56 protein-coding genes and 4 tRNA genes (1 of these 60 only partly in view) are annotated in these 56,295 nt (G+C 72.2%); 47 read left to right on the top strand and 13 right to left on the bottom strand.

Annotation, left to right across the window (positions count from 1 at the left end):
* Positions 1–48 precede the first annotated feature (48 nt).
* Genes qcrB through ctaE form a run of 4 tightly spaced genes read right to left on the bottom strand, consistent with a single transcriptional unit; the run spans position 49 to position 4,284 of the window.
* On the bottom strand, positions 49–1,680 hold the full coding sequence (gene qcrB / locus K0V08_RS04990) for a cytochrome bc1 complex cytochrome b subunit (protein WP_012038524.1): 1,632 nt from the start codon (positions 1,678–1,680) through the stop codon (positions 49–51).
* Positions 1,664–2,773, bottom strand: coding sequence for a cytochrome bc1 complex Rieske iron-sulfur subunit (qcrA, locus tag K0V08_RS04985; protein ID WP_012038523.1), 1,110 nt, complete (start codon positions 2,771–2,773; stop codon positions 1,664–1,666). Before qcrA ends, qcrB begins: the two co-directional genes overlap by 17 nt.
* Before the next feature lie 45 nt (positions 2,774–2,818).
* Positions 2,819–3,619, bottom strand: coding sequence for a cytochrome bc1 complex diheme cytochrome c subunit (gene qcrC / locus K0V08_RS04980; RefSeq protein WP_043586512.1), 801 nt, complete (start codon positions 3,617–3,619; stop codon positions 2,819–2,821).
* 26 nt (positions 3,620–3,645) lie between these two features.
* A complete protein-coding gene (gene ctaE, locus K0V08_RS04975) occupies positions 3,646–4,284 on the bottom strand; it encodes an aa3-type cytochrome oxidase subunit III (protein ID WP_079533409.1) in 639 nt (212 codons plus the stop codon).
* Between the two features lie 79 nt (positions 4,285–4,363).
* Between ctaE and trpD the strand changes: the two genes are divergently transcribed.
* Together trpD and K0V08_RS04965 are read left to right on the top strand one after the other, a co-directional pair.
* On the top strand, positions 4,364–5,419 hold the full coding sequence (trpD, locus tag K0V08_RS04970; protein ID WP_012038520.1) for an anthranilate phosphoribosyltransferase: 1,056 nt from the start codon (positions 4,364–4,366) through the stop codon (positions 5,417–5,419).
* Positions 5,420–5,465: 46 nt separating this feature from the next.
* Positions 5,466–6,212, top strand: a complete 747-nt coding sequence (locus tag K0V08_RS04965; RefSeq protein WP_043560823.1) for an SOS response-associated peptidase — start codon at positions 5,466–5,468, stop codon at positions 6,210–6,212.
* An 89-nt stretch (positions 6,213–6,301) separates the two neighbouring features.
* Here K0V08_RS04965 and glpK read toward each other — a convergent pair whose 3' ends face one another.
* Together glpK and K0V08_RS04955 are read right to left on the bottom strand one after the other, a co-directional pair.
* Positions 6,302–7,819, bottom strand: coding sequence for a glycerol kinase GlpK (gene glpK / locus K0V08_RS04960; protein WP_079533407.1), 1,518 nt, complete (start codon positions 7,817–7,819; stop codon positions 6,302–6,304).
* Positions 7,820–7,848: 29 nt separating this feature from the next.
* Positions 7,849–8,655: an MIP/aquaporin family protein gene (locus K0V08_RS04955; protein WP_172401759.1), complete on the bottom strand. Its 807-nt coding sequence runs from the start codon at positions 8,653–8,655 to the stop codon at positions 7,849–7,851.
* A gap of 227 nt (positions 8,656–8,882) precedes the next feature.
* Here K0V08_RS04955 and dhaK point away from each other — a divergent pair, with 227 nt between their 5' ends.
* The 3 genes from dhaK to dhaM are packed head-to-tail and all read left to right on the top strand — an operon-like array spanning position 8,883 to position 11,272.
* A complete protein-coding gene (gene dhaK, locus K0V08_RS04950) occupies positions 8,883–9,884 on the top strand; it encodes a dihydroxyacetone kinase subunit DhaK (RefSeq protein WP_012038516.1) in 1,002 nt (333 codons plus the stop codon).
* 3 nt (positions 9,885–9,887) lie between these two features.
* Positions 9,888–10,541 carry a dihydroxyacetone kinase subunit DhaL gene (gene dhaL, locus K0V08_RS04945; protein WP_079533405.1) on the top strand — a complete coding sequence of 218 codons (654 nt, stop codon included), beginning with the start codon at positions 9,888–9,890 and terminating at the stop codon, positions 10,539–10,541.
* Positions 10,538–11,272: a dihydroxyacetone kinase phosphoryl donor subunit DhaM gene (gene dhaM / locus K0V08_RS04940; protein ID WP_079533403.1), complete on the top strand. Its 735-nt coding sequence runs from the start codon at positions 10,538–10,540 to the stop codon at positions 11,270–11,272. The genes dhaL and dhaM overlap by 4 nt, the downstream gene beginning before the upstream one ends.
* A gap of 50 nt (positions 11,273–11,322) precedes the next feature.
* Here the strand turns inward: dhaM and K0V08_RS04935 are convergent, their stop codons facing one another.
* Positions 11,323–11,739 (bottom strand): YchJ family protein, encoded by a 417-nt coding sequence (locus K0V08_RS04935; RefSeq protein WP_079533401.1) that lies wholly within the window; start codon positions 11,737–11,739, stop codon positions 11,323–11,325.
* 91 nt (positions 11,740–11,830) lie between these two features.
* Between K0V08_RS04935 and K0V08_RS04930 the strand changes: the two genes are divergently transcribed.
* On the top strand, positions 11,831–12,346 hold the full coding sequence (locus K0V08_RS04930) for a mycothiol transferase (protein WP_079533399.1): 516 nt from the start codon (positions 11,831–11,833) through the stop codon (positions 12,344–12,346).
* A 45-nt stretch (positions 12,347–12,391) separates the two neighbouring features.
* On the opposite strand, the gene K0V08_RS04925 is transcribed toward K0V08_RS04930, so the two are convergent.
* Together K0V08_RS04925 and K0V08_RS04920 are read right to left on the bottom strand one after the other, a co-directional pair.
* Positions 12,392–12,883, bottom strand: coding sequence for a glutathione peroxidase (locus K0V08_RS04925; protein ID WP_012038511.1), 492 nt, complete (start codon positions 12,881–12,883; stop codon positions 12,392–12,394).
* Between the two features lie 116 nt (positions 12,884–12,999).
* Positions 13,000–14,760, bottom strand: a complete 1,761-nt coding sequence (locus K0V08_RS04920; RefSeq protein ID WP_079533397.1) for a glycerol-3-phosphate dehydrogenase/oxidase — start codon at positions 14,758–14,760, stop codon at positions 13,000–13,002.
* Positions 14,761–14,868: 108 nt separating this feature from the next.
* Between K0V08_RS04920 and K0V08_RS04915 the strand changes: the two genes are divergently transcribed.
* A complete protein-coding gene (locus K0V08_RS04915; protein WP_079533395.1) occupies positions 14,869–15,828 on the top strand; it encodes a sugar-binding transcriptional regulator in 960 nt (319 codons plus the stop codon).
* Positions 15,829–15,860: 32 nt separating this feature from the next.
* Here K0V08_RS04915 and K0V08_RS04910 read toward each other — a convergent pair.
* Positions 15,861–15,933, bottom strand: a tRNA-Val gene (locus tag K0V08_RS04910).
* 280 nt (positions 15,934–16,213) lie between these two features.
* On the opposite strand from K0V08_RS04910, the gene K0V08_RS04905 reads away from it, so the two are divergent.
* From K0V08_RS04905 to K0V08_RS04830, 16 genes are all read left to right on the top strand, one after another.
* Positions 16,214–16,285 (top strand) — tRNA-Gly (locus K0V08_RS04905).
* Between the two features lie 64 nt (positions 16,286–16,349).
* Positions 16,350–16,423 (top strand) — tRNA-Cys (locus tag K0V08_RS04900).
* Between the two features lie 10 nt (positions 16,424–16,433).
* A tRNA-Val gene (locus K0V08_RS04895) sits at positions 16,434–16,508 on the top strand.
* 135 nt (positions 16,509–16,643) lie between these two features.
* Positions 16,644–18,698 carry a threonine--tRNA ligase gene (gene thrS, locus K0V08_RS04890; protein ID WP_079533393.1) on the top strand — a complete coding sequence of 685 codons (2,055 nt, stop codon included), beginning with the start codon at positions 16,644–16,646 and terminating at the stop codon, positions 18,696–18,698.
* Positions 18,699–18,700: 2 nt separating this feature from the next.
* The gene (locus K0V08_RS04885; protein ID WP_086503698.1) at positions 18,701–19,285 is read left to right on the top strand and encodes an HIT family protein; all 585 of its coding nucleotides are present in this window, start codon (positions 18,701–18,703) and stop codon (positions 19,283–19,285) included.
* Between the two features lie 13 nt (positions 19,286–19,298).
* Positions 19,299–20,201, top strand: coding sequence for a pyridoxal 5'-phosphate synthase lyase subunit PdxS (pdxS, locus tag K0V08_RS04880; protein ID WP_012038506.1), 903 nt, complete (start codon positions 19,299–19,301; stop codon positions 20,199–20,201).
* Positions 20,191–20,820 carry a pyridoxal 5'-phosphate synthase glutaminase subunit PdxT gene (gene pdxT, locus K0V08_RS04875; protein WP_079533389.1) on the top strand — a complete coding sequence of 210 codons (630 nt, stop codon included), beginning with the start codon at positions 20,191–20,193 and terminating at the stop codon, positions 20,818–20,820. Before pdxS ends, pdxT begins: the two co-directional genes overlap by 11 nt.
* Before the next feature lie 77 nt (positions 20,821–20,897).
* The gene (locus tag K0V08_RS04870; RefSeq protein WP_079533387.1) at positions 20,898–21,665 is read left to right on the top strand and encodes a YebC/PmpR family DNA-binding transcriptional regulator; all 768 of its coding nucleotides are present in this window, start codon (positions 20,898–20,900) and stop codon (positions 21,663–21,665) included.
* Between the two features lie 51 nt (positions 21,666–21,716).
* A complete protein-coding gene (gene ruvC, locus K0V08_RS04865) occupies positions 21,717–22,325 on the top strand; it encodes a crossover junction endodeoxyribonuclease RuvC (RefSeq protein ID WP_079533775.1) in 609 nt (202 codons plus the stop codon).
* A 16-nt stretch (positions 22,326–22,341) separates the two neighbouring features.
* Positions 22,342–22,986 (top strand): Holliday junction branch migration protein RuvA, encoded by a 645-nt coding sequence (gene ruvA / locus K0V08_RS04860; protein WP_012038502.1) that lies wholly within the window; start codon positions 22,342–22,344, stop codon positions 22,984–22,986.
* Positions 22,983–24,062 (top strand): Holliday junction branch migration DNA helicase RuvB, encoded by a 1,080-nt coding sequence (gene ruvB, locus K0V08_RS04855; RefSeq protein ID WP_079533385.1) that lies wholly within the window; start codon positions 22,983–22,985, stop codon positions 24,060–24,062. The genes ruvA and ruvB overlap by 4 nt, the downstream gene beginning before the upstream one ends.
* 76 nt (positions 24,063–24,138) lie before the next feature.
* Positions 24,139–24,522, top strand: coding sequence for a preprotein translocase subunit YajC (yajC, locus tag K0V08_RS04850; protein WP_012038500.1), 384 nt, complete (start codon positions 24,139–24,141; stop codon positions 24,520–24,522).
* Between the two features lie 126 nt (positions 24,523–24,648).
* Positions 24,649–26,457, top strand: a complete 1,809-nt coding sequence (secD, locus tag K0V08_RS04845; protein WP_012038499.1) for a protein translocase subunit SecD — start codon at positions 24,649–24,651, stop codon at positions 26,455–26,457.
* Entirely contained in the window at positions 26,457–27,467 is a 1,011-nt protein-coding gene (gene secF, locus K0V08_RS04840) for a protein translocase subunit SecF (RefSeq protein ID WP_079533383.1), read from the top strand. Before secD ends, secF begins: the two co-directional genes overlap by 1 nt.
* The gene (locus tag K0V08_RS04835) at positions 27,464–27,823 is read left to right on the top strand and encodes a rhodanese-like domain-containing protein (RefSeq protein ID WP_012038497.1); all 360 of its coding nucleotides are present in this window, start codon (positions 27,464–27,466) and stop codon (positions 27,821–27,823) included. The genes secF and K0V08_RS04835 overlap by 4 nt, the downstream gene beginning before the upstream one ends.
* A gap of 138 nt (positions 27,824–27,961) precedes the next feature.
* The gene (locus K0V08_RS04830) at positions 27,962–30,211 is read left to right on the top strand and encodes a RelA/SpoT family protein (RefSeq protein WP_012038496.1); all 2,250 of its coding nucleotides are present in this window, start codon (positions 27,962–27,964) and stop codon (positions 30,209–30,211) included.
* On the opposite strand, the gene K0V08_RS04825 is transcribed toward K0V08_RS04830, so the two are convergent.
* The 3 genes from K0V08_RS04825 to K0V08_RS04815 all read right to left on the bottom strand — a co-directional run bounded on the left by K0V08_RS04825 (position 30,198) and on the right by K0V08_RS04815 (position 32,651).
* The gene (locus K0V08_RS04825; protein WP_079533381.1) at positions 30,198–30,806 is read right to left on the bottom strand and encodes a type IV toxin-antitoxin system AbiEi family antitoxin; all 609 of its coding nucleotides are present in this window, start codon (positions 30,804–30,806) and stop codon (positions 30,198–30,200) included. The two genes, K0V08_RS04830 and K0V08_RS04825, sit on opposite strands and share 14 nt — an antisense overlap.
* 93 nt (positions 30,807–30,899) lie before the next feature.
* Positions 30,900–32,132, bottom strand: coding sequence for a DUF349 domain-containing protein (locus tag K0V08_RS04820; protein ID WP_079533378.1), 1,233 nt, complete (start codon positions 32,130–32,132; stop codon positions 30,900–30,902).
* Between the two features lie 243 nt (positions 32,133–32,375).
* Positions 32,376–32,651 (bottom strand): hypothetical protein, encoded by a 276-nt coding sequence (locus K0V08_RS04815; RefSeq protein WP_043560818.1) that lies wholly within the window; start codon positions 32,649–32,651, stop codon positions 32,376–32,378.
* Between the two features lie 72 nt (positions 32,652–32,723).
* Here K0V08_RS04815 and K0V08_RS04810 point away from each other — a divergent pair, with 72 nt between their 5' ends.
* The 24 genes from K0V08_RS04810 to carB all read left to right on the top strand — a co-directional run.
* Complete coding sequence (locus tag K0V08_RS04810) at positions 32,724–34,145, top strand: replication-associated recombination protein A (protein WP_079533375.1); 1,422 nt, start codon at positions 32,724–32,726, stop codon at positions 34,143–34,145.
* Between the two features lie 248 nt (positions 34,146–34,393).
* Positions 34,394–35,023 carry a 30S ribosomal protein S4 gene (gene rpsD / locus K0V08_RS04805; protein ID WP_012038492.1) on the top strand — a complete coding sequence of 210 codons (630 nt, stop codon included), beginning with the start codon at positions 34,394–34,396 and terminating at the stop codon, positions 35,021–35,023.
* A 182-nt stretch (positions 35,024–35,205) separates the two neighbouring features.
* A complete protein-coding gene (locus K0V08_RS04800; RefSeq protein WP_012038491.1) occupies positions 35,206–35,427 on the top strand; it encodes a hypothetical protein in 222 nt (73 codons plus the stop codon).
* A gap of 5 nt (positions 35,428–35,432) precedes the next feature.
* The gene (alaS, locus tag K0V08_RS04795; RefSeq protein ID WP_079533372.1) at positions 35,433–38,090 is read left to right on the top strand and encodes an alanine--tRNA ligase; all 2,658 of its coding nucleotides are present in this window, start codon (positions 35,433–35,435) and stop codon (positions 38,088–38,090) included.
* Positions 38,090–38,575, top strand: coding sequence for a Holliday junction resolvase RuvX (gene ruvX, locus K0V08_RS04790; protein ID WP_079533370.1), 486 nt, complete (start codon positions 38,090–38,092; stop codon positions 38,573–38,575). The genes alaS and ruvX overlap by 1 nt, the downstream gene beginning before the upstream one ends.
* Positions 38,490–40,091, top strand: a complete 1,602-nt coding sequence (mltG, locus tag K0V08_RS04785; RefSeq protein ID WP_228510691.1) for an endolytic transglycosylase MltG — start codon at positions 38,490–38,492, stop codon at positions 40,089–40,091. The genes ruvX and mltG overlap by 86 nt, the downstream gene beginning before the upstream one ends.
* Positions 40,084–40,974, top strand: a complete 891-nt coding sequence (locus K0V08_RS04780) for a shikimate dehydrogenase (protein WP_079533367.1) — start codon at positions 40,084–40,086, stop codon at positions 40,972–40,974. Before mltG ends, K0V08_RS04780 begins: the two co-directional genes overlap by 8 nt.
* A gap of 88 nt (positions 40,975–41,062) precedes the next feature.
* Positions 41,063–42,301 (top strand): chorismate synthase, encoded by a 1,239-nt coding sequence (aroC, locus tag K0V08_RS04775; RefSeq protein WP_012038486.1) that lies wholly within the window; start codon positions 41,063–41,065, stop codon positions 42,299–42,301.
* Positions 42,302–42,303: 2 nt separating this feature from the next.
* A complete protein-coding gene (locus K0V08_RS04770; protein WP_079533365.1) occupies positions 42,304–42,795 on the top strand; it encodes a shikimate kinase in 492 nt (163 codons plus the stop codon).
* Positions 42,792–43,922 carry a 3-dehydroquinate synthase gene (gene aroB / locus K0V08_RS04765; RefSeq protein WP_079533363.1) on the top strand — a complete coding sequence of 377 codons (1,131 nt, stop codon included), beginning with the start codon at positions 42,792–42,794 and terminating at the stop codon, positions 43,920–43,922. Before K0V08_RS04770 ends, aroB begins: the two co-directional genes overlap by 4 nt.
* Positions 43,919–44,704 carry an SDR family oxidoreductase gene (locus K0V08_RS04760; protein WP_079533361.1) on the top strand — a complete coding sequence of 262 codons (786 nt, stop codon included), beginning with the start codon at positions 43,919–43,921 and terminating at the stop codon, positions 44,702–44,704. The genes aroB and K0V08_RS04760 overlap by 4 nt, the downstream gene beginning before the upstream one ends.
* Before the next feature lie 32 nt (positions 44,705–44,736).
* Complete coding sequence (locus K0V08_RS04755) at positions 44,737–45,177, top strand: type II 3-dehydroquinate dehydratase (protein WP_079533358.1); 441 nt, start codon at positions 44,737–44,739, stop codon at positions 45,175–45,177.
* Between the two features lie 111 nt (positions 45,178–45,288).
* Positions 45,289–45,852 (top strand): elongation factor P, encoded by a 564-nt coding sequence (gene efp, locus K0V08_RS04750; protein WP_012038481.1) that lies wholly within the window; start codon positions 45,289–45,291, stop codon positions 45,850–45,852.
* Between the two features lie 3 nt (positions 45,853–45,855).
* Entirely contained in the window at positions 45,856–46,269 is a 414-nt protein-coding gene (nusB, locus tag K0V08_RS04745; RefSeq protein WP_079533354.1) for a transcription antitermination factor NusB, read from the top strand.
* Between the two features lie 107 nt (positions 46,270–46,376).
* Positions 46,377–47,267, top strand: coding sequence for an ABC transporter ATP-binding protein (locus K0V08_RS04740; RefSeq protein ID WP_172407307.1), 891 nt, complete (start codon positions 46,377–46,379; stop codon positions 47,265–47,267).
* 72 nt (positions 47,268–47,339) lie between these two features.
* Positions 47,340–48,392 carry an aliphatic sulfonate ABC transporter substrate-binding protein gene (locus K0V08_RS04735; protein ID WP_012038478.1) on the top strand — a complete coding sequence of 351 codons (1,053 nt, stop codon included), beginning with the start codon at positions 47,340–47,342 and terminating at the stop codon, positions 48,390–48,392.
* Positions 48,389–49,252, top strand: coding sequence for an ABC transporter permease (locus tag K0V08_RS04730; RefSeq protein WP_079533352.1), 864 nt, complete (start codon positions 48,389–48,391; stop codon positions 49,250–49,252). The genes K0V08_RS04735 and K0V08_RS04730 overlap by 4 nt, the downstream gene beginning before the upstream one ends.
* Before the next feature lie 73 nt (positions 49,253–49,325).
* Positions 49,326–51,362, top strand: a complete 2,037-nt coding sequence (gene acs / locus K0V08_RS04725) for an acetate--CoA ligase (RefSeq protein WP_079533349.1) — start codon at positions 49,326–49,328, stop codon at positions 51,360–51,362.
* A 112-nt stretch (positions 51,363–51,474) separates the two neighbouring features.
* On the top strand, positions 51,475–52,059 hold the full coding sequence (gene pyrR, locus K0V08_RS04720; RefSeq protein ID WP_079533346.1) for a bifunctional pyr operon transcriptional regulator/uracil phosphoribosyltransferase PyrR: 585 nt from the start codon (positions 51,475–51,477) through the stop codon (positions 52,057–52,059).
* A complete protein-coding gene (locus K0V08_RS04715) occupies positions 52,056–53,012 on the top strand; it encodes an aspartate carbamoyltransferase catalytic subunit (RefSeq protein ID WP_079533343.1) in 957 nt (318 codons plus the stop codon). Before pyrR ends, K0V08_RS04715 begins: the two co-directional genes overlap by 4 nt.
* On the top strand, positions 53,009–54,421 hold the full coding sequence (locus tag K0V08_RS04710; protein ID WP_079533340.1) for a dihydroorotase: 1,413 nt from the start codon (positions 53,009–53,011) through the stop codon (positions 54,419–54,421). Before K0V08_RS04715 ends, K0V08_RS04710 begins: the two co-directional genes overlap by 4 nt.
* Positions 54,418–54,945: a PH-like domain-containing protein gene (locus tag K0V08_RS04705; RefSeq protein ID WP_079533337.1), complete on the top strand. Its 528-nt coding sequence runs from the start codon at positions 54,418–54,420 to the stop codon at positions 54,943–54,945. Before K0V08_RS04710 ends, K0V08_RS04705 begins: the two co-directional genes overlap by 4 nt.
* Before the next feature lie 5 nt (positions 54,946–54,950).
* Positions 54,951–56,120 carry a glutamine-hydrolyzing carbamoyl-phosphate synthase small subunit gene (carA, locus tag K0V08_RS04700; protein ID WP_172405438.1) on the top strand — a complete coding sequence of 390 codons (1,170 nt, stop codon included), beginning with the start codon at positions 54,951–54,953 and terminating at the stop codon, positions 56,118–56,120.
* A protein-coding gene (carB, locus tag K0V08_RS04695; RefSeq protein WP_079533332.1) for a carbamoyl-phosphate synthase large subunit crosses the window boundary here: on the top strand, positions 56,120–56,295 show its beginning. 3,115 nt of this gene lie beyond the right edge of the window; the window shows 176 of its 3,291 coding nt (coding positions 1–176); its start codon is at positions 56,120–56,122; the stop codon falls past the right edge of the window. Before carA ends, carB begins: the two co-directional genes overlap by 1 nt.

Genomic DNA, 56,295 nt, shown 5'->3' with positions numbered 1-56,295 from the left:
GGACCGGCTCTCGATGCGTGCCCGCGCTAGACGCGGACGGGGTCGTGCCTAGTGGTGGTCACCGTGGCTGCGCTCGACGTCCTTGGTGGTGACCGGGGAGATCCGGTCCTCGAAGAACCACTTGGAGAGCGCCGCGCGGGCCCGCTGGTTGACCGTGATGCGTCCACGGCTGTCCGGGCGGATCATGAGCGGCTTGTAGTCGTCGTAGCTGACCAGGCGCCAGCGCTCGTACTCGTCGAGCTGCTCGTGCACCTCGATGAACTCGCCGCCAGGCAGCTTCACGATGCGGCCCGACTCGACGCCGTGGAGGGCGATCTCGCGGTCCTTCTTCATGAGCGCCAGGCAGATGCGCTTGGCGACCTGGTATGCGATGACCGGTCCGAGGATCAGCAGCGCCTGCAGCGTGTGGATGACGCCCTCCATCGACACCTTGAAGTGGGTGGCGATGAGGTCGGAGCTCGCAGCGGACCAGAGGACCGCGTAGAACGTGACGCCTGCCGCGCCGATCGCGGTGCGCGTCGGGGCGTTGCGCGGGCGGTCGAGGATGTGGTGCTCGCGCTTGTCGCCCGTGATCCACGCCTCGATGAAGGGGTACAGCGCGACGAGCACGATGAACAGACCCAGGACCGTGATCGGCAGGATGATGTTGAACGAGAACGTGTGGTCGAACAGCACGAACTCGAGTCCCGGCGGCACGAGGCGCAGGGCGCCGTCCGCGAAGCCGATGTACCAGTCGGGCTGGGTTCCCGCCGACACCGGTGACGGGTCGTAGGGGCCGTAGTTCCAGATCGGGTTGATCGTGAAGAACGAGGCCATGACGACGATCACGCCGAAGACGACGAAGAAGAACCCTCCGGCCTTCGCGGCGAACGTCGGGAGCACCGGGACGCCGACCACGTTCTCGTTCGTGCGGCCGGGGCCGGCGAACTGGGTGTGCTTGTGCACGACCACGAAGAGCAGGTGGAGCGCGAGGAACGCGACGAGGATCGCCGGCAGCAGCAGGATGTGCAGCGTGTAGAGCCTCGGGATGATGTGCGTGCCGGGGAACTCGCCGCCGAACAGGAGGAACGAGATCCACGTCCCGATGACCGGGATGCCCTTCACCATGCCGTCGATGATGCGCAGGCCGTTGCCGGAGAGCAGGTCGTCGGGGAGCGAGTAGCCCGTGAAGCCCTCGGCCATCGCGAGGATGAAGAGCACGAAGCCGATGAACCAGTTGAGCTCGCGCGGTTTGCGGAACGCACCCGTGAAGTAGATGCGGAGCATGTGCAGGCCGATGGACGCGACGAACAGCAGCGCCGCCCAGTGGTGGATCTGCCGCATGAGCAGGCCACCGCGGATGTCGAACGAGATGTCGAGCGACGAGGACATGGCCACGGACATCTCGACGCCCTTCAGGGGCGCGTAGGAGCCGGCGTAGTGCGTCTCCGCCATCGACGGGTTGAAGAAGAAGGTCAGCCACGTGCCCGTGAGCAGGATGACGACGAAGCTGTAGAGCGCCACCTCGCCGAGCATGAAGGACCAGTGGTCCGGGAAGATCTTCCGCCCGAACTCCTTGACGGCGACGCTGACGCTGGTGCGCTCGTCGAGGTAGGTCGCGGCCGCGGCGGTCAGGCCGCCCCCGCTCTTGGCGGCGGGTGCGGCGGCACCCGTCGTGGTCGGATCAGCTGTTGTAGTCACCACGACGCTCCCAGAAACTCGCCCCTACGGGCTCGGTGAAATCACTCTGTGCAATGAGGTAGCCCTCGTCGTTGACGGCGATGGGCAGCTGCGGCAGGGGCCGCTTGGCCGGTCCGAAGATGACCTCGCAGTGGTTGGTCACGTCGAACTGGGACTGGTGGCAGGGGCAGAGCAGGTGGTGGGTCTGCTGCTCGTAGAGCGCCACAGGGCATCCCACGTGCGTGCAGACCTTCGAGTAGGCGACGATCCCGTCGTAGGACCAGCCCTTCCGCTCCGGGGTCTCGACGAGGTCCTCGGGGCGGAGGCGCATGAGCAGCACCGCGGCCTTGGCCTTCTCCTCGAGCTTGCCCTCCTCCATCTCCATGAGCGAGGCGGGGATGACGTGGAACGCGGACCCGATGGTCACGTCCGATGCCTTGATGGGCGTGCCGGAGGGATCGCGGGTGAGGACCTCGCCCTTCTTCCACAGCGTGTGGCTGAGGGCGGAGGCGGGCTCCTCGGCGCTGCCCGGGTACAGGTCGCGGAACAGGATCACGGCCGGCAGCGGGAAGGCCACGAGGGCGCCGATGAGGCTGTTGCGGATGAGGGAGCGGCGACCGAAGCCGGACTCCTCGTTCGCCTGCGCGAAGATCTCGACGGCGCGGGCCTGCGTGGCGGGCGAGCCGCCCTGCGGGTGGCGCTCGTCGATCAGCTCGTGGTCGCTCATGAGGGCCTTGGACCAGTGGATCGCACCGATCCCGAGGCTCAGGAGCGCCAGCGCGATGCCGACGCCGAGGAACAGGTTGTTGAGGCGCACGCTGCCCGGGTCGTCCGCGTAGATCGGGAAGCCGAAGTACGCGCCGATCGCGAAGACGCTGCCCACGATGGACAGGTAGAACCACGTGTAGACGACGCGCTCGGCGGTCTTCGCCTTCTTCGGGTCCTTGTCGGTGACGCGGAGGCGGTGCTCCGGGAAGCCGGGGTTCTGGAACGCGTCGCGCGTGGCGACGGCGGTGCCGCCGGGGAGCACGACGTCACGGCCTGCCGGCTCGAGCTCGCCGGCTTCGTAGCCCGCGGGGACGACGCCCGACTCGTCCTCATCGTCGTGTGCCATGTACGTGCCTCTCCTGTGTGCTGATGCGGGTCATCGATGCGGGCGTCAGTTGGACCGGGCCGTGAGCCACACGGTCAGGGCGACGATGCCGCCGAGACCGAAGATCCACATGAAGAGGCCCTCGGACACCGGGCCGAGCCCGCCCAGGTTCGCGCCGCCGACCGTGCTGTTCTCCTCGATGTACTGCAGCGACGTGATGATGTCGCGCTTGTCCTCGGGGGAGATGTTGGTGTCGTTGAAGACCGGCATGTTCTGCGGACCGGTGACCATGGCCTCGTAGATGTGGACCGGGGCCACGCCCTCGAGGCTGGGGGCGAACTTGCCCTCGGTGAGCGCGCCTCCCGCCGCGGCCACGTTGTGGCACATGGCGCAGTTGATGCGGAAGAGCTCGGCGCCGTTGGCGGGGTCGCCCTTCCCGTCGAGGTACTGGCCGTCGGGGATGGCCGGGCCGGGAGCGAGCGAGGCGACGTATGCCGCGAGCTCCTTCACCTGCGTGTCGGTGAACTGCGTGGGCTTCTCCGGTGCCTGGACCGTGGTGCCCTGGAGCGGCATGCGGCCGGTGCCGACCTGGAAGTCGACGGAGGCCGCGCCGACGCCGATGAGGCTCGGGGCGACGCCCGTCCCCGTGGCATCCATGCCGTGGCAGGTGGCGCAGTTGGAGCCGAAGAGCTTCTGGCCCTCGTCGATGGTCTGCGCGGACTTGAGGTCGACCTCTGCCGACGCGGTGCCCGACTGGATCATCGCGTAGGCGCCGCCTGTGGTGAGCAGGCCGATGGCGAGCAGGGCGATCGTGGTCAGGGGGCTGCGGCGACCGGTTCGACGGGCGCGTGCTGTCTTGGTGCTCATGCTGTGGTTGATGCTCCCGCTCGGTGCTATTTGAGGACGTAGATGACCAGGAAGAGCCCGATCCAGACGACGTCGACGAAGTGCCAGTAGTAGGACACGACGATGGCGCTCGTCGCCTCCCTGTGCCCCATGGACCGGACCGCGAAGATGCGCCCGATGACGAGGAGGAAGGCGATGAGCCCGCCGGTGACGTGCAGGCCGTGGAAGCCCGTGGTCATGTAGAACGCCGAGCCGTAGGCGTTGCTGCTGAGCGTGATGCCCTCGGTGACGAGGGTGGCGTACTCGAAGATCTGGCCCACGACGAAGATGGCGCCAAGGGCGTAGGTGAGGAAGAACCACTCGACCGTGCCCCACTGGCTGGGCTTCCAGCCCGTGGCCCGCGCCTGCAGCCGCTCGGCCGCGAAGACGCCGAACTGGCAGGTAAAGGAGCTCGACACGAGGATGAGCGTGTTCACGAGGGAGAAGGGCACGTTGAGGCGTCCTGCCTCGAACTCCCAGAGGGCACCGGACGTGGAGCGGAGGGTGAAGTAGATCGCGAAGAGACCCGCGAAGAACATCACCTCGCTGCCGAGCCACACGATGGTGCCGACGGCGACCGTGTTCGGCCGGTTCACCACCGGCGCGGTCGATACTGGGGAGATTGAGGTGGTCGTCACAGGTTCCATTATGACCCAGGCCGACGACACCCGATGCCCACCCGGCCGCCCGTGAGATCCGATCCAGCCGCTCGTTAGGCTGATCCGCATGCCCTCCGCCCCGACCTGGCCCGCGCTCATCACCACGCTGATCGAGGGGCGCCACCTGTCGGTGTCCGAGTCCACCTGGGCCATGCGCCAGGTGATGCGCGGGGAGGCCACTCCCGCGCAGCTGGGCGGGCTCCTGGTCGCGCTGCGGGCATCCGGCGAGACCGTCGACGAGATCGTCGGCTTCCGCGACGCCGTCCTCGAGGAGGCGCTGCCGCTCGACGCGGATCCGCGCGCCCTCGACATCGTGGGGACGGGAGGCGACCCTTACGGCGCCGTCCTCAACATCTCCTCGGTGGCCTCGGTCATCGCCGCTGCCGCGGGCGTCCCCGTCATCAAGCACGGGAACCGCGGGGCGAGCTCCGCCTCGGGCGCGTCCGACGTGCTCACGGCACTCGGAGTCGACCTCAGCATCACGCCGGAGCGCGTGGCGGAGGTGCTCCGCGAGACCGGCATCACCTACGCGCACGCCGCGCTCTTCCACCCGGGCTTCCGGCACGCAGCGGCCACGAGGCGCGAGCTCGGCATCTCGACGCTGTTCAACGTGCTCGGCCCGCTCTGCAACCCGGCGCGCCCGGAGGCATCCGCGGTGGGGGTCGCCGACCTCTCGCGCGTGCCGCTCATGGTGGGCGTCTTCCGGACCCGCGGCGCGACCGCGCTCGTGTACCGGGGCGACGACGGGATCGACAAGCTCACGACCACCGGTCACAGCCACATCTGGGAGGTCAGCCGGGGCGCGGTCACCGAGCACGACCTCGACCCGCTCGAGCTCGGGATCCCGCGGGCTCCCATCGAGGCGCTCCTCGGCGAGGGCGTGGAGCAGAACGCGGAGGTGATCCGCCGCGTCCTCGCCGGAGAGCCCGGCCCTCAGCGCGACGTCGTGCTGCTGAACGCGGCGGCGGGCCTCGAGGCCTTCGACCTGATGGGGGATCCGACGCGCGTTCAGCAGCCCATGGCGCGCCGGCTGCGCGAGAAGGTCGCGATCGCCGCCGACGCCGTGGACTCCGGCCGCGCCGCCGCGAAGCTCGAGGAGTGGGCGGCGGCGACGCGCGCCTGATCCTCGTCGCCCGGTCGATGTCGCGCGTGCGGCGGATGATGGTCGCATGTGCGGGAGATTCGTGGTGGCGCGGGCGACGGGGGACCTCGTCGGGGACTGGGCGGTCGACGACGTGGACGGCGAGGACCCGCCCCCCTCGTGGAACGTCGCCCCGACGACCAGGGTCCACATGGTCGCGGACCGCCACCCGCACGGCGACGCGGACGGCGCGGTCCGCCGGGTCCTGACCGCGGCGCGGTGGGGGATCGTCCCGCCGTGGGCGAAGGCGGTGCAGGGCGCCCCTCTGATCAACGCGCGCGTCGAGACCGTGACGGAGAAGCCCACGTTCCGGAGGGCCGTGCTCACGCGGCGGGCGGTCGTGCCGGCCGACGGGTACTACGAGTGGCAGGTCACCGCCGCGGGGAAGCAGCCCGTCTACCTGCACGGCGAGGACGAGCGGCCGCTGGCGTTCGCGGCCGTGTACGAGCACTGGCGGGATCCCGCCGTCCCCGACGGGGAGCCCGGCGCGTGGCTGCGGAGCCTCGCCATCATCACGTCCGCCGCGAGCGACGCGCTCGGTCACATCCACGACCGCACGCCCGTCATCGTGCCGCGCGACCGCCTGGACGACTGGCTCGACGCCGGGACGACGGCGGTCGACGACGTACGTCACCTGCTCGGTTCGCTGCCGGAGCCCCACCTCGTGCCGCGACTCGTCTCGACCCGCGTCAACAGCGTGCGGAACGACGGACCGGATCTCGTGGCGCCCGTCGACGAGGCGCCCGCGGACGACGGGCAGCCGACGCTGATCTGACATCGCGGCGAGCCGTCGGCTGACCGCCCGGACACGCCGCACGCCCCGTCACCTGTGGCGACGGGGCGTGCGGGTCGTGCGGGTGCGGTCTACTGCACGTCGTCGTCGACCCAGTCGAAGGTCTTCGTGACGGCCTTCTTCCAGAGGCGCAGCTGGCGCTCGCGCTCGGCGTCGTCCATGTCCGGCGTCCACCGGCTGTCCTCCTGCCAGTTCTGGCGGAGGTCGTCGAGGTCCTTCCAGAATCCGACGGCGAGGCCCGCGGCGTACGCGGCACCGAGCGCAGTGGTCTCCGCGACGACGGGGCGGACGACGGGCACGCCGAGGATGTCGGCCTGGAACTGCATCAGCAGGTTGTTGGCGATCATGCCGCCGTCGACCTTGAGCTCCGTGAGGTCGACGCCCGAGTCGGCGTTGACCGCGTCGAGCACCTCACGCGTCTGGAAGGCCGTCGCCTCCAGCGCCGCGCGGGCGATGTGGCCCTTGTTGACGTAGCGCGTGAGGCCCACGAGCGCGCCCCGGGCGTCCGAGCGCCAGTACGGCGCGAACAGGCCCGAGAACGCGGGGACGAAGTACACGCCGCCGTTGTCCTCGACGGTGGCGGCCAGCGTCTCGATCTCCGCGGCGCTCGACACGAGGCCGAGGTTGTCGCGCATCCACTGCACGAGCGAGCCGGTGACGGCGATGGAGCCCTCGAGCGCGTAGTGCGGCTCCTGGTCGCCCAGCTTGTAGCCGAGCGTGGTGAGGAGGCCGTTCTGCGAGTGGATGATGTCGGTGCCGGTGTTGAAGATCAGGAAGTTGCCGGTGCCGTAGGTGTTCTTCGACTCGCCCTGGTCGAACGCGGCCTGGCCGAACGTGGCGGCCTGCTGGTCGCCCAGGATGCCGGCGATCGGCACCTCGCGCAGGAGGCTCGAGGACTCGACCTGGCCGTAGACCTCGGAGGAGCTCTTGATCTCGGGGAGCATCGAGCGCGGCACGTCGAAGGCCTTCAGGATGTCGTCGTCCCACTGGAGCGTCTCGAGGTCCATGAAGAGCGTGCGCGACGCGTTGGTGACGTCGGTGACGTGCACGCCGCCGTCGGTGCCGCCGGTGAGGTTCCAGAGGACCCAGGTGTCGGTCGTGCCGAACATGAGCTCGCCGGCCTCGGCCTTCTCGCGGGCGCCGTCGACGTTCTCGAGGATCCAGACGATCTTCGTGCCCGAGAAGTAGGTGGCGAGCGGGAGCCCGACGGTGGGCTTGAAGCGCTCCACCCCGCCGTCGGCCGCCAGGCGGTCGACGATCTTCTGCGTGCGGGTGTCCTGCCAGACGATGGCGTTGTAGACGGGCTTGCCCGTGGTGCGGTCCCATACGACGGCGGTCTCGCGCTGGTTGGTGATGCCGACGGCCTCGACGTCGTGGCGCGTGATGTCGGCCTTGGACAGCGCCTGGCCGATGACCTCGCGCGTGTTGCGCCAGATCTCCATCGGGTCGTGCTCGACCCAGCCGGCGCGGGGGAAGATCTGCTCGTGCTCGAGCTGGCCGGTGGACACGATGGATCCGCTGTGGTCGAAGACGATGGCACGCGTGCTCGTGGTGCCCTGGTCGATGGCGACGATGTACTTCTCGCTCATGTGGTCTCTCCTATGAGGGGTCGGGGGAATTAGAGGATGGGGAGCAGCGCGTAGGACGCGAGGCCGGCGAGGACGCCGCCGATGGCGGGACCGGCGACCGGGACCCAGGCGTAGGACCAGTCGCTCGAGCCCTTGCCCTTGATGGGCAGGATCGCGTGCGCGATGCGGGGACCGAGGTCACGGGCCGGGTTGATGGCGTAGCCGGTCGGGCCGCCGAGGGACGCGCCGATGCCGACCACGAGGAGGGCGACCGGGATCGCGCCGAGGGCGGAGAGGCCGGCGGGGGTGGACGCGTCCGCGTCGGGGTTGTTCGCGAGGCTGAAGCCGAGGATCACGATGACCAGCACGAACGTGCCGATGATCTCCGTGACGAGGTTCCAGGCGTAGTTGCGGATGGACGGGCCGGTCGAGAACACGCCGAGCTTGGTGGCCGCGTCGGGCTCCTCGTCGAAGTGCTGCTTGTAGGCGAGCCAGCAGAACACGGCGCCGATGATGGCGCCGACCATCTGGGCGAGGATGTAGACGGGGACGCTCGCGACGTCCTCGATCTTGCCGGCGGCGAGGAGGCCGAGCGTCACCGCCGGGTTGAGGTGCGCGCCGGACGCGTAGGAGACGGTCACACCGGCGAAGACCGCGAGGCCCCAGCCGAAGTTGACCATGAGGGTGCCGCCGGCGAGCCCCTTCGACTTGATGAGCGCGACGTTCGCCACGACTCCGCATCCGAGGAGGACGAGGAGGGCGGTGCCCACCGTCTCCGACAGGAAAATGACTCCAAGATCCACTGCGTGGTGCTCCGATCGTTCGTCGAGGCGCGGGGGCGACCTCTTCCGCATCATCGCGGTGGCTCCAATCTAGTGCCGGTAGGGCGCACCTCCCTGTCGCGGCTGGCCGCTCCGCGACGCGGATCCCTGCCCCTGATGGAGGGTCGGCGGGGCTGTCGGAGCCCGTCCTCCCGGGCGTATGTTGGCGACACACCCGAGTCGCCGCCGACCGAGTCCCGTCCTCGATCCGGCTCGGATGCGCGGCTGCCGTCCGGCCGCCCGAGACCCGCGAGGAGCCGGCCGTGAAGAAGCTGATCAACGACCCGAGGGCGGTGGCCGACGAGGCCGTCGCGGGCTTCGCCGCCGCCCACCCCGACCTGGTCGCCCTGAGCGCGGATCCGCTCTTCGTGCGTCGCGCGGAGCCCACCCGACCAGGACGCGTGGCGCTCGTGAGCGGCGGCGGCAGCGGGCACGAGCCGCTGCATGCCGGCTTCGTGGGCCACGGCATGCTCGACGCGGCCGTGCCCGGCCCCGTGTTCACGAGTCCCACCCCGGATCCCGTCGTCGCCGCGACCCTGGCCGTCGACGCCGGCGCGGGCGTGCTGCACATCGTGAAGAACTACACGGGCGACGTCCTGAACTTCGAGACCGCGGCCGAGCTCGCGGAGGCGGAGGGCGTGCGCGTGAGGACGGTCGTGGTCGACGACGACGTCGCGGTCACCGACTCCCTCTACACGGCAGGCCGCCGCGGGGTGGCCGGCACCGTGCTCGTCGAGCGCATCGCGGGCGCCGCCGCGGAGCGCGGGGACGACCTCGACGCCGTCGCCGCGATCGCCGAGCGGGTGATCGGGCAGGTCAGGAGCATGGGCGTCGCCATCCGCGCGTGCACCGTCCCGCACGCCGGCGAGCCGAGCTTCGCGCTCGAGGACGACGAGATGGAGATCGGCATCGGGATCCACGGGGAGCCCGGCCGCGTGAAGCTGCCGCTCGAGCCGGTGGACGCCATCGTGGAGCGGCTCCTCGACCCGGTGCTCGAGGACCTCGCCGCGCCGGCCGGCAGCCGCGTGCTGCTGATGGTGAACGGGATGGGCGCCACACCGCTGTCCGAGCTCTACATCGCGTACCGCCGGGCCGCCGCCGTGCTCGAGGAGGCCGGCCTGACCGTCGCCCGGAGCCTCGTGGGAGACTACGTCACGGCCCTCGACATGGAGGGACTGTCCCTCACGGTGCTGCTGCTCGACGACGAGCTCGTCGACCTGTGGGACTCGCCCGTGCAGACCGCCGCGCTGCGGTGGGGGAGGTAGCTCATGGCACTCGGGACCGACTGGGTCGTCGCCTGGATCACGGAGGCGGCGCGCGTCGTCGCCGACCAGCGCGGTGAGCTCATCACCCTCGACCGCGAGATCGGTGACGGCGACCACGGCGAGAACCTCGACCGCGGCTTCGGCGCCGTCACGGAGAAGCTGGCGGCCCTCGCGCCCGACGCCTCGCCCGCCGACGCGCTGAAGACGGTCGCCACCACGCTGATCTCCACCGTCGGAGGCGCCTCCGGCCCGCTGCTCGGGACGGCGTACCTCAAGGCATCCGCGGCCGTCGCCGGCCGGTCGGACCTCGACGCGTCCGCGATCGCGGACCTGCTCGAGGCGGCGGTGGGCGGCATCGTCCTCCGCGGCAAGGCCGAGCGGGGCGAAAAGACGATGGTGGACGCGTGGGGTCCCGCCGCCGAGGCCGCGCGCGCCGCCGCCGATGCGGGATCCTCCCCGGCCGACGCCCTCGACGCCGCCGCCGACGCCGCCGCGCGCGGTGCGGAGGGGACGGAACCGCTCGTGGCGCGCAAGGGGCGCGCGTCCTACCTGGGCGACCGCGCCATCGGCCACCGCGATCCGGGTGCGCAGTCGTCCGCGCTCATCCTGCGCGCGGCGGCCGTCACCGCCCGCGCCGCGCAGGGGGCGGGGTCGTGAGCGTCGGCATCGTCCTCGTCTCGCACAGCGCCCTCATCGCGCACGGGCTCGTCGACCTCGCCCGGCAGATGGCGCCGACCGTCGCGATCGTGCCCGCGGGCGGATCCGGCGACGGCACGCGCGACGACGCCGGCATCGGCACGAGCTTCGACGTGGTCTCCGCGGCGCTCGCCGAGGCGGAGGGCGGCGACGGCGTCGTCGTGCTCGCCGACCTCGGATCCGCCTACCTCACGGCCGAGACCGCGGTCGACCTCCTCGACGAGGACGCCGCCCGCCGTGTGGTCGTGGTGCGGTCTCCGCTCGTCGAGGGAGCCGTCGCCGCCGCGGTGGCCGCCGAGACGGGCGGCTCCCTCGAGGACGTGGCCGCGGCCGCCGCCTCGGCCGCCGGCGCGGACGCTGCCGAGGACTCCGACGCGGGCCTCGCGCCGGATCCGCGGGCCGACGGCACCGAGCCCGCGCCGGCCGGCGCATCGGGGACCGTCCGCGGGGAGGCGACCCTGGTCAACCGCGACGGCCTGCACGCCCGGCCGGCCGCCGACTTCGTCACGCGGGCGTCCGCCTACTCCGCGGCCGTCACCGTCAACGGCCAGAACGCCGCGTCGCTGCTCGGCGTCATGGCCCTCGGCCTGACCCGCGGCGCGCACGTCGTCATCGAGGCGACGGGCGAGGACGCGGAGGAGGCCGTGACCGCGTTGGTCGAGCTCATCGAGTCGGGGTTCGGGGAGGCCTGACGGCCGGTCTCGGGCGGCCAGGCCGCGCGGGCGGCCAGGCCGCGCGGGCGTCAGAAGGCGTCGAGGTAGACCCAGGATCCCGCGTGCCGGACGAAGCGGCTCGCCTCGCGCTGGCTGCCACGCTCCCCGTCGTGCCGGAACGACGCCTCGAAGTCGACGACGCCCGTGGCGTCGTCGGGACCGCCGAGCGACGTGCGGTGGATGGTGAGCCGGAACCAGCGGACGGACGGGTCGAGGTCGATCTCCTCGGGGCGCGAGGACGCGTGCCAGCTGCGGGCGAGGTACGCCGCATCGCCGCGCGCGTAGGCGGCGAAGCGGGAGCGCATCAGCCGCTCGGCGGTCGGCGCGGCCGTGTCGCCCCGGTGCAGCGGGCCGCAGCACGCGCCGTACGCGTCCCCGCTCGTACACGGGCACCAGGCGTCGTCGTCCGGCGTCGACCACGGGGCATCGGGGGAGAGGCGCGTCATCCTCCGAGCCTCCCACGCCGGCGACCCGGAGCAGGATGAGGGAGCGGCCGCCCCCACGGACCCGCTCGATCCACGACATGAGGAGCGCACCATGACCCCCGCCACCGACCTGCTCGTGGACGCCTACGGGCGCATCGCCGAGACCGTGCGCCATGCCGTCGACGGCCTCGACGCCGACGAACTCGCGTTCCGTCCGGATCCCGAGGCCAACTCCATCGGCTGGCTCGTCTGGCACCTCGCCCGCGTGCAGGACGCCCAGGTCGCCGACGTCGCCGGCCGGGACGAGACCTGGTCGACCGGAGGATGGGCGGAGCGCTTCGCCCTCCCGTTCGAGGAGTCGGCGACCGGGTTCGGCCAGTCGCCCGACGACGTCGCGGCACTGGATGGCGTCACCGCGGAGCTCCTCGTCGGCTACCTCGACGCCGTGCACTCCGCCACCCGCGTCTACCTCGCGGGTCTCGACGACGCAGACCTCGCCCGCGTTGTGGACGAGGACTGGACCCCGCCCGTCACGCTCGGCGCCCGCCTCGTCAGCGTGCTCTCCGACGACCTGCAGCATGCGGGGCAGGCTGCCTACCTCGCGGGATTCGTCGCCCGTCGCCGCTGACCGCGCAGCCGCACCGGCGCGGGCGCCGGGCCGTGGGAGACGCGCTCAGGCGGGCAGCTCGGACTCGATGAGCGACACGATCTCCGGCGCGTCCGGCTCGACCGTGGGGCGGAAGCGGTGCACGGCTCCCGTCGGCGTGACGACGAACTTCTCGAAGTTCCACTTCACGCGGCCGGCCTTCCCGTCCGCGTCGGGCGTCTTCGTCAGCTCCGCGTAGACGGGGTGGGCGGACCGGCCGTTGACCTTGACCTTCTCCATCATCGGGAAGGTGACGCCCCACGTGGTGGAGCAGTACTCGTCGATGGCCTCCGCGGATCCGAGCTCCTGGAGGAACTGGTTGCTCGGGAAGCCGATGACGGTGAAGCCCCGCTCGCCGTAGGTGCGCTGCAGCTGCTCCAGCTTCTCGTACTGCGGCGCGAGGCCGCAGCGCGAGGCGACGTTGACGACGAGCACGACCTTGTCGGCGTACGCGCCGAAGGTGGTGGCCTCGCCCTGGAGGGTGGTCAGCGGGATCGGGTCGAGCCGGGGATGCGTCATGGCCCGAACGTAGCCCCGTCCCCTGACAGCGGCTCCCGGCTCCCGGCACGACGAGAGGCCGGCCGCCTCTCGGCGACCGGCCTCCCGGATGCGGATCGGATCCGCCGTGCGTGGTGCTAGTTCGCGAACTCCGTGACGGTCGCGTCGGACGCGACCTTCGTCGCGCCCACGTCGACCCCGTGGTAGGTCAGCAGCGTGTCGACGGTGTCCTGGATCTCCGCGTCGCGCTCCTCGCCGGTCCAGCCGAGCGCGTCCTGCAGCACGTCCGCGATCTCCGCGAGCATCTCGTGGGTCACGCCGCCGACGAACGCGAGGTTCGTGCGACGCAGCACGACGTCGGCGAGGTGCACCGCGTCCTCGTGCGTGGCGAAGTACGCGATCTCGGCGCGCGTGAGCTGCGGGTCGGTCGCGAGCGGCGTGGACGGCTGTCCGGACAGGACGTCGATGACGCTCGTGGCGCGGGTGCCGTAGCGGTTGAGCAGGCGGTCGACCTGCTTGGTGCCGATGCCCTCGGCGCGAGCGGCCTGCGTGGCGATCCAGCGGGCGCGCGCGGTGCTGGAGGACGGGAAGTCCTTGCCGCCGCCGATGGGCATGCCCGTCGTGTCGACCGAGCGCTCCACGCCGAGGCGCGTGGTTGCCTCGGTGGAGAGGTGCGCGGACAGCGCGCGGAACGTCGTCCACTTGCCGCCGACCAGGCTCAGCACCTTGCTGCCCGCGAGGCCCGCGATCTCCGTCTCGACGATGCGGTAGTCGCGCGACACGAAGCCGGGCGCCGTGTCCTCGTGGCGCGGCAGCGGGCGGATGCCCGAGTAGCGGTACACGATGTGGTCGCGGTTCAGCTCGATCTGCGGGAAGACGTGCTTGACGAGGTCGAAGAAGTAGTCGACCTCCTCCTCGGTGCAGACGGCCGGCTCGCTCGGGTCGGCGTCGATGTCCGTGGTGCCGATGAGCACGCGGCCCTTGAGCGGGTAGATGAGGACGATGCGGCCGTCGTTGTTCTCGAAGAAGATCTCGCGGCCCTTGGTGGCCTCGAGCAGCTCGGCGTTGTCGACGACGATGTGCGAGCCCTTGGTGCCGCCCATGAACTTCGTCTCGCCGCCCATGGCCTCGTTGGTGAGGTCGGTCCAGGGACCGGATGCGTTCACGACGACGTCCGCCTTCACCACGAACTCGGCGCCGGAGATCACGTCCCGCAGCGTCACTCCGCCGTCCGCGACGCCCACGGCCTCGAGGTAGTTGGCGCTGCGCGCGTGGTCGCCCGCGGCCAGGCCGTCCTTCAGCACGTCGAGCGCGAGGCGCTCGGGCTCGTGCACGGAGGCGTCGTAGTAGGTGCCGGTGAACTTGACGTCCTTGTTGAGGGCCGGCATGTCCTCGCGGGCCGCCTTGCCGATGCGGAAGCGGTGGCGCGGCACCGAGCCGCCGTCGCGCGAGAAGGAGTCGTAGAGCGTCATGCCGACGCTGATGAGGAGGGCGCCGCGCTCCTTGGTGGAGCGCTGCTTGTGCGTCAGCATGCGCAGCGGCGCGTTGAGGATGCCGGAGAACGTGGAGAAGATCGGCATCGTCGTCTGCAGCGGCTTCACGTAGTGGGGCGCGATGCGGATGAGGCCATTGCGCTCCTCGACGGACTCGCGGACGAGGCGGAACTCGCCGTTCTCGAGGTAGCGGATCCCGCCGTGGATCATGTGCGAGCTCGCGGCTGAGGCACCCGAGCCGTAGTCGGCGCGCTCGACGAGGACGACGTCGACGCCCTGCAGCGCGAGGTCGCGGAACGTCGCGATGCCGTTGATGCCGCCGCCGATGACGAGCACCTGGGCGCTCGGGCGGTCGTGGATGCGGGCGACGTTGTCCCGCAGGTCGGTCTTCTTCGACTGGGTCACGAGGGGCTTCTCTCTGTTGAGACGTGCGTGGTGCGCGTGCTGTCCGTCCATCCTCCGCCTGCGAACGGATTCGACCTAGCCTGTGCACGGATGTGCAAGGCTCGCGTCATGGTCGACGGCATCGCGCACGAGCGCACCCAGGACGCCCTGCGCGCGGCGCACCTCTACTACATGCAGGACCTGACGATGGAGGCGATCGCGCGCGAGCTCGGCACGAGCCGCTCGTCGGTCTCGCGGCTCCTCTCCTTCGCCCGGGAGACGGGGCTCGTGGACATCCAGATCCGCTCGCCGCTCGACCTGGCGACGGTGCTGGGGGAGCAGCTGCACGAGCGCTACGGCGTGGTCGCGCACGTCGTGCCCGTGCCGGACCAGACGAGCGACGTCGACCGCGTCGACCGGGTCGCCCTCTCGGCTGCACGGATGCTCACCCAGTACGTCGACTCGAACATGGTCGTCGGAGTCGCGTGGGGCTCGACCGTGAGCGCGGTGAGCCGGTACCTCGTGCCGAAGCCGACGCACAACACCCTCGTGGTGCAGCTCAACGGGGCCGGCAACGTCCGCACCACCGGGATCATGTACGCGAGCGAGATCCTGCGCCGGTTCGGCCAGGCGTACGGCGCGACCGTGCAGCAGTTCCCGGTGCCGGCGTTCTTCGACGACCCGGCCACGAAGCTGGCGCTCTGGCGCGAGCGGAGCACCAAGCGCGTGCTCGAGCTGCAGGAGCGGATGGACATGGTGCTGTTCGGCGTCGGATCCCCGGTCGCGCTCGTCCCGAGCCACGTCTACTCGGGCGGCTACCTCGAGCGGTCCGACCAGCGCGCGCTCGACGCCGACGGGGTCGTGGGCGACGTCTCGACCGTCTTCTTCCGGGAGGACGGGTCGTCGGCCGACATCGCCATCAACGCGCGGGCGAGCGGACCGGACCTGGCCACGATCCGCAAGGCGCCGCGACGCGTGTGCGTGGTCGCGGGGGCGTCCAAGGCGCGCAGCGTGCGGGGCGCGCTGGCCGCCGGGCTCGTGACGGACATCGTGCTCGACGAGGGGACGGCGCGTGCGTTGCTGACGTGATGCGGCGGGATCCGCCAGGTGGACTGCTTCGGTGGGCGATACCGGACTCGAACCGATGACCTCTTCCGTGTGAAGGAAGCGCGCTACCAACTGCGCCAATCGCCCGTGCTCGCACCGCGGACGGTGCGGGTCAATGATGCCATACCGCGGGGGCGGTCGCTGTCACGGGTATGCCGCGGCGCCCGCCTGGCGGACCTCCATCACGACACGCCCGGGTCGTCGTCGTGTCCGAGTCCACCGGATCCGCGTGAACACGCGGAGAACGGTCGATGAGCGCCATGCCGGCAGTGCTCGGGCGGGCGTCGTTTTGCACCCGCGCCAGGAGATCGGCTAGAGTCATCGAGCACGCAGGGTCGCCGGGAAGCCGGCGGCGAGCGAGTGAAATGCGGATGTGGCGCAGTGGTAGCGCATCACCTTGCCAAGGTGAGGGTCGCGAGTTCGAATCTCGTCATCCGCTCGAACAGGGGCCCTGAGAGGGGTCCCTTTCACAAGGTGGGAACCACCGGTGTGGAAGCACCCATGGTGGGGTGGCCGAGAGGCGAGGCAGCGGCCTGCAAAGCCGTCCACGCGGGTTCAAATCCCGTCCCCACCTCCAGCAAGTGCATGAGCGATTGGCGCAGCGGTAGCGCGCTTCCCTGACACGGAAGAGGTCGCTGGTTCGATCCCAGTATCGCTCACCACCAGAAGGCCCCGGGAGACCGGGGCCTTCTGCTTTTCCCGGGCCCCCGCGCTCGCCGCGCTCCTCCCGTCGATGGGGCCCCGTCGCGCGCCGGTAGTCTGGATCGGTTCCCTCCCCGTCCCGCAAGGAGCCCGCAGTGGTAGACGTCGCCCAGCCCGAGATCCACGACGAGGCCGCGCCCGCGGAGACGACCGGGCAGCCGGTCGAGGTGACGGAGGCGGGCACGGGGTTCACGCTGTTCACCGACCGCGCCGTCGTCGCCATGCGCGTCGACGGGGAGCTGAAGGACCTCGCGGCCGATGTCGCCCCCGGCGACGTCGTCGAGCCCGTGCGGATCGACTCGCCCGACGGGCTCTCGATCCTGCGCCACTCGGCGGCGCACGTCATGGCGCAGGCCGTGCAGCAGATCAACCCGGAGGCGAAGCTCGGCATCGGCCCGCCCGTCACCGACGGCTTCTACTTCGACTTCGACGTCGCCGAGCCCTTCACGCCCGAGGACCTCAAGGCCATCTCCAAGAACATGGAGCGCATCGTCCGGCAGGGCCAGCGCTTCACGCGCCGCGTCGTCATCGAGGAGGAGGCCCGCGAGCTCATGGCCGACGAGCCGTACAAGCTCGAGCTCATCGGCCTCAAGGGCGGATCCAGCGAGGAGCTCGGCGAGGACGGCGAGTCCGTCGAGGTCGGCGGCGCGGAGCTCACGGTCTACGAGAACGTCGACGGCAAGACGGGCGAGGTCTTCTGGCGCGACCTCTGCCGCGGCCCGCACCTGCCGAGCACGCGCATGGTCGGCAACGGCTGGGCGCTGTCGCGCGTCGCCGCGGCCTACTGGCGCGGATCCGAGAAGAACCCGCAGCTGCAGCGCATCTACGGCACGGCGTGGCCCACCAAGGACGAGCTGCGCGCGTACCAGGGCCGCATCGAGGAGGCGCTCAAGCGCGACCATCGCCGCCTCGGCGCCGAGCTCGACCTCTTCTCCTTCCCCGACGAGATCGGATCCGGGCTCGCGGTCTTCCACCCCAAGGGCGGCATCATCCGGCGCGAGATGGAGGACTACTCGCGTCGTCGGCACGAGACGGCCGGCTACGAGTTCGTCTACTCGCCGCACATCACGAAGTCGAACCTGTTCGAGACGAGCGGCCACCTCGACTTCTACAAGGACGGCATGTTCCCCGCCATGCACCTCGACGAGGCGCGGAACGACGAGGGCGAGATCACGCGCCAGGGCGCGGACTACTACCTGAAGCCCATGAACTGCCCCATGCACGTGCTCATCTACCGGTCGCGCCAGCGCTCGTACCGCGAGCTGCCGCTACGTCTGTTCGAGTTCGGCACGGTCTACCGCAACGAGAAGTCCGGCGTGATCCACGGGCTCACCCGCGTGCGCGGCATGACGCAGGACGACGCCCACATCTTCACGACCCGCGAGCGCATGGCCGACGAGCTGAAGGGCACGCTCGAGTTCGTGCTGTCGCTGCTGCGCGACTACGGCCTCGACGACTTCTACCTCGAGCTGTCCACCAAGGACCCGGAGAAGTTCGTCGGATCCGACGAGGTGTGGGAGGAGGCGACCGAGACGCTCCGCCAGGTCGCGGTCGACACGGGCCTCGAGCTCGTGCCGGATCCCGCGGGCGCCGCCTTCTACGGCCCCAAGATCTCCGTTCAGGCGCGCGACGCCATCGGGCGCACGTGGCAGATGTCCACCATCCAGCTCGACTTCAACCTGCCCGAGCGCTTCGGTCTGGAGTACACGGCGAACGACGGCACGCGGAAGCAGCCGGTGATGATCCACCGCGCGCTGTTCGGGTCCATCGAGCGCTTCTTCGGCGTGCTCACCGAGCACTACGCGGGCGCGTTCCCGGTGTGGCTGTCGCCCGTCCAGGTGGTCGGCATCCCCGTGGCGGAGGACTACGAGGAGTACCTCGGCGGCGTGCTCGACCGGCTCCGGGCCGAGGGCGTCCGCGTCCAGCTCGACACCTCGGACGACCGCATGCCCAAGAAGATCCGCACGCACACGAAGGCGCGCGTGCCGTACCAGCTCATCGCAGGCGAGGACGACCGGGCGGCAGGATCCGTGAGCTTCCGCTTCCGCGACGGCACGCAGGTCAACGGCGTGCCCGTCGCCGAGGCCGTCGAGCGGATCACGGGCGCCATCGCCCGGCGCGAGCAGGTGGTGACCGCGTGGCCCGTCTGACGATGTCGGACCACGAGCCCGCGGGCGACGACGAGCGGGGAGAGGTGCGCGTCGACGACCCCGGCCACCTCGCGGGCGTCCCGGACGAGTTCCAGCGCCTGTGGACCCCGCACCGCATGGTCTACATCCAGAAGGGCCAGCAGCCGGACCGCGACGAGTGTCCGTTCTGCATCGCGCCGTCGATGTCGGACGAGGACGCGCTCATCGTCGCGCGGGGCGAGCACGCTTACGTCCTGCTCAATCTCTTCCCCTACAACAGCGGCCACCTGCTCGTCTGCCCGTATCGTCACATCGCGACCTACGACCTCGCGAGCCCCGAAGAGGTCGCCGAGATCGGCTCCCTCACGCAGACCGCCATGCGGGTCGTGCGCGAGGTGTCGCGTAACGACGGCTACAACATCGGCATGAACCAGGGCCAGGTCGCGGGTGCCGGCATCGCCGAGCACCTGCACCAGCACATCGTGCCGAGGTGGGGGCAGGACGCGAACTTCCTGCCGATCATCGCGAAGACCAAGGCGCTGCCGCAGCTGCTGGGCGACGTGCGCGCATCCATCGCCGCAGCCTGGCCCGCTCCCGCGGGCGAATAGGATAGGGACCACAATGACTGACACCAACACCACCGGACAGGTCGGCTCGAGCCGCGTCAAGCGCGGACTCGCGGAGATGCTCAAGGGCGGCGTCATCATGGACGTCGTCAACGCCGAGCAGGCGCGCATCGCGGAGGACGCGGGAGCGGTCGCCGTCATGGCGCTCGAGCGCGTGCCGGCCGACATCCGCTCGCAGGGCGGCGTCGCCCGCATGAGCGACCCCGACCTCATCGACCAGATCAAGGCCGAGGTGTCCATCCCCGTCATGGCGAAGGCCCGCATCGGCCACTTCGTCGAGGCGCAGGTCCTGCAGTCCCTCGAGGTCGACTACATCGACGAGTCCGAGGTGCTGAGCCCGGCCGACTACGTGAACCACATCGACAAGTGGGGCTTCACCGTCCCCTTCGTCTGCGGCGCCACCACGCTCGGCGAGGCGCTCCGCCGCATCACCGAGGGCGCGGCCATGATCCGCTCGAAGGGCGAGGCCGGCACGGGCGACGTCTCCGAGGCCACCAAGCACATCCGCACCATCAAGTCCGAGATCCGCACGCTCAGCGCCCTCACGCACGACGAGATCTACGTCGCCGCGAAGGAGCTGCAGGCGCCGTACGACCTCGTGCTCGAGGTGGCGAGGACGGGCCAGCTGCCGGTCGTCCTGTTCACCGCGGGCGGTGTGGCCACCCCGGCCGACGCCGCGATGATGATGCAGCTCGGCGCCGACGGCGTGTTCGTCGGATCCGGCATCTTCAAGTCGGGCAACCCGGTCGCGCGGGCCAAGGCCGTCGTCACCGCGACCGCGCTGTTCAACGACCCCGACGCCATCGCCGAGGCATCGCGCGGACTGGGCGAGGCGATGGTCGGGATCAACGTGGCCGACGTCCCCGCCCCGCACCGCCTCGCCGAGCGTGGCTGGTAGCACCGCGGAGCAGCACGGAGACGGTCCGCTCGTCGGCGTCCTCGCGCTGCAGGGGGACGTCCGCGAGCACGTGCGCGTGCTCCAGGGCTTCGGCGCCCGGACGCGGTTGGTGCGTCAGCCGAAGGACCTCCCCGGCATCTCCGGGCTCGTGATCCCCGGCGGCGAGTCCACGGTGATGGACAAGCTGTCGCGCCAGTTCGGGATCGCCGGGCCGCTGCGCTCTGCCATCGACGACGGCCTGCCCGTCTACGGGACGTGCGCCGGGCTCATCATGCTGGCCGACGAGATCGTCGACGCGATCCACGACCAGCGCAGCATCGGCGGCCTCGACGTCTCGGTGCGGCGGAACGCGTTCGGATCCCAGACGGCGTCCTTCGAGGTCGACCTCGACGTGCCCGCGCTGGGGGACCCGCCCGTCCACGCCGTCTTCATCCGCGCACCCGTGGTCGCGTCGGTCGGGCCGGCAGCGTCGGCGCTCGCCTCGCTCGACGACGGCCGCGTCGTGGCCGTGCGGCAGGGCGCCCTCCTGGGCACCTCGTTCCACCCGGAGGTCACGGGAGACCTCCGGTTCCACCGCCTCTTCCTCGACACGGTCGAGGACGCCGGCCGCACCCGCTGAGCACCCGCGTCCCTCGACGGGATGCGCTGATGGTCCATCATTGACAGCGAGCAGACGCCGCGTAAGGAGAACCACCCGTGTCCGGACATTCCAAGTGGGCGACCACGAAGCACAAGAAGGCGATCATCGACTCGCGTCGCGCCAAGTCGTTCGCGAAGCTGATCAAGAACATCGAGGTCGCGGCCAAGATCGGCGGCGCCGACATGTCCGGCAACCCGACGCTCGTCGACGCGGTGCAGAAGGCCAAGAAGACCAGCGTCCCGAACGACAACATCGACCGTGCGGTGAAGCGCGGCGCCGGCCTGCTCGGTGAGGTCGTCGACTACCAGACGATCATGTACGAGGGCTACGCCGCCAACGGCGTCGCGATGCTCGTCGAGTGCCTCACCGACAACAAGAACCGCGCGGCCGCCGAGGTCCGCACGGCCATGAGCCGCAACGGCGGCACGATGGCCGATCCGGGCAGCGTGGCCTACAACTTCCACCGCAAGGGCGTCATCGCGGTGCCGCACGACGAGGCGCCGACCGAGGACGACGTGCTCGCGGCGGTCCTCGACGCGGGCGCCGAGGACGTGACCGACCACGGCGAGGTCTTCGAGATCCGCTGCGAGCCGTCCGACATGGTCGCCGTGCGCCAGGCGCTGCAGGAGGCGGGGATCGACTACGACTCCGCCGACGTGGAGTTCGTGCCGCAGGTCAAGGTCGAGGTCGACCTCGAGACCGCGCGCAAGGTGAACAAGCTCGTCGACGCCATGGAGGACCTGGACGACGTCCAGAACATCTACGTGAACAGCGACGTGCCCGCCGACGTGCAGGCGGCGCTGGACGACGACGACGAGGAGTAGGCCCTCATCGCCGGGGTGCGGGGGAGCGGCGCGGGTGGCAGCGGCCCGTCCGTGCGGATCCTCGGGATCGACCCCGGACTGACGCGCTGCGGCGTCGGCGTGGTCGACGTCTACGCCGACCGCTCGGCCCGGCTCGTGGACGTGCAGGTCGTCCGCACGAGCCCCACGGCCGAGCTGCACCACCGGCTGCTCGTGGTCGGCGACGGCATCGAGGAGCTGGTGGAACGGCACCGCCCGTCCGTCGTCGCCATCGAGCGCGTCTTCGCGCAGGACAACCTCTCGACGGTGATGGGAGTGGCGCAGATCACGGGCGTGGCCCTCGTCGGCGCGGCGCGGCGCGGTCTCGACGTCGCCCTCCACACGCCGAGCGAGGTCAAGGCCGCCGTCACCGGGTACGGCCAGGCCGACAAGAAGCAGGTGGCGACGATGGTCGCGCGGATCCTCGGCCTCGACGAGCTGCCGACGCCCGCCGACGCGTCCGACGCGCTCGCCCTCGCGATCTGCGCCGGCTGGCGCGCGGGCATGTCCCGCGCGGGCATCGCGGGGACCCCGACGCCGACAGCGCGCGCGACCGGCGCCGACGCGGCGTCGGGCGCAGGACCGACCGCGGCGCAGGCCGCGTGGCTCGCGGCCGAGCGTGCGCAGCGGGGTCGGCGCTAGCTCGTAGGGTTGGGGCGTGATCTCCTCCCTCCGTGGCACCGTGCTGTCCGTCTCCGGTCAGACCCTCCTGCTGGAGGTGCACGGGGTGGGCTACGGCGTCTCGGTGACGCCGCGGCACGCGCTCGAGCTGCGGAACGGATCCGAGGCCACCGTGCTCACGTCGCTGGTCGTCCGCGAGGACTCGCTCACGCTCTTCGGCTTCCCCGGGCCGGACGAGCTGCGGGCATTCGAGCTGCTCTGCGGCGTCACGGGCGTCGGCCCGAAGTCGGCCCTCGCGGTGCTCGAGCACCTGGATCCGGAGGCCATGGCCCAGGCCGTCGCCGCGGAGGACGACGCCGCCTTCCGCCGCGTGTCGGGCATCGGACCGAAGACCGCCAAGCTCATCGTGCTGCAGCTCGCGGGGAAGCTGTTCGTCACCCAGCCACGAGCGCGTTCGGCGACGTCCGCCGCGTCCACCGTCACGGCCGACGTCGTCACGGCCCTCATCGGCCTCGGCTGGTCCGAGCGCGTGGCTCGCACCGCGGTCGACGACGCCGCGGCCGCGGCGGCCGATCAGGGGCTGCCCGCCGACATGCCCCGCCTGCTGCGCGTCGCGCTCGGCATGCTCGGGCCGCAGCAGCCCGCGGGCGCGGCCCCGACCGGTCAGGCGGCCGACCGATGAGCGGGCTCGAGCACGGCGACGCGTCCAGCCCCGTCCCGGAGTCCGACGCCGAGCTCGCCTTCGAGGGCGCGCTCCGCCCCCGATCGCTCTCCGAGTTCGTCGGCCAGGTCAAGGTGCGCGGCCAATTGGAGCTGCTGCTCACGGCCGCGGCCATGCAGAACCGCTCGCCCGACCACATCCTGCTCGCCGGCCCGCCCGGGCTCGGCAAGACGACGCTCGCCATGATCGTGGCGGAGGAGAGCCGCCGCCCCCTGCGGCTCACGAGCGGCCCCGCCATCCAGCACGCGGGCGATCTCGCGGCCGTGCTGTCCGCGCTGGTGCCGGGCGAGATCCTGTTCGTCGACGAGATCCACCGCATGGCGCGCTCGGCCGAGGAGATGCTGTACCTCGCGATGGAGGACTACCGCATCGACATCATGGTGGGCAAGGGCGCGGGGGCGACCTCCATCCCGCTGGAGCTGTCGCCGTTCACCCTGGTGGGCGCGACGACGCGCTCGGGCATGCTGCCGAGCCCGCTCCGCGACCGCTTCGGCTTCACCGCGCACCTGGAGTTCTACGAGACGCACGAGCTCGAGCAGGTGATCGAGCGCGCCGCCCGCATGCTGCACCTGGAGATCGAGCACGAGGCGGTCGCGGAGATCGCCGGTCGGTGCCGGGGGACCCCGCGCATCGCGAACCGCCTGCTCCGGCGGGTGCGCGACTACGCCCTCGTGCACGGCACGGAGGCAGGTCTCGAGTCCGTCCGCGCGGCGCTCGACCTCTACGACGTGGATCCGCTCGGCCTCGACCGCTTGGACCGCGCCGTCATGCGCGGCATCCTCACGCGCTTCGGCGGCGGGCCCGTCGGGCTCAACACGCTCGCCGTGTCGGTGGGGGAGGAGGCGGAGACGATCGAGTCGGTCGTCGAGCCGTTCCTCGTCCGCATCGGCCTGGTGACGCGGACGCCGCGCGGGCGCGTCGCGACGCCGGCCGCATGGGAGCACTTCGGGCTCGAGGCCCCCGCGGCGCCGGGCGCTCCCGCCCGCGCGTCGGGTCCGGCAGGTGCCGCCGGGGCCCTCTTCGGCGATGAACTATGATTCAAGCTGGCCTCCCGCGGAACGTCGCCGGTTCGTCGTGTCCGTCACCTCCCAGCATCTGAAAGGCCCGTCCCGCATGGACCCGTTCACCTTGATCATGTTCGCCGTCCTGGCGCTGCTCATCTTCTTCATGTTCCGCAACAGCCGGAAGCGCCAGAAGGACCTCGCGTCGCTGCAGACGCAGATGGTCCCCGGTGCCGAGGTCATGACCGCGTCCGGCATCTACGGCACGCTCGTCTCCTTCGACGAGGAGAACAACCTCGCCTACCTCGAGGTCTCGCCCGGCACAGTGCTGAAGCTGCACCGCCAGACCATCGCCCGCGTGGTCGAGCCGACCGTCGCCGACGACGCCTCCGTCCTCGTCGACGACGCTCCCGCAGCGGACGCGGTCGACGAGACCGGCACGACGGACGCCACGCGCCGCCTCGACGACGGCGACGCCCCCACCGCGCGCTCCTGATCCCCCGGGCGGGCGGCCACCGGTCGCCCGCCCTCCGGGCGTCTCCTCGCCCGGACCCGCTCACCCCTCCATCCGGAGCGCCGCGCGGATCCCGCCGGCCCACCGCGAAGAAAGTCGAGTGTCCAGGTGGCCAAGTCGCCCACACCGGTACGCAAGGCCAGGCGCAAGCTCATCTGGCTGCTGGTCATCATCGGCCTCCTGGCCGGCGGCAACGCCGCGAGCGTCGCGTTCAGCAACGGCTCGTGGAGCCCCAAGCTCGCGCTCGACCTCGAGGGCGGCACGCAGATCATCCTCGCGCCGCAGCTCGACGGAGCCTCCTCCGGGCCCACGAGCGAGCAGCTCGCGCAGGCCGTCTCTATCATCCGCCAGCGCGTCGACGCGAGCGGCGTCTCCGAGGCGGAGATCACCACGCAGGGCGGCAGCAACATCGTCGTCAGCCTGCCCGGTGAGCCCGACGCGGCGACCATGCAGCGCCTGCAGTCGTCGGCGAAGCTCGAGCTCCGCCCCGTGCTCATCGGCGCGGCCGGCACGGCCTCTGTCGCCGCGACGCCCACGCCCACGCCCACTGATGGGTCGGCTCCCGCGGATGGCTCCACTCCCGCAGCCGAGACCCCGGCCGCGGAGGCCACCCCGGATCCCTCCACCCTCTCCGACGAGCCGACCGCGGAGCCCACGGGCCCGAGCGACGTCTCGTGGGTCACCCCCCGCCTCCAGGCCGAGTTCGCCGCGTACGACTGCGCGACCGCCCCCGAGAACGACGGGCAGGCCGCCCCCGCCGACCGCGCGATCATCGCCTGCTCCGACGACGGCGCCGCGAAGTACGTCCTCGGCCCGGTCGAGGTCGACGGCAGCACGATCTCCGACGCGACGAGCGGCCTCCAGCAGTCGAGCCAGGGCGTCAGCACCGGCACGTGGTCGGTCAACCTGGTCTTCGACGGCGACGGCACGAAGCAGTTCGGAGACATGTCGACCCGCCTGATCACGCTCGAGTCCCCACGCAACCAGTTCGCGTTCGTGCTCGACAACGAGGTCATCTCCGCCCCGGTCACGCAGGGCGTCGTCACCAACGGCAAGCCCTCCATCACGGGCAACTTCACGCAGGAGAGCGCCAAGGCGCTGGCCGACCAGCTCAAGTTCGGCGCCCTGCCGCTCAGCTTCACGCTGCAGAGCTCGGACGTCATCTCGGCGACGCTCGGATCCTCGCAGCTCACCAGCGGCCTGATCGCGGGGCTCATCGGCCTCGTGCTCGTGGTGCTCTACTCGCTCGTGCAGTACCGGGCGCTCGGCATGGTCACGATCGCGTCGCTCGTGATCGCCGCGGTGATCACCTACCTCCTCATCACGCTGCTCAGCTGGCGGGAGGGGTATCGGCTGTCGCTCGCCGGGGTGGCGGGGCTCATCGTGGCCATCGGCATCACGGCGGACTCGTTCATCGTCTACTTCGAGCGCATCAAGGACGAGCTGCGCGACGGCCGCGGCCTGGTCTCGTCCGTCGAGCAGGGGTGGAAGCGCGCGCTGCGCACGATCATCGCGTCCGACACGGTCAACTTCCTGGCGGCGGCGGTGCTGTTCATCCTCGCCGTGGGCAACGTCAAGGGCTTCGCGCTGACGCTCGGGCTCACGACGATCATCGACCTCATCGTCGTCTCGCTCTTCACGCACCCGATCCTGCAGCTGCTCGCGAACCGGCGCTTCTTCGCCGAGGGCCACCGCATGAGCGGGCTCGACCCGCGGGCGCTCGGCGCGGTGTACCGGGGGCGCGCCACGTTCCGCACCCCCACCGCCACGGCGGGGCGCGGTGCCGCGGCGGCCAAGGAGGCGGCGCGCCGGCAGACCATCGCCGAGCGCAAGGCCGCCCAGGGCCAGGCGACCGGATCCACGAAGACCGCGACCATCGACCCACCGCGGGCCGACGACACGAGCAGGGACGACTGATGGCTGGCTTCTCCGAATTCGGCAACGACCTCTACACGGGCAAGCGCTCGTTCGACATCGTCGGCCGCCGCCGTCTCTGGTACTCCATCGCGGCGATCTGCATCCTCATCTCCGTCCTGGGGCCGCTCGTCCGCGGCGGCTTCACGTTCGGCATCGAGTTCACGGGCGGATCCGAGTACACGGTGAGCGGGGTGCAGTCGCAGTCGCAGGACATCGCGAGCGACGCCGTCGCCACCGTGACCCCGGTGCCCGCTCGCGTGTCGTCGGTCGGGTCCGACGGCGTCCGCGTCCAGACCGACCAGCTGCAGCCCGCGGACAGCTCCGCCGTGCGGCAGGCGCTCGCGACGGCGTACGGCGTCGAGACGTCCAGCGTCACCGAGTCCTTCATCGGGCCGTCCTGGGGACAGGACATCACCCGCCAGGCGCTCTGGGGCCTCGTGGTCTTCCTCGCGCTGGCCGCGGTCGTCATGTCGGTCTACTTCCGCACGTGGAAGATGTCCGTCGCGGCGATCATCGCCCTCCTGCACGACCTCGTCCTCACCGCAGGCATCTACGGCATCACGGGCTTCGAGGTCACGCCGGCGGCCGTGATCGGCTTCCTCACGATCCTCGGGTACTCGCTCTACGACACCGTCGTGGTGTTCGACAAGATCCGCGAGAACACCGCGGAGGACGGGCAGGAGTCGCGTCGCACGTTCGCGCAGTCGGTGAACCTCGCGGTCAACCAGACCCTCGTGCGGTCCATCAACACGTCGATCGTCGCCATCCTCCCCGTGGGGTCGATCCTCTTCATCGGCGCCGTCGTGCTCGGCGCCGGCACCCTGCGCGACATCGCGCTGTCGCTGTTCATCGGCATCATCGTCGGCACCTACTCGACGATCTTCATCGCGGCTCCGCTCTACGCCCACCTCCGTGAGGGCGAGCCGAAGGTGAAGCGCGGCGACGCCCTCGCGAGATCGGCCGCGAGCCGCTCCCAGGCCGAGCGCGCGGCCGTGACGGTGGAATCGTGACGAGCGCGCAGGGCGCAGGTGTACCCGAGGACCTCGACGCCGCCACCGCCAAGGCCCGCACCACCACGGGCGAGTCCTGGCTCCTCGACGTGCGCGAGCCCGACGAGTGGGAGGCCGGCCACTCCGCCGTCGCCCACCACATCCCGATGGGCGAGCTCCAGGCGCGCGTCGACGAGATCCCGACCGACCAGCACATCGCGGTGGTCTGCCGCTCCGGTCACCGGTCGGCCATCGCGACCCAGGCCCTGCTGCGCGGCGGATTCGCGGCCTCCAACATCACGGGCGGCATGCACGCGTGGTCCGAGATGGGCGGCGACGTCGTCACCGAGGACGGGCAGCCCGGCCGCGTCGCCTGAGCCGGACGGCCGCCCCGCGCGTCGTCGGGTGACGTGCTCCGGGAGGCCCTGTGCCCATCGCCGGACGCCCGCCCGTGGTCGGGAGGTCCCGGGCGCGGTGATAATTTGGTCTCCAGCACACGCCTGGGAGGCTGAACGATGACGGAGACGACCTCGAGCACGGCTTCCCTCCGGCGCCTGGTGCCCCGCCTCTTCTCCCGGGCGCAGCCCGCCGGTGCCGTCGAGCAGCTGATCCGCACCGCGCGCCTGCACCACCCCAAGGCCGACATGAGCCTGATCGAGCGGGCCTACGCCGTCGCCGAGCGGGCGCACGAGGGCCAGAAGCGCAAGAGCGGTGAGCCGTACATCACCCACCCGGTCGCGGTCGCCCAGATCCTCGCCGACCTCGGCATCGGCCCCAAGACGCTCGCGGCCGCCCTCCTGCACGACACGGTCGAGGACACCGAGTACACGCTCGACATGCTGCGCCACGACTTCGGCGACGAGATCGCGATGCTGGTCGACGGCGTGACCAAGCTCGACAAGCTCAAGTACGGCGACAGCGCCCAGGCCGAGACGGTGCGCAAGATGGTCGTCGCGATGTCCAAGGACATCCGGGTCCTCGTGGTCAAGCTGGCCGATCGCCTCCACAACGCGCGCACGTGGGGGTTCGTCGAATCCGCGTCCGCCGAGCGGAAGGCCAAGGAGACCCTCGAGATCTACGCGCCGCTCGCGCACCGCCTCGGCATCTCGACCATCAAGTGGGAGCTCGAGGACCTCTCGTTCGCGGTGCTCTACCCGAAGATCTACGTCGAGATCGAGAACCTCGTCAAGCAGCGCACGCCGCAGCGCGAGGAGTTCGTCCAGCAGGTGATCGACAGCGTCAACGACGACCTGCGAGCCGCCAAGATCCGCGGCAAGGTGGCCGGCCGGCCGAAGCAGTACTACTCGATCTACCAGAAGATGGTCGTCCGCGGCCGCGAGTTCGACGAGATCTACGACCTCGTCGGGATCCGCGTGCTGGTCGACTCGCTGCGCGACTGCTATGCCGTGCTCGGTGCGATCCACGCCCGCTGGACGCCCGTGCCCGGCCGGTTCAAGGACTACATCGCCACGCCCAAGTTCAACCTCTACCAGTCGCTGCACACGACGGTCATAGGTCCCAAGGGCCGCCCGGTCGAGATCCAGATCCGCACGCACGAGATGCACCAGCGCGCCGAGTTCGGCGTCGCCGCGCACTGGAAGTACAAGGAGCGCATGAACGGCGGGCGCACCCCCGAGGTCTCGCCGCAGGGGGACACCGACCTCGCCTGGCTCGCGCACATCTCCGACTGGCAGTCGGAGACCGCGGATCCCGGGGAGTTCCTCGACTCGCTGCGCTTCGAGATCGGCGCGAAGGAGGTCTACGTCTTCACCCCGCACGGCAAGGTGATCGGCCTGCCCGCCGGCGGGACGCCCGTGGACTTCGCCTACGCCGTGCACACGGACGTCGGCCACCGCACGATGGGCGCCAAGGTGAACGGACGGCTCGTGCCTCTCGAGAACCCGCTCACCACGGGCGACGTGGTGGAGGTGTTCACGTCGAAGAACCCCGACAGCGGACCGAGCAAGGACTGGCTCGCGTTCGTGAAGAGCGCTCGCGCGCGCAACAAGATCAAGCAGTGGTTCACCAAGGAGCGCCGCGAGGAGGCGATCGAGCAGGGCAAGGACGCCATCGCCCGCGCCATGCGCAAGCAGAACCTCCCGCTGCAGAAGCTCATGAACCAGGACGCGTTCTCGGACGTGGCGCAGAGCATGAAGTACGACGACGTCGCGGCGCTCTACGCCGCCGTCGGCGAAGGGCACGTCTCGACCCAGTCGGTGATCGAGAAGGTGCTGTCGTCGATCCAGGGTGACAGCGGCGGCGAGGCCGAGGAGGTCTTCGCCGTCACGCAGCGCTCGCGGGTCTCGCGCAACAGCGACTCCGGCGTGCTCGTGCGCGGGGCGCCGGACATCCTCGTGAAGCTCGCCAAGTGCTGCACGCCGGTGCCGGGCGACGAGATCATCGGGTTCGTGACGCGCGGCGCGGGGGTCTCCGTCCACCAGGCCAACTGCCACAACGTCGACTCCCTGCGCGCCGAGCCCGATCGCATGATCGAGGTGGAGTGGGCGCCGTCGTCCAAGAGCCTGTTCCTGGTGCACATCCAGGTCGAGGCCCTCGACCGTTCCGGCCTCCTCAGCGACGTGACGCGTGTGCTCTCGGAGCACCACGTGAACATCCTCTCCGCGTCCGTCTCGACGTCGTCGAACCGGCTCGCGATCAGCCGCTTCGTGTTCGAGATGGGCGACGTGACGCACCTGGACCGCGTGCTCAACGCGGTGCGCCGCATCGACGCCGTGTACGACGTGTACCGGGTCAACGGAGGCTGACGGGATCCGCCGCCGGTCCGTCGTCCGTGCGATCCGATGACGGGGTGCGGCGGGCGAGGGTCTCGAGCCGGGCTAGCGCTCGGCGCTTGTCGGGCAACGCACCCGAGGCGGCGAGGTGCTGCCGCGCGGCCGCGTCCGTGACCCCGGGCAGCGCGAGAAGACCGAGGCACGCGGCCTCGTGGGCCGGCGTGAAGTCGGCGACCGTGCGCGCGATGTCGCACAGCGTCCGCAGCGGAGTGGTGACGCGGAGACCGACCAGCACGACCGTGTCGCGCTCGTCGAGCACGACCTCGCGGATGCGCACGTTCCGGAGTGCAGGCGGATGGCAGCGCGCGACGCTGTCGACGCAGTACTCGTGCGTCCGGGGTGGGGTGCGGACGGCGCCGTGCACCCAGGCGGCCGTCGACCGCTCGGCGATGAGCCGCGAGGGGACCTGCGCGGCGAGGGCCGCGGCGCGGAGCCAGGGCGAGGCGAGCTCGTCGACGGGGGAGTAGCAGGCGTCGACCTCGTACACCTCGCCGTCGAGGCGGGCGGAGCAGAGCTCGGCGAGGGGGAGGTCGAGGACGGACAGGACGGGGGCGAGTCGAGGTGACATGGGCGCACCATGCCATCGGGCACGGGGCCACGGGTGACGGCCCGGGATCCTGTGGAGGATCCCGGGCCGTCGTGGGTGGTGCGGAGGGGCGGGCTACGAGCCGAGCGCGTCCAGCCAGACACGGCGGGCGGCGAGGGCCTCCTCGGCGTCCTTGATGCGTCGGGCGTCGCCGTCGGCCTTGGCCGCGTCGAGCTCGCGCTGCAGCTTGTCGATCGCGGCGCCGAGCTGCGAGGCGAGCCCCTCGGAGCGCGCCTTCGTCTCCGGGTTGTTCTTGCGCCAGAACTCCTCGTCCAGCGTGCGGACGTGGGTCTCGACCTTGCGCAGTCGGTCCTCGACGGTCTTGACGCTGTCGCGCGGGACGCGACCGATCGCGTCCCAGCGCAGCTGGACCGCGGTGAGCTTGTCGCGCGCCGCGGTGCGCTCCGTGATCTGGAGGATCGGCTCGGCCTCGTCGAGGAGGGCGAGCTTGGCCTGGAGGTTGGCCTGCTGCTCCTCGTCGTCCGCGGCGTCGACCTCGGCCTTGGCGCCGTAGAGCACGTCGCCCGCCGCCTTGAACTGCGCCCAGAGCGCGTCGTCGTAGCGCTTGCCCGCGCGCCCGGCGAGCTTCCACTCGTCGAGGAGGCGGCGGTACGCGGGGATGCCGCCGACGCCCTGCGGCTCGAGCGCGCGCGCCTGCTCGACGATGGCCTGCTTCTTCGAGCGGGCGTCCTTGTGCGCGTTGTCGAGCTCGGCGAAGAACGCCTTGCGCTCGGTGTCGATGGTGGAGCGCGCCGTGCGGAAGCGCTTCCAGAGCTCGTTGGCCTCGTTCTTCGGGAGGCGGGGACCCGTCTGCTGGTGCTGCTGCCAGCGGCCGAACAGGGCGTCGACCTCGGCGGTCAGCTGCTTCCACTGGACCTTCGAGAAGTCCTGGGTCGCGAGTCGCTCGGTCTCCTCGACGATGGCGGTGCGCTCGGCGATGGCGCCCTGCACCACCTGGCGCTGCTCCTCGCCCTGCTTCTCGGTCAGCTCGCCGACGGTGGCGGCCAGGACGTCGAGACGCGCGCGGAGCGCGGCGAGGTCGCCGACGGCGTTGGCGCCGGTGACGGCCTCGATGAGGTGGGCGACGGCCTTGGAGACGTCGGCCGCGGGTGCGCCGCGCTTGGCGCGCTGCTCCAGGAGCGTGACCTGTCCCGCGAGGTCGGTGAACTTGCGCTGGAAGTAGGCCAGCGCCTCCTCGGGGGTCCCGTCGGGGTACTGGCCGACGGCGCGTTCGCCCTCGCCCTCGCGCAGGAAGACGGTGCCCGTCTCGTCGACGCGGCCCCAGGGGGTCTGATCGTTGTCAGCCACGGATGCTCACCTTGTTCGTAGGACCGGCCGGACCGGTGCGGAGACGTGCACGCCAGCCTAGAGCACGCCTCGCGGGCGGGATCGTCTCGCGACGGGCGCTGGCTGACCTCTCGATCATGCCCCAGGGTGGGGCGGCCCGGTGCGGGTCGCCGAGGATCCGACCCGCCTCGCAGGGGCCCGTGAGGACCGGGCGGGACCGACCCTCCCGTCGCGCGCGCCGCCGCGGGGAGTCGTCCGGGCGGATCAGGGGGTCGGCGTGGCGTCCGGTGTCGCGGGGACGGTCGCGGGGGACGACGGCGAGGACGAGGGAGCGGGCGCCGGCGCGGGGGCACCTGGCCCGGACTCGTACGCGAGCTGCGCGCCGATCGCGAGCGCGGCGACGAGGACCACCGCCACGACCGCGCCCAGGTCGTCGCGACGGCGGCGTCGGACGGCGCGCGCGTGGAGCTCCTGGCGGGCCGCGTAGCGGCGGAGTCGGGCCTGCGCCTCGCGGGCTGCGCGGTCGTTCTTGGGGGCCACGGCGTCCTCCGGTCGGTCCCGCCCGAGGCGGCGGTACGGGAACCATAGCCGGTCGCGCCTACCATCGAGATCATGACCGACACGCGACCGGGCCTCCGTTCGGGGGCGACGCCCCTGGCCGTCCGGATGCGTCCCCGCAGCCTCGACGAGGTCACCGGCCAGCGTCATCTCCTGACCCCCGGCTCGCCTCTCGTGAGCCTCGCGTCGGACGTCGCGGGGGAGCAGGGCTCGGTCTCGATCATCCTGTGGGGCCCGCCCGGCACGGGCAAGACGACGCTCGCGCAGGCCATCGCGCACGGATCCAGCCGCCGCTTCGTCGAGCTCTCGGCCGTGACCGCCGGCGTCCGCGACGTGCGGCAGGTGATGGAGAAGGCGCTCAGCGACCGCGACCTCTTCGGCGTCTCGACCGTGCTCTTCCTCGACGAGATCCACCGGTTCACCAAGGCCCAGCAGGACGCGCTGCTGCCGGGCGTGGAGAACGGGTGGGTGATCCTCATCGCGGCCACCACCGAGAACCCGTCGTTCTCCGTCATCTCGCCGCTCCTCTCCCGGAGCCTCCTGCTGACGCTGGAGCAGCTCGACGACGACGACCTGGGCGTGCTCGTGGACCGCGCCGTCGTCGACGACCGGGGACTCGGCGGGCGCTTCGCGCTCGCTGACGACGCGCGGGCCATGATCATCCGGCTCGCGTCCGGCGACGCCCGGCGCGCGCTCACGGCGCTCGAGGCGGCTGCCGTGTCGGCGCAAGCGGACGCGTCGGGCAAGGCGCGCGCGGCGGCCGACGGGCAGGAGGCCGTCGACGAGGACGACGACGACCAGGACGGCGTCGATCCCGAGCCCGCCGAGGATCCCGCGCCCGTCCCGATCTCCACCGAGCAGGTCGCGCTCGCGGTCGACCGGGCCCTGCTCCGCTACGACCGCAACGGCGACGAGCACTACGACGTCATCAGCGCGTTCATCAAGTCGATCCGCGGATCCGACGTCGACGCCGCGCTGCACTACCTCGCGCGGATGATCGAGGCGGGGGAGGACCCGCGCTTCATCGCCCGGCGGATCATCGTCTCGGCGTCGGAGGACATCGGCCTCGCCGACCCGCAGGCGCTCGTCGTCGCGGTCGCGGCCGCCGACGCGGTGCAGCTCATCGGCATGCCCGAGGGGCGGATCCCGTTGGCGCAGGCGGTCGTGCACCTCGCGACCGCGCCCAAGTCGAACGCCTCCTACCTCGGGATCGACCAGGCCATCGCGGACGTCCGCGCCGGCGCCTTCGGCCGCGTGCCGCTGCACCTCCGTGACGCGCACTACCCGGGCGCGAAGCGGCTCGGCCACGGCAAGGGCTACCGCTATCCCCATGACGCGGACATCGGCGTCGTGACGCAGCAGTACCTGCCGGACGAGCTCGTCGGACGCACCTACTACTCGCCCACGCAGCACGGGCACGAGCGGGACCTCTCGGCCCGGCTCGAGAAGCTGCGCCGCATCGTCCGCGGGGGCTGATCCCGGCGCGGCGCATCCCCGGGATCGCGCCGATCGCGTGCTACGCTTGCTGACGCCTAGATGGGGTGTCGCGTGCGGCTGCGTCGACATCCAGATCCAAGGGACACGTCCTGTAGCCGGACGACCCGTGGCGAATCCCTCTACTTCCGCAGGACCCGCATCAGCGGGATCGATCGTCGCGCGCCCATGCGTGTGCGCGGACGCCCTGCATCATTCGTAGTCAGAGACTTTCTCCCTGGAAGGAAAACGTGTCCACCAAGTCACGCACCCGCAGCAAGACCCGCCTCTCCCGCGCGCTGGGCATCCCGCTCACGCCGAAGGCGGCCAAGTACCTCGAGAAGCGCCCCTACGCGCCGGGCGAGCACGGCCGGTCCAAGCGCAAGCAGGACAGCGACTACGCCGTCCGCCTCCGCGAGAAGCAGCGTCTGCGCGCCCAGTACGGCATCCGCGAGGCCCAGCTCAAGATCGCCTTCCAGGAGGCGCGTCGCACGCAGGGCCTGACCGGTGAGAACCTCGTCGAGATCCTCGAGCAGCGCCTCGACGCGCTCGTCGTCCGCTCCGGCCTCGCGCGCACCACGGCGCAGGCCCGCCAGCTCGTCGTGCACCGTCACATCATGGTCGACGGCAAGATCGTCGACCGCCCCTCCTTCCGCGTGAAGGCCGGCCAGATGATCCACGTCAAGCCGCGCTCCGAGGGCACCGAGCCCTTCCAGGTCGCCGCCGCCGGCGGTCACGCCGACGTGCTGCCGAAGCTCCCCTCGTACCTCGAGGTCGAGCTCGACAAGCTCCAGGCCCGCCTCGTGCGCCTGCCGAAGCGCGCCGAGGTCCCCGTGACCTGCGAGGTCCAGCTGGTCGTCGAGTACTACGCGGCACGCTAAGCACCGCTCCACCGTCCGCGAGGCGGGTCGCCCCATCCCGGGGCGGCCCGCCTCGCGTCGTATCCGGCCGCGGCCCACGTCCGCGGCAGTCCGGCCGGGGCGGCGCGGGGCCCGGCCGGTAGGATCGCCCTCGGCCCCGAAGGCCACCAGCCCGTCGCGTCACCTCCCGGAAGGGGAGCAGCATGAAGAACCTCGTCCTCATCGTCGTGGGGGTCGTCATCGGCTTCGCGGTCGCCCACGTGGTCGACCGCACCCCCGCCGGGCACCGCCTGTTCCAGGACGTCGACGCCCGGGCCCGCCGCTTCGGCGAGTCCGTCGAGCACGGCTACCGGCGCCGCGAGGCCGAGCTGCGCTCCGCCGTGGGCGAGGCCGAGGACACCATCACCGAGCTGGGAAAGCAGTAGACCGCATGCAGACCGCAGACATCCGCAACGCCTGGCTGACGTACTTCGGCGATCGGGGGCACACCGTCGTGCCGTCCGCGTCGCTCGTGAGCGACGACCCGACCCTGCTGTTCACGGTGGCCGGCATGGTGCCGTTCGTGCCCTACCTCACGGGCGTCGTGCCCGCGCCGTTCCCGCGCGCGACGAGCGTCCAGAAGTGCATCCGCACCCTCGACATCGAGGAGGTCGGCCGCACGCCCCGACACGGCACCTTCTTCCAGATGAACGGCAACTTCTCGTTCGGCGACTACTTCAAGGAGCAGGCCATCGCGTACGCGTGGGAGCTGCTCACGACGAGCGAGGCCGACGGCGGCCTCGGCTTCTCGCCCGACGACCTCTGGGTCACCGTGTACCACGAGGACGACGAGGCGCGGCAGGCGTGGAAGCGCATCGCGGGCCTGCCGGACGAGCGGATCCAGGGCCTCGGCCGCGACACGAACTACTGGCACACCGGCCAGCCCGGCCCCGCGGGCCCCTGCTCGGAGATCTTCTTCGACCGCGGTCCCGCCTACGGCGCCGACGGCGGCCCGGCCACCGACGACGACCGCTACGTGGAGATCTGGAACCTGGTCTTCATGCAGTACCTGCGCGGGGCCGGCACGGGCAAGAGCGACTTCGAGATCCTCGGCGACCTCCCCAAGAAGAACATCGACACCGGCATGGGCCTCGAGCGCGTCGCGTTCCTCAAGCAGGGCGTCGAGAACATGTACGAGATCGACCAGGTCCGCCCGGTACTCGACCGCGCGGCCGAGCTCTCCGGACGTCGTTACGGCGCCGACCACGAGGACGACGTGCGCATGCGCATCGTCGCCGACCACGTGCGCTCCTCCCTCATGCTGATGTCGGACGGCGTGCGACCGTCGAACGAGGGGCGCGGCTACATCCTGCGGCGCCTGATGCGACGCACCGTGCGCGCGATGCGCCTCATGGGCGTGGACGCCGCGACCTTCGGCGAGCTGTTCCCCGCGTCGCGCGACGCGATGAAGGCCGCCTACCCCGAGGTGTCGGACGACTTCGACCGCATCTCGCGTCTGGCGTACGCGGAGGAGGAGACCTTCCTCCGCACGCTCTCCGGCGGCACGACGATCCTCGACGTCGCGGTCGGCGAGACGAAGGCGAAGGGCGGCGAGCGGATCGCGGGCGACACCGCGTTCCTCCTGCACGACACCTTCGGCTTCCCCATCGACCTCACGCTCGAGATGGCCGAGGAGAACGGCCTCACGGTCGACCGCGAGGCCTTCGACCGCCTGATGCTGGAGCAGCGCACGCGCGCCAAGGCCGACGCCAAGAGCAAGAAGACGGCGCTGGCCGACCTCACCGTCTACAGCGAGTTCCGCGCGGCGGGCGAGACCCGCTTCACGGGCTACGACGAGCTGGAGACGGGGACGACGATCCTCGGGCTCATCGTCGGCGGACGCAGCGTCGACCACGCGGTGGCGGGCGACATCGCGGAGGTCATCCTCCCCGAGACGAGCCTCTACGCGGAGTCCGGCGGCCAGGAGGCCGACGCGGGCAGCATCGTCGGCCAGGGCTTCGATCTCGAGGTGCTCGACGTGCAGAAGCCCGTGAAGGGCCTCATCAGCCACCGCGTGCAGGTGCGGTCGGGCGAGGTGGGCGCGGGCGACGCCGCCACGACGGTCGTCGACGCCGACTGGCGCCGCGGCGCGACCCAGGCGCACTCGGGCACGCACCTCGTCCACGCCGCGCTCCGCCAGGTGCTCGGCCAGGACGCTCACCAGTCCGGCTCCTACAACCGGGCCGGCTACATGCGCCTCGACTTCGCGTGGAACCAGGCGCTCAGCCCCGAGACGCGCAGCGAGATCGAGGACATCGCGAACGGCGCGGTGCGTGACGACCTGCGGGTCGTGACGCGCGTCATGCCGATCGACGAGGCCAAGCAGCTCGGCGCCATGGCCCTGTTCGGCGAGAAGTACGGCGACACCGTGCGCGTGGTCGACATCGGCGGCCCGTGGTCGCGCGAGCTGTGCGCCGGCACGCACGTGTCCTCCAGCGCGCAGATCGGGCTCATCAACGTCGTGGGGGAGTCGTCCGTCGGATCCACCAACCGCCGCATCGAGTCGCTCGTCGGCCGCGAGGCGTTCCAGGACCTGGCCGTCGAGCGCGCCATCGTGTCGCAGCTCACCTCGACCCTCAAGACCCCGCGCGAGCAGCTGCCCGACCGCATCGCCGACCTCATGCAGAACCTCAAGACCGCGGAGCGGCGCATCGCCGACTTCGAGGCGCAGGCGCTGCAGCAGCGCGTGCCGGCGCTCCTCGCGCAGGGATCGCGCGTGGGAGCCGTGACGCTCATCCAGGAGTCGCTCGGCGCCGTCCGCTCGGCCGACGAGGTGCGCCAGCTCGTGACGCTCGTGCGCGAGCGCGCGGGATCCGAGCCCGTCGTGGTCGCCCTCGCGGGCGACGCGGGCGGCAAGCCGACCGTCATCGTGGCCACCAACCAGGCCGCGCGCGACGCGGGCGCCAAGGCCGGGCAGCTCGCCCGGGCGGCGGCGGCGGTGCTCGGCGGCGGCGGAGGCGGCAAGGACGACCTCGCGCAGGGCGGCGGATCCGACGTCTCGGCCATCGGCGACGCGCTGACCGCGGTCCGCCAGGCGCTCGCCTCCTGATGCGGATCGGATCCCGGCTCGCGGTCGACGTGGGGAAGGCCCGCATCGGCCTCGCCCGGTCGGATCCGCACGGGCTGATCGCGACGCCCGTAGAGACCGTGCCGCGCGACCCGGCCGGCTCGGCGGACGTGCGGCGCATCCTCGCGGTGGCCACCGAGATCGACTGCGCGGAGCTCGTCGTGGGCCTCCCGCTCGCGCTCTCCGGCCGTGCCACGGCGTCCACGGACGACGCGGAGGGGTTCGCCCGGCGGCTCGCGGACGCGACGGAGATCCCCGTGCGGCTGGTCGACGAGCGCCTCTCGACGGTCTCCGCGCAGGGGGCCCTGCGCGCCTCGGGCAGAGGCTCCCGTAAGCAGAAGCCGGTGATCGACCAGGTGGCGGCCGTTATAATCCTTCAACATGCGCTCGAGACCGAGCGCGCCGCCGGCTCCCCACCCGGTGCTCTCGTCCCGAGGAACCGAGTCGATCCTGACCGACACGCCTGAGAACGATCCCACCCGACGCGCCACGGCGGCCGCGGGCGGTGGTGGCGAACCCTTCGAGAGCCTGTTCGGCGAGCAGGCGGCGGCACCCGGACGACCGTCGTCTCCCGCTCCCGCCCCGCGTGGCGAGGGGCCGGGCATCGGCACCGGCGCGCCCATGACGCGCCGCGAGCTCCGCGCACTGCGCGAAGCAGCCGAGGCGCAGGCAGCGACTCCCGCTCCCGCTCCCGCTCCCGCTCCCGCGCCCGCTCCCGCGACGGATGACGCGCCGCGACGCTCGGCACCCGAGGCGCGTCCCGCCGGACGGGACGCCGCGCCCCGGCCATCCGTCGACGACCCGCGGCCCGCGACCGAGGAGCGGGCGCGCGTCGCCGTGGCACCCGCCACCACGACGACGCGCGACGCGCCGGGTGCCGGTCGCGGCGCACCGCCGAGCGCGGCGGCCCCCGTCGCCCCGAAGCCCAAGCGCCGCCACCCGAAGTGGCCGTACGTCGTGCTCCTGCTCGTCGTGCTGTTCGGCGGCGCGGCCGTCATCGCGACGTCGCTGTTCGGCCCCGTCGTCTCCGCGCTGCTCACGCCCGCCGAGCCGACCGACTACGACGGCGACGGATCCGGCGAGGTGCAGGTGGTCGTCAAGACGGGCGACACCGGCAGCACCATCGGCGACACGCTCGCCTCGCAGGACGTGGTGAAGACGTCGAAGGCGTTCTACCAGGCCGTCGTCGCGTCCGGCGGCGAGGTGGTCTTCCAGCCGGGCACGTACACGCTGCGGAAGCAGATGAGCGCGGCGTCCGCGCTCGCGCTGCTGCAGGATCCCGCCAGCCAGAGCCAGGCCAAGGTCACCATCCCCGAGGGCCAGACCGCCGCGCAGGCGTTCGAGCTCATCGCGGAGGGCACGGGCACGCCCGTCGCCGACCTCGAGGCCGCAGCGTCGGATCGCGCCGCGCTCGGCATCCCCGCCGAGGCGCCGAACATCGAGGGCTACCTCTTCCCGGCCACCTACGACTTCCCTCCCGGCACCTCCGCCACGGACATGGTGAAGACGATGGTGAGCCGCACCTTCCAGGCGCTCGACCAGGCCGGCGTCGCGCCCGCCGACCGGCACCGCGTGCTCACGCTCGCCGCGCTCATCCAGAAGGAGGCCCGCTTCGAGGGGGACTTCTACAAGGTGTCGCGGGTGTTCCAGAACCGCATCGCGATCGGCATGCCGCTGCAGTCGGACGCGACGGTCGCCTACGGCGCGAACTCGGTCGGCCGAGTGACGACCACCGACGCCGAGCGCGCCGACGACAACCCGTGGAACACCTACGTGCACCCGGGCCTGCCCGTCGGCCCCATCTCGAACCCGGGCGACCTCGCCATCAAGGCCGCGCTGGCGCCCGCCGACGGCCCGTGGCTGTACTTCGTCACCGTCAACACCATCACGGGCGACACCGTCTTCTCGCAGACGTACGAGGAGCACCAGAAGGCCGTCGCGCAGTGGCAGCAGTTCATGAAGGACAACCCGGGCAATGGCTGATCCGCGGACGTCGGCCGTGCGGCTGGCGGTCCTCGGCAGCCCCATCGCGCACTCGCTGTCGCCGCGGCTGCACGCCGCGGCGTATGAGGTGCTCGGGCTCGACTGGACCTACGAGGCGGTGGAGTGCACGGGGGCGGACCTCGGCGCGTTCGTCGCGGGTCTCGGATCCGACTGGCGCGGCCTCTCGCTCACCATGCCGCTCAAGCGCGACGTGCTGCCGCTCCTCGACCTGGTCGACGACACGGCCCGGCTCGCGGGCGCGGCCAACACGCTGCTGCTCGAGCGCGACGCGGCGGGGGCCGTCGTCCGGTGGGGCGCGAACACGGACGTCGCGGGCATCGTCCGCGCGCTCGGGGCGGCCGGCGTCGAGCGCTCGGGGCGGGCCGTGGTGCTGGGCGCCGGATCCACGGCGCGCTCGGCCGTCGTCGCGCTGGCCCGCATGGGCGCGCGCGAGGTCGTCGTCGCGGCCCGCCGGCCGGAGCAGGGGCGGGAGCTCGCGCCGCTGGCCGACGAGCTGGGCATCGCGCTCCTGACCATCCCGCTCGACGACGCGGCGGCCGAGCTCCGCGACGCCGACACCGCGATCAGCACCCTCCCCGGCGACGCCGCCGCGGCCGTGCCGCTGCCTGGCAGCCTGCCGGAGGCGACCGTGCTCCTCGACGTGACGTACGCGCCGTGGCCCACCGGGATCGCGTCGGCGTGGGAGCGCGCGGGCGGCCGCGTCGTGCCGGGGATCGACATGCTCGTGCAGCAGGCGCTCGGCCAGGTGCGGCTGTTCGTCGCCGCGGACGCGGAACGGCCGCTGCCCGGCGAGGAGCGCGTGCTGGCGGCGATGCTCGCGAGCGTCGGCCGCGATCCGCGGAGGCCCTGGACCGGCGCCTGAACCGCGGGTCGGTACCTGCCGCTGCGGGAGGCCCCGGACCGGCGCCAGACCCGCGGGTCCGTCCCTGTCGCTGTGGGAGGATGGGGTCATGCTGCGTTGGCTCACCGCCGGGGAATCCCACGGCCCCGAACTCATCGCCGTCCTGGAGGGTCTGCCCGCGGGCGTGCCCGTCAGCCTCGACGGCATCCGCGCCGACCTCGCCCGTCGCAAGCTCGGCTACGGCCGCGGCGCGCGCATGGCGTTCGAGCAGGACGAGCTGAGCCTCTCCACCGGCGTGGTCCACGGGCGCACGCTCGGCAGCCCCATCGCGGTGCGCATCGGCAACACGGAGTGGCCCAAGTGGGTCGACATCATGAGCCCCGAGCCGGTGGATCCGGAGAAGCTGCAGGGCGCGCGTGCCGCGGCCCTCACGCGTCCCCGCCCCGGCCACGCCGACCTGGTGGGCATGCAGAAGTACGACTTCGACGAGGCGCGACCCGTCCTCGAGCGCGCGAGCGCCCGCGAGACCGCGGCCCGCGTCGCGCTCGGCGCAGTGGCGCGCGCGTTCCTCGCCGAGCTGGGGATCACGCTCGTCAGCCACACGCTCTCCATCGGCCCCGTACGCGTGCCCGAGGGCGCCCCGCTGCCGACGCCCGCCGACGTGGACGCGCTGGACGCGGATCCGCTGCGCTGCTTCCACCCCGAGACCAGCGCCCGCATGGTCGCCGAGGTGGACGACACGAAGTCCAGCGGCGACACGGTCGGCGGCGTCGTCGAGGTCCTCGCCTACGACCTGCCGCCCGGCCTCGGATCGCACGTGCACTGGGACCGCCGCCTCGACTCCAAGCTCGCGGCCGCGCTCATGGGCATCCAGGCGATCAAGGGCGTCGAGGTCGGCGACGGCTTCCTCACGACCACGCGCCGCGGGTCCGAGGCCCACGACGAGCTGTTCTCGACGGACGCCGGCATCGGCCGGTCCACGGACCGCGCCGGCGGCACCGAGGGCGGCATGTCGACGGGCACGGTCCTCCGCGTCCGCGCGGGCATGAAGCCCATCGCGACCGTGCCGCGCGCCCTCCGCACCATCGACACCGCCACGGGCGGCGCGGCCCCCGCGAACCACCAGCGATCCGACGTGTGCGCGGTCCCGGCCGCGGGCGTCGTCGCCGAGGCCATGGTGGCGCTCACGCTCGCCGACGCCGTGCTGGAGAAGTTCGGCGGCGACTCCGTGGGCGAGACCCTGCGCAACCTCCGCGGCTACCTCGACGCGATCCCCGAGGGCCGCCGCACCGGCGCCGACCTCGTGGACGAGGCGGACGCCGCGCCGCCGGCGGCACCCGAGGCCTGACCGTGCCGGTCGTCCTGATCGGCCCGCCCGGCGCGGGCAAGACCACGGTCGGCCGGCGCGTGGCGAAGGCCCTGGGGCTGCCGTTCACCGACACGGACCGCGCGATCGTGCAGGCGCACGGATCCATCGCCGACATCTTCCGCGAGCACGGCGAGCCGCGGTTCCGCCAGCTCGAGCGCGCCCAGGTCGCCGCCGCGCTCGCGGAGGACGGCGTCGTCTCGCTCGGCGGGGGAGCGGTCCTCGACCCCGCGACGCGCGCCGACCTGGCGGCCTGCCGGGTCGTGCTCCTCACCGTGAGCGAGCACGCGGTGCGCGCGCGGATCCGCGGCCACGACCGCCCGCTCGTCGACGGCCTCGAGAGCTGGCGTCGCATCGTCGCCGACCGCGAGGAGCTGTACCGCTCGCTCGCCGACCTGACCATCGACACCTCCGACCGCCCGCTCCCGCGCATCGCGCGCGAGATCGAGCGCTTCGCCCGGGAGAGGCAGCCATGACCGAATCGATCCCCGCCGAGAGCCACGCCGCCGGGAGCGCCGCCCCCGAGCCCGCCGCGGCCACCGTGATCCGCGTCTCCGGCACCCCCGGCTACGACGTCACCGTCGGTCGCGGCCTCGTCCAGGGCGTGGGCGCGCTGCTCGGCCCGCGCGTGCGCAAGGTGCTCATCGTGCACGCGCCCGCCCTCGCCGAGGAGGCGTCCCGCCTGCGGGAGCGCCTGCAGGGCGACGTGGAGGTGTACCTCGCGGAGGTGCCCGACGCCGAGGGCGCCAAGCGCGTCGAGGTCGCCGCGTTCTGCTGGAAGATCATGGGCACCACCGACTTCACGCGCTCGGACGCCGTCATCACGCTCGGCGGCGGCGCCACCACCGACCTCGGCGGGTTCGTCGCGGCGACGTGGCTGCGCGGCGTGATGCTCATCCAGATCCCGACGACGGTGCTCGCCATGGTCGACGCGGCCGTCGGCGGCAAGACCGGCATCAACACGTCAGAGGGCAAGAACCTCGTCGGCGCCTTCTACGCGCCGACCGCCGTCATCGTCGACCTCGACCTGCTGGCGACCCTGCCGCGCAACGAGATCGTCACGGGCTTCGCGGAGATCGTGAAGGCGGGGTTCATCGCGGTGCCGGAGATCCTGGACGTCATCGAGCGGGACGTCGCGCGCGTCACGGATCCCACGACCCCCGAGTTCCGCCGCGTCGTGGAGCTGTCGATCGCGATGAAGGCCGAGGTCGTGGGGGAGGACTTCACCGAGAAGGGCCGCCGCGAGATCCTCAACTACGGCCACACGCTCGGCCACGCCATCGAGCACGCCGAGCGCTACCGCTGGCGGCACGGCGCGGCCGTCGCGGTGGGCATGGTGTTCGCCGCTGAGCTCTCGCGCCTCACGCGCTCGCTGTCCGACGAGGCGGTCGACCGGCACCGGCGGATCCTCGACTCGCTCGACCTGCCCACCAGCTACCCCGTCGGCCGCTGGCCCACGCTCGTCGCGAGCATGAAGCGCGACAAGAAGGCGCGCGGCGACATGATGCGCTTCATCGTGCTCGACGGCGTCGGCCGGGCGAGCGTGCTCAACGGTCCCGAGGAGGCGCTGCTGTTCGCGGCGTACCAGGAGATCGGCTCGTGAGCGACCCCGCGCATCCCGACGCGCCCGTCCGGCCCGTCGCGCTGATCACGGGCGTCGGCCGGGTCGCGGGGCTCGGCGCGGCCATCGCCGAGGACCTGGCACTCGGCGGCTGGGACGTCGCCTTCTCGTACTGGTCGGCCTACGACGCGCGCATGCCCTGGGGCCCGCAGCCCGACGACCCGGCGCGGGTCGCCGAGGCCGTCGAGCGCGCCGGCGGACGCGCGCACGCGATCGAGGCCGACCTGATGGACACGGGCGCGGCCGAGCGGATCCTCGACGGGGTCGAGCGCGAGCTCGGCCCGATCACGGGCCTCGTCCTCAGCCACGCCGAGTCGGTCGACAGCGGGCTCCTCGACACGACCGTGGAGGCCCTCGACCGGCACCTCGCCGTCAACGTGCGGGCGTCGCTCCAGCTCATCCAGGGCTTCGCCCGGCGGTACCGCGCCGAGCCCGGCGCCGGCCGCATCGTGGCGCTCACGAGCGACCACGTGGTGGGCAACGTGCCGTACGGCGCGAGCAAGGCGGCGCTCGATCGCATCGTCATCGCGGCCGCGCGCGAGCTCGAGCACGTGCGCGTTACAGCGAACCTGGTGGATCCCGGGCCCACCGACACCGGCTGGTTCACTCCCGAGCTGCGCGAGGGCCTCCGGCAGGCCACGCCCCGCGGCCGGCTCGCCGAGCCCCGCGACGCGGCCGCGCTCGTCTGCTTCCTGCTGTCGGCGGAGGGCGGCTGGATCAACGGCCAGCGCATCCGCTCCGACGGCGGCCAGAGCGTCGGCTGAGCGGACCCGGGCCGCGCCCTAGGCTGGTGCGCATGTCACGCGTGCTCGTCCTCAACGGCCCCAACCTCGGACGGCTCGGCAGCCGCGAGCCCGACGTGTACGGCACGGGATCGCTCGACGACCTCCGCCGCGAGCTCGTCGCGTTCGCGCCCGACGACGTCGAGATCGACCTCAGGCAGACCGACGACGAGGCGACCCTCATCGGCTGGCTGCACGAGGCCGTCGACACCCGGAGCCCCGTGATCATGAACCCCGCGGCGTTCACGCACTACTCGTACGCGCTCCGCGACGCCGCGGCGCTCGTCACGAAGGCCGGCATCACCCTCATCGAGGTGCACATCTCGAACCCGCACGCGCGCGAGGAGTTCCGGCACACCAGCGTCATCTCGCCCGTCGCGACGGGCGTCATCGCGGGGCTCGGGCAGGGCTCGTACCTCCTGGCCCTCGCGCACGTCGTGACCGGCACCCGTTAGGCTGATCCCTCGGATCGCCCCGCCGCCCGCACAGGTCGGCGCACGGCATCCCCGTGCGGCCGCACCGACGCCGCACCTCCCGCTCGTCGAACAGGCAAGGACCCTCCCCGCATGGCCTCTACCGCTGACATCAAGAACGGCGTCGTCCTCAACATGGACGGCCAGCTGTGGACCGTGATCGAGTTCCAGCACGTGAAGCCGGGCAAGGGCGGCGCGTTCGTGCGCACCAAGGTCAAGAACGTGATGAGCGGCAAGGTCGTCGACCGCACGTTCAACGCGGGCGCGAAGATCGAGACCGAGACGGTCGACCGCCGCGACTTCCAGTACCTCTACGCCGACGGCGAGAACTTCGTGTTCATGGACACGAGCGACTACGACCAGATCACGCTGTCCGCCGCGCAGGTCGGCGACGCGAAGAACTTCATGCTCGAGAACCAGGACGTGACCGTCGCGCTGCACAACGGCGAGGGGCTCTACGTCGAGCTGCCCGCGTCCGTCGTGCTCACCATCACGTACACGGAGCCGGGCCTGCAGGGCGACCGATCGACGGGCGGCACCAAGCCCGCGACCGTCGAGACCGGGCACCAGATCCAGGTCCCGCTCTTCCTCGAGCAGGGCACGCGCGTCAAGGTGGACACCCGCACGGGCGACTACCTCGGCCGCGTCACCGACTGACCCGTGAGCGCACGCACCAAGGCGCGCAAGCGCGCCCTCGACGTCCTCTACGTCGCGGACATCCGCGGCGAGTCCATCCCCGCGACCCTCGCGGTCGAGCAGCAGCGCGCCGCGGCCGAGCCCGACCGCCAGGCGTCGTGGCAGTACGCGCGCGAGATCGCCGAGGGCTTCGTCGCGCACCAGGACGAGATCGACGAGCTCATCGAGACGTACTCGGTGAACTGGACGCTCGCCCGCATGCCCGCCGTCGACCGCGCGATCCTGCGCATCGGCATCTGGGAGATCCTCTTCAACGCCGACGTGCCGGACGGTGTAGCCATCTCCGAGAGCGTCGACCTCGCGTCGTCGCTGTCGACGGACGAGTCGGCGTCGTTCGTCAACGGCATGCTGGCGCGGATCGCGGCGACGCAGGCGTAGCCATCGCGGGGCGTGCGTCCCGCCAGCCCGTTACGTCGCGTGACGCCCCGCGACCGCGTGTGACGCGAGACGGTCCGCCGGTGCCCGAGCCGTCCTAGCGTCGGGTCATGCCCGTCACCGCATCCGCATCGCGACCCGACCCGGCGACCGCCGCGTCGCCCGCTCCCGCCACGGACCCCATCGCGGGCTCCGCCGGCGCGGTCGAGCTCCGCGGGGTCGGACGGTCGTTCGCCGGCGACGGATCCCGGGCCCGGCGCACGGTGCTGCGGGACGTGGACCTCGACCTCGCCGCGGGCGACGTCGTGGCGGTCCTCGGGCCGTCCGGCTGCGGCAAGTCGACCCTCCTGCGCCAGGTGAGCGGCCTCGACCGGCCCGACGCCGGATCCATCCGCATCGACGGAACGCCCGTGCGCGACGTCGACCAGCGCTCCGCCGTCGCGTTCCAGGAGCCGCGCCTGCTGCCGTGGCGCACCATCCGCGCCAACGTCCGCCTCGGCCTGCCCCGCGACGTGCCGCGCGACGAGGGCGACGCCCGCGTGCACGACCTGGACGCCCGCGTGCACGACCTGCTCGAGCTGACCGGCCTCGCCGAGGCCGCCGACCTCCGTCCCCGGCAGGTCTCCGGCGGCATGGCCCAGCGCGCCTCGCTCGCCCGCGCGCTCGCCCGGCGGCCCCGCGTCCTCGTGCTCGACGAGCCGTTCGGCGCGCTCGACGCCCTGACGCGCCTGCGCATGCAGGACCTCCTGCTCGACGTGCACGAGGCCATCCCGACCACGGTCCTCCTCGTCACGCACGACGTGGACGAGGCCCTGCACCTCGCCGACCGCGTGGTGCTGCTCGGCCCGGATCCCGCGGACGGCGCCGCGCCCGGCGCGACCGTCCGCCGCGTCCTCGAGGTGCCGGGCGCCCGCCCGCGCGACCGCGGCGACGCGACCCTCGCCGCCCTCCGCGCCGAGCTGCTCGAGGGGCTCGGCGTGCCGGGCCACCGGGCGCGCTGAGCCGGACCTGCGCCACCGCACCCGCCACCCACCACCCGCCCGCATCACCCGACACCGCACCGAGGACCCACCGTGACCCGTCTCCTGCCCCGCAGATCCCTCCCCGCCCTCGCGCTCGCGGGCGCCGCCGCGATGCTCCTCGTCGGATGCGCCGCGGGGGAGGGCTCGTCCGTCGCCCCCGCCGCCGACGCATCCGCGGATCGCGCGGGCTGGAGCGCGGACACCCTCACCCTCGACTGGGCGACCTACAACCCGCTGAGCCTCATCGTGAAGGACCAGGGCCTCGTCGAGAAGCGGCTCGGGTCGGACGTGAAGGTCGACTGGGTGCAGTCCGCGGGCTCGAACAAGGCCAACGAGCTGCTGCGCGCGGGAGCCGTCGACGTGGGATCCACGGCGGGATCGGCCGCGCTCCTCGCCCGGGCCAACGGATCGCCCATCCGCACCATCGACGTGTACTCGCAGCCGGAGTGGACCGCGATCGTCGTGCCGAAGGGGTCGCCCATCACGAGCGTCGACCAGCTCCGCGGCGCCGACATCGCCGCCACGAAGGGCACCGACCCGTACTTCTTCCTGCTGCAGACGCTGGAGGAGGCTGGCATCCCCGCCTCGGACGTCACCATCCAGAACCTCCAGCACGCCGACGGCCGGGCCGCCCTCGAGAACGGCTCGGTCGACGCGTGGGCGGGTCTCGACCCGCTCATGGCCGCGAGCGAGGCCGAAGCGGGATCCACGCTGCTGTACCGGAACGTCGACTTCGCGACCTACGGGTTCCTGAACGCGACGCAGTCGTTCCTCGACGCGTCGCCCGACCTCGCGCAGGCCGTCGTGGACTCCTACGAGGAGGCCCGCGCCTGGGCCGTCGAGCACCCCGACGAGACGGCGGCGATCCTCGCGCAGGCCGCCGCGATCGACCCCGCCGTCGCCTCCACGGTGATCGACCGCACGAACCTCGGCGTGGATCCCGTCCCCGGCGACGCGCAGCGCGCCGTGCTGGAGCGCGTCGGCCCGATCCTCGTGGAGTCCGGCGACGTGCCGGACCAGGGCGAGGTCGACACCGCGCTCGACGAGCTGTTCGAGCCACGGTTCGCCGAGGCCGCGGATCCCGCCTCCGGGTCCGCCGGATGACCGCGCTCCGGCCCGCGCGGGAGGACGTCCGCGCCGACGACCGGACGGGCGCCGAGGTCCCGGACGACGACGGCCGCGTCGCACGACGAGCCCCGGGCCGCGCCACGGGTGGCGCGCTCGTCCGGGTCGGCGTGGGCCTCGTGGTCCCCGTCCTGGTGGTCGGCCTCTGGGCCGCCGTGACCGCCACGGGCGCCGTGCCCGCCCACCTCCTGCCCGCGCCGCTCGACGTGGTGCGCGCCGGGGCGCAGCTCGCCGAGCAGGGGATCCTCGGGCAGTACGTCGCCATCTCGCTGCAGCGCGTGCTCCTCGGCTTCGCGCTCGGCGCGACGGTGGGCCTCGTGCTCGGCGCCGTCGTCGGCCTGTCCCGCGTCGGCCGGCTCCTCCTCGCGCCCACCGCAGGAGCGTTCCGCACGGTGCCGTCGCTCGCGTGGGTGCCGCTGCTGCTGCTCTGGATGGGGATCAACGAGGACTCCAAGGTCACGCTCGTCGCCATCGGCGCGATGTTCCCCGTGTACACGACGGTCGCGGGCGCGCTCCGGCACGTGGACCCGCACCTTGTGGAGGTGGGGCGCGCGTTCGGGCTCTCGCGGATCCCGCTGCTCGTCACCGTGCAGCTGCCCGCGGTGCTGCCCGCCGTCGTCTCGGGGCTCCGGCTCGCGCTCGCGCAGTCGTGGCTGTTCCTCGTGGCGGCGGAGCTGCTCGCCGCGTCGATGGGGCTCGGCTACCTGCTCACGGAGTCGTCCGCGAACGGGCGCGTCGACCGGGTGCTGCTCGCGATCGTGCTGCTCGCGGTGCTCGGCGCCGTGACCGACGCGGTCGTGGGCCTCGTGGAGCGGGTGCTCGTGCGGCGCTGGGGATGACGGCCGCCCGCTCCGTGTCGCCGCGTGACGTGCCGGTTCCGGATCCCGGCCGTGCCGCACGTAGCGTCGGCGCATGACCTCCCCGCGCACCGAGCAGGCCGACACCGCGTCCGACCACGTCGCCGACGCCGAGCAGGCGCTCTTCCCGCCGCCCGCCGCGCTCGCCGCCGCCGCGAACGTCACGGCGGAGGCGTACGACCGCGCGGAGGCGGATCCGGTCGCCTTCTGGGAGGAGGCCGCCCGCCGCCTCGACTGGGAGACGCCGTGGGAGACGTCGCACACGTGGGTCCCGCCGGTCGCCGCCGACGGCACCCCGCAGGTCCCCGCCGCCACCTGGTTCGCGGGCGGCCGCCTCAACGTCGCCGCCAACTGCGTCGACCGCCACGTCGCCGCCGGGCAGGGGGAGAAGGTCGCGCTGCACTTCGAGGGCGAGCCCGGCGACCGTCGGACGGTCACCTACCGCGACCTCCAGGAGGAGGTGTCCCGCGCCGCCAACGCCCTCACGGCGCTCGGCGTCGGGCCCGGCGACCGCGTCGTGATCTACCTGCCCGTGCTCGTCGAGACGATCGTCGCGACCCTCGCGGTCGCGCGCATCGGCGCGGTGCACTCGCTCGTCTTCGGCGGCTTCTCCGCGGAGGCCCTGCGGTTCCGCGTCGAGGACACGGGCGCGAAGCTCCTCATCACGAGCGACGGGCAGAACCGGCGCGGGACGGCCGTCGCCACCAAGCCGCAGGCCGACGAGGCCGTCGCGGGCGTCGCGTCGATCGAGCACGTGCTCGTCGTCCGCCGCACCGGACAGGACGTGCCGTGGACCCCGGGACGCGACGTCTGGTGGCACGACGCCGTGGGATCCGCCTCCCCGCTGCACGAGCCCCGCGCCTTCGACGCCGAGCACCCGCTCTTCATCATCTACACCTCGGGCACGACCGGCCGCCCCAAGGGCCTCGTGCATACGAGCGGCGGCTACCTCACGCACGCGTCGTGGGCGCACTGGGCCCACTTCGACGCGAAGCCCGACGACGTGCACTGGTGCACGGCCGACCTCGCCTGGGTCACCGCGCACACCTACGAGATCTACGGCCCGCTCTCGAACGGCCTGACGCAGGTGATCTACGAGGGCACGCCCGACACGCCCCACCGCGGGCGGCACCTGGAGATCATCGAGCGGTACGGGGTGACCACGTACTACACGGCGCCCACGCTCATCCGCTCCCTCATGGGCTGGTACCCCGACGGCATCGCGGGGCACGACCTCTCGAGCATCCGGCTCCTGGGATCCGTGGGGGAGGCCATCAACCCCGCGGCCTGGCGCTGGTTCCACCGGGAGATCGGCGGGGGATCCGCGCCCGTGGTCGACACGTGGTGGCAGTCCGAGACCGGGGCCGGCGTCATCGCGCCGCTGCCGGGCGTCTCGACCCTCAAGCCCGGCGCCGCCGGACGCGCGCTGCCCGGGTTCCTCGTGGACGTGGTCGACGACGACGGCGAGCCCGCCGCGGACGGGGAGGGCGGCCTCCTCGTGATGCAGCGCCCGTGGCCGGGCATGGCCCGCACCGTGTGGGGCGATCCCGACCGCTACCGCCGCGCGTACTGGGAGCGCTTCGCCGACCGCGGCTGGTTCCTCGCGGGCGACGGCGCCCGGCGCGACGCCGACGGCGACATCGCGCTGCAGGGCCGGATCGACGAGGTCGTCAACGTGTCCGGGCACCGCCTCTCCACCATCGAGATCGAGTCGGCGCTCGTCGCGCACCCGCGCGTGGGCGAGGCGGGCGTCACGGGCGTGGCCGACGACCTCACCGGGCAGCGCGTGGTCGCGTTCGTCGTCCCGGGCGGCGACGACCGACCCGCGGACGACGACGCCGACGGCTGGGCGGCGCTCGCCGCGGAGCTGGGGCCCGTGCTCACGGCGCACGTGGCGCGCGCGATCGGGCCGGTCGCCAAGCCCCGCCGGATCGTCGCGGTGCCGGACGTGCCCAAGACGCGCTCGGGCAAGATCATGCGCCGCCTCCTGGCCGACCTCGTGGAGGGCCGGACCCTCGGGGACGCCACGAGCCTGCAGGACGCGGCCGTCCTCGGCCGGATCCGCGCGGTGCTCGACGCCTCCGCGCGCTGAGGACACGCGCGGGCTGCGCGCCGGACCCCGCGCACGGGGGACACCCGCTAGAGTGACCGGCGGAACAGACCACCTTTAACATCCGTCCCGAGAGGCGGGGAAGGAGGTCGGATTGCCTCAGCGCATCGTGCTGCAGCCCTCTGACATCACCCGTGCGCTCACGCGCATCGCCCACGAGATCCTCGAGTCGAACCGCGGCCCGAATTGCCTGCTGCTCCTCGGGATCCCCACCCGCGGCACCGTCCTCGCCGAGCGCATCGGCCGCATCATCGCCCGCCTCGAGCCCGAGGCCCCCGCCGACCTGGTGGGCTCGCTCGACGTCACCATGTACCGCGACGACCTGCAGCGGAACCCCACCCGTGCGCCCGCGCCCACGCGCCTGCCGGCCGGCGGCGTCGACGGCCGCACCGTCGTGCTCGTCGACGACGTGCTCTTCTCCGGCCGCACCGTGCGCGCGGCCCTCGACGCGATCGGCGACCTCGGCCGTCCCACGGCCGTCCGGCTCGCCGCGCTGGTCGACCGCGGCCACCGCGAGCTCCCCATCCGCGCCGACTTCGTGGGCAAGAACCTGCCGTCCAGCCTGGCCGAGCGGATCTTCGTCCGGCTCGAGGAGACCGACGGCGAGGATTCGGTGAGCATCGCCGGCCCGGACGACGCGCTGGCGACCTCCCCCGCCGGCGAGGGGACGACGCGATGAGGCACCTGCTCTCCACGCGCGACCTGTCCCGCGTCGAGGCGGTCCACATCCTCGACGTGGCCGAGGACATGGCCGACGTCGGAACGCGCGAGATCAAGAAGACGCCCGCCCTCCGCGGCCGCACGGTCGTCAACCTCTTCTTCGAGGACTCCACCCGCACGCGCATCTCGTTCGAGGCCGCGGCCAAGCGCCTCTCGGCCGACGTCATCAACTTCAGCGCCAAGGGGTCGAGCGTGTCCAAGGGCGAGAGCCTCAAGGACACCGCGCAGACGCTGCAGGCGATGGGCGCCGACGGCGTGGTCGTCCGGCACCCCTCGTCGGGTGCGCCGCACACGCTCGCCGGCAGCGGCTGGATCGACGCCGGCATCGTCAACGCGGGCGACGGCACGCACGAGCACCCCACGCAGGCGCTGCTCGACGCGTTCACCATCCGCCGCAGGCTGCACGGGACCGCCGCGCGCGGGAAGGGGCTCGACGGCACGCGCGTCGTGATCGTCGGCGACGTGCTCCACAGCCGCGTCGCCCGCTCGAACGCGTGGCTGCTCACGACGCTCGGCGCCGAGGTCACGCTCGTCGCGCCGCCCACGCTCGTGCCGGTGGGCGTCGGATCCTGGCCCGTCACCGTCCGCTACGACCTCGACGCGGCGCTCGTCGAGGGGAAGCCCGACGCCGTGATGATGCTCCGGATCCAGGCCGAGCGCATGCGCGCCGCCTTCTTCCCGAACCCGCGCGAGTACGCGCGCATCTGGGGCCTCGACGACGCGCGCCTCGCGCTCCTCGGGCCCGATACGATCGTCATGCACCCGGGGCCCATGAACCGCGGGCTCGAGATTTCCGCCGCCGCCGCCGACTCGGAGAGGTCCACGGTGCGCGAGCAGGTCGCCAACGGCGTCTCGGTGCGCATGGCCGTCCTCTACCTCCTGCTGTCCGGCGACGGGAAGGCCGACCGATGACCCAGAACGACACGAACCCCGACGACACCCACCTGATCCGCGGCGCGACCCTGCCGTCGGGCGAGCGCGCCGACATCCTCGTCGCCGACGGGCTCATCCGCGAGATCGGCCCCGACCTCGAGACGCCGGCCGGTGCCCACGTGATCGAGGCCGACGGCCTCGTCGCGCTGCCCGGACTGGTCGACCTGCACGTGCACCTGCGCGAGCCCGGCTACGAGCAGAGCGAGACCGTCCTCACGGGATCCCGCGCCGCGGCCCTCGGCGGCTTCACGGCGGTCTTCGCGATGGCCAACACGATGCCCGTGCAGGACACGGCGGGGGTGGTCGAGCAGGTCAAGGCCCTCGGCGACGCCGCCGGCTACGCGACCGTGCGCCCCATCGGCGCGGTCTCGGTGGGCCTCGCGGGGGAGTCGATGGCGGAGATCGGCGCGATGGCCTCGAGCCGCGCGGCCGTCCGCGTCTTCTCCGACGACGGGAAGTGCGTCTCGGACCCGCTGCTCATGCGTCGCGCGCTCGAGTACGTGAAGGCGTTCGACGGTGTCATCGCGCAGCACGCGCAGGACCCGCGCCTCACCGAGGGCGCCACCATGAACGAGGGCGCGCTGTCCGGCGAGCTCGGCATCACGGGCTGGCCCGCGGTCGCCGAGGAGTCGATCATCGCGCGCGACGTGCTGCTCGCCGAGCACGTCGGATCGCGCCTCCACGTCTGCCACGTCTCCACGGCCGGCTCCGTCGACGTGATCCGCTGGGCCAAGGCCCGCGGCGTCGACGTCACCGCGGAGGTCACGCCGCACCACCTGCTCCTCACCGAGGACCTGGTCGCCGGCTACGACGCGCGCTACAAGGTGAACCCGCCGCTCCGCCGCCGCGAGGACGTCGAGGCGCTCCGCCAGGCCCTCGCCGACGGCACGATCGACGTGGTCGCGACCGACCACGCGCCGCACCCCACCGAGGCCAAGGACTGCGAGTGGGACGCGGCCGCGTTCGGCATGGTCGGCCTCGAGTCGGCGCTCTCCGTGGTGCAGCTCGCCATGGTCGACACCGGGCTCCTCGACTGGGCCGGCGTCGCGCGCGTCATGTCGCACGCGCCCGCGCGCATCGGCCGGCTCGCCGAGCACGGGCACGCGCTGGCCGGCGGATCCCCGGCCGACATCACGCTCTACGACCCGTCCGCATCGCGCGTCTTCGACCGCGACGACCTCGGCGGGCTCAGCGGCAACTCGCCCTACCTCGAGATGACGCTGCCAGGCCGCGTCGTCGCGACCTTCCACCGCGGCTACCCGACCGTGCTCGACGGCGCGCTCGTCGACCGCGAGACCGTCGCCCGCGCCGCCGTCCTCCGCGACCGCGCGGACGCCGACGCACGCGACGCGGCGACCTCGGTCGGCGTCCCGGAGGCACGCGCATGAGCGGCCGCCTCGTGCCCGCGATCACGGTGATCGCGCTCCTCGTCCTGCTGCTCGCGCTCATGGTGCTCGGGTGGCGCGCGCGCCGCCGCCGCCAGCGCGCGCTGCCCGAGCCGCCGCGCCTTCCCGCCGGGCTCGGCGCGCCGACGTTCGAGGTCGACGTGCTCTACGTCGCCACGACCACGGCGGGGGAGCCGCTCGACCGGCTGACCGTGGCGCCCCTCGGCTTCCGCGGTCGCGCGGCTGCCCGGGTGCACGACGCGGGCCTCGTGCTCGCGATCGACGGCGAGCGCGAGGTGCTCGTGCCCGCTGACCGCATCACGGGATCCGGGCTCGCGACCTACGCGATCGACCGCGTCGTGGAGGAGGGCGGCCTGGTGGCCGTCAGCTGGATCCTCGACGAGGCGGCCGGGACCTCGGTCGACACGTACCTCCGGGTGATCGACCCGCGCGAGAAGACCGCGCTCGTCGACGCCCTCCACCACATCACGCGCCCTGCGCACGACGACGACAACGAAGGGAAGTGACCGACATGGCCCGACACGAACCAGCTGTCCTGGTGCTCGAGGACGGACGGAGGTACGTCGGACGCGCGTACGGCGCCCGCGGCGTGACCCTCGGCGAGGCCGTCTTCGCGACCGGCATGACCGGCTACCAGGAGACGATCACGGACCCGTCCTACGCGGGCCAGATCGTGCTCCAGACGGCGCCGCACATCGGCAACACCGGCATGAACGACGACGACATGGAGTCCCGCCGCATCTGGGTCGCCGGGTACGTCGTCCGCGACCCCTCGCGCGTGGTCTCCAACTTCCGCGGGCAGCGGACGCTCGAGGGCGACCTCGTCGCCCAGGGTGTGGTCGGCATCTCCGGCATCGACACGCGCGCCGTCACCCGCCGGATCCGCGACGAGGGCGCCATGCGCGCCGGCGTCTTCTCCGGCGACGCCTTCGCGCTCGGCGACGAGGAGCAGCTCGCCCAGGTGCGCCAGGCGCCCGACATGGCGGGCCGCAACCTCTCCGCCGAGGTCTCCACCCAGGAGACGTACACGATCCCCGCGGTGGGGGAGCGCATCGGATCCGTCGCGGTGCTCGACCTCGGCATCAAGACCGCGACCGTGAAGCACCTCGCGGCCCGCGGCCTCGACGTGCACGTCGTGCCGCAGTCGATCACCACGGAGCAGCTCGCCGAGCTCGCGCCCACGGCGGTCTTCTACTCGAACGGCCCCGGCGACCCCGAGGCCTCGCAGTACCACGTCGAGCTCCTGCAGGACGTGCTCCGCAAGGGCATCCCGTTCTTCGGGATCTGCTTCGGCAACCAGCTCCTCGGCCGCGCCCTCGGGTTCGACACCTACAAGCTGCCGTTCGGCCACCGCGGGATCAACCAGCCCGTGCTCGACCGCCGCACCGGCCGCGTCGAGATCACGAGCCAGAACCACGGCTTCGCGGTCTCCGCGCCGCTCGACGGCCCCGTGGACAGCCCCGCCGGCTTCGGCCGCGCGGAGGTCAGCCACGTCTCGCTCAACGACCAGGTGGTGGAGGGGCTCAACTGCCTCGACATCCCCGCCTTCAGCGTGCAGTACCACCCGGAGGCGGCCGCGGGTCCCCACGACTCGTCCTACCTCTTCGACCGGTTCATCGAGCTGATCCACGACGCGTCGGGCACCGCCCCCGCCGCCGCGACCCCCCAGGAGACCGTGTAATGCCCAAGCGCGACGACATCAACAGCGTCCTCGTCATCGGCTCCGGGCCGATCGTCATCGGCCAGGCCGCCGAGTTCGACTACTCCGGCACGCAGGCCTGCCGCGTGCTCCGCGAGGAGGGCGTGCGCGTCATCCTCGTGAACTCCAACCCCGCCACGATCATGACCGACCCGGG

Source organism: Clavibacter michiganensis (genome assembly GCF_021216655.1).
GTDB classification, from domain to species: Bacteria; Actinomycetota; Actinomycetes; order Actinomycetales; family Microbacteriaceae; genus Clavibacter; species Clavibacter michiganensis.
Note: the sequence above shows the minus strand (reverse complement) of the source record. Positions and strands in the feature narration are given on the sequence as shown.

Excerpts from the sequence above, each read along its gene's own strand:
- qcrA (WP_012038523.1), bottom strand. The coding sequence starts at position 2,773 with ATGGCACACGACGATGAGGACGAGTCGGGCGTCGTCCCCGCGGGCTAC.
- qcrC (WP_043586512.1), bottom strand. The coding sequence starts at position 3,619 with ATGAGCACCAAGACAGCACGCGCCCGTCGAACCGGTCGCCGCAGCCCC.
- ctaE (WP_079533409.1), bottom strand. The coding sequence starts at position 4,284 with ATGGAACCTGTGACGACCACCTCAATCTCCCCAGTATCGACCGCGCCG.
- trpD (WP_012038520.1), top strand. The coding sequence starts at position 4,364 with ATGCCCTCCGCCCCGACCTGGCCCGCGCTCATCACCACGCTGATCGAG.
- K0V08_RS04965 (WP_043560823.1), top strand. The coding sequence starts at position 5,466 with ATGTGCGGGAGATTCGTGGTGGCGCGGGCGACGGGGGACCTCGTCGGG.
- glpK (WP_079533407.1), bottom strand. The coding sequence starts at position 7,819 with ATGAGCGAGAAGTACATCGTCGCCATCGACCAGGGCACCACGAGCACG.
- K0V08_RS04955 (WP_172401759.1), bottom strand. The coding sequence starts at position 8,655 with ATGATGCGGAAGAGGTCGCCCCCGCGCCTCGACGAACGATCGGAGCAC.
- dhaL (WP_079533405.1), top strand. The coding sequence starts at position 9,888 with ATGGCACTCGGGACCGACTGGGTCGTCGCCTGGATCACGGAGGCGGCG.
- K0V08_RS04935 (WP_079533401.1), bottom strand. The coding sequence starts at position 11,739 with ATGACGCGCCTCTCCCCCGATGCCCCGTGGTCGACGCCGGACGACGAC.
- K0V08_RS04930 (WP_079533399.1), top strand. The coding sequence starts at position 11,831 with ATGACCCCCGCCACCGACCTGCTCGTGGACGCCTACGGGCGCATCGCC.
- K0V08_RS04925 (WP_012038511.1), bottom strand. The coding sequence starts at position 12,883 with ATGACGCATCCCCGGCTCGACCCGATCCCGCTGACCACCCTCCAGGGC.
- K0V08_RS04915 (WP_079533395.1), top strand. The coding sequence starts at position 14,869 with ATGGTCGACGGCATCGCGCACGAGCGCACCCAGGACGCCCTGCGCGCG.
- K0V08_RS04885 (WP_086503698.1), top strand. The coding sequence starts at position 18,701 with ATGTCGGACCACGAGCCCGCGGGCGACGACGAGCGGGGAGAGGTGCGC.
- pdxS (WP_012038506.1), top strand. The coding sequence starts at position 19,299 with ATGACTGACACCAACACCACCGGACAGGTCGGCTCGAGCCGCGTCAAG.
- ruvB (WP_079533385.1), top strand. The coding sequence starts at position 22,983 with ATGAGCGGGCTCGAGCACGGCGACGCGTCCAGCCCCGTCCCGGAGTCC.
- yajC (WP_012038500.1), top strand. The coding sequence starts at position 24,139 with ATGGACCCGTTCACCTTGATCATGTTCGCCGTCCTGGCGCTGCTCATC.
- secF (WP_079533383.1), top strand. The coding sequence starts at position 26,457 with ATGGCTGGCTTCTCCGAATTCGGCAACGACCTCTACACGGGCAAGCGC.
- K0V08_RS04830 (WP_012038496.1), top strand. The coding sequence starts at position 27,962 with ATGACGGAGACGACCTCGAGCACGGCTTCCCTCCGGCGCCTGGTGCCC.
- K0V08_RS04825 (WP_079533381.1), bottom strand. The coding sequence starts at position 30,806 with ATGTCACCTCGACTCGCCCCCGTCCTGTCCGTCCTCGACCTCCCCCTC.
- K0V08_RS04810 (WP_079533375.1), top strand. The coding sequence starts at position 32,724 with ATGACCGACACGCGACCGGGCCTCCGTTCGGGGGCGACGCCCCTGGCC.
- K0V08_RS04800 (WP_012038491.1), top strand. The coding sequence starts at position 35,206 with ATGAAGAACCTCGTCCTCATCGTCGTGGGGGTCGTCATCGGCTTCGCG.
- alaS (WP_079533372.1), top strand. The coding sequence starts at position 35,433 with ATGCAGACCGCAGACATCCGCAACGCCTGGCTGACGTACTTCGGCGAT.
- ruvX (WP_079533370.1), top strand. The coding sequence starts at position 38,090 with ATGCGGATCGGATCCCGGCTCGCGGTCGACGTGGGGAAGGCCCGCATC.
- mltG (WP_228510691.1), top strand. The coding sequence starts at position 38,490 with ATGCGCTCGAGACCGAGCGCGCCGCCGGCTCCCCACCCGGTGCTCTCG.
- K0V08_RS04780 (WP_079533367.1), top strand. The coding sequence starts at position 40,084 with ATGGCTGATCCGCGGACGTCGGCCGTGCGGCTGGCGGTCCTCGGCAGC.
- aroC (WP_012038486.1), top strand. The coding sequence starts at position 41,063 with ATGCTGCGTTGGCTCACCGCCGGGGAATCCCACGGCCCCGAACTCATC.
- aroB (WP_079533363.1), top strand. The coding sequence starts at position 42,792 with ATGACCGAATCGATCCCCGCCGAGAGCCACGCCGCCGGGAGCGCCGCC.
- K0V08_RS04755 (WP_079533358.1), top strand. The coding sequence starts at position 44,737 with ATGTCACGCGTGCTCGTCCTCAACGGCCCCAACCTCGGACGGCTCGGC.
- efp (WP_012038481.1), top strand. The coding sequence starts at position 45,289 with ATGGCCTCTACCGCTGACATCAAGAACGGCGTCGTCCTCAACATGGAC.
- K0V08_RS04740 (WP_172407307.1), top strand. The coding sequence starts at position 46,377 with ATGCCCGTCACCGCATCCGCATCGCGACCCGACCCGGCGACCGCCGCG.
- K0V08_RS04730 (WP_079533352.1), top strand. The coding sequence starts at position 48,389 with ATGACCGCGCTCCGGCCCGCGCGGGAGGACGTCCGCGCCGACGACCGG.
- acs (WP_079533349.1), top strand. The coding sequence starts at position 49,326 with ATGACCTCCCCGCGCACCGAGCAGGCCGACACCGCGTCCGACCACGTC.
- K0V08_RS04715 (WP_079533343.1), top strand. The coding sequence starts at position 52,056 with ATGAGGCACCTGCTCTCCACGCGCGACCTGTCCCGCGTCGAGGCGGTC.
- K0V08_RS04710 (WP_079533340.1), top strand. The coding sequence starts at position 53,009 with ATGACCCAGAACGACACGAACCCCGACGACACCCACCTGATCCGCGGC.
- K0V08_RS04705 (WP_079533337.1), top strand. The coding sequence starts at position 54,418 with ATGAGCGGCCGCCTCGTGCCCGCGATCACGGTGATCGCGCTCCTCGTC.
- carA (WP_172405438.1), top strand. The coding sequence starts at position 54,951 with ATGGCCCGACACGAACCAGCTGTCCTGGTGCTCGAGGACGGACGGAGG.